49 protein-coding genes and 1 rRNA gene (2 of these 50 only partly in view) are annotated in these 49,581 nt (G+C 68.1%); 7 read left to right on the top strand and 43 right to left on the bottom strand.

Going from position 1 to position 49,581, the window contains the following annotated elements:
- The 26 genes from OR600_RS01040 to prfA all read right to left on the bottom strand — a co-directional run.
- Positions 1-84: ribosomal RNA gene (locus OR600_RS01040) — 16S ribosomal RNA — on the bottom strand; it reaches 1,435 nt to the left of the window's first position.
- A gap of 313 nt (positions 85-397) precedes the next feature.
- Positions 398-1,786: a phosphohexomutase domain-containing protein gene (locus OR600_RS01035; protein WP_265590475.1), complete on the bottom strand. Its 1,389-nt coding sequence runs from the start codon at positions 1,784-1,786 to the stop codon at positions 398-400.
- Positions 1,787-1,820: 34 nt separating this feature from the next.
- Complete coding sequence (locus OR600_RS01030; RefSeq protein ID WP_265590474.1) at positions 1,821-2,717, bottom strand: UTP--glucose-1-phosphate uridylyltransferase; 897 nt, start codon at positions 2,715-2,717, stop codon at positions 1,821-1,823.
- A 162-nt stretch (positions 2,718-2,879) separates the two neighbouring features.
- The gene (locus OR600_RS01025) at positions 2,880-3,767 is read right to left on the bottom strand and encodes a hypothetical protein (RefSeq protein ID WP_251164237.1); all 888 of its coding nucleotides are present in this window, start codon (positions 3,765-3,767) and stop codon (positions 2,880-2,882) included.
- Positions 3,760-4,152: a metal-dependent transcriptional regulator gene (locus OR600_RS01020; protein WP_251164240.1), complete on the bottom strand. Its 393-nt coding sequence runs from the start codon at positions 4,150-4,152 to the stop codon at positions 3,760-3,762. Before OR600_RS01020 ends, OR600_RS01025 begins: the two co-directional genes overlap by 8 nt.
- A 55-nt stretch (positions 4,153-4,207) precedes the next feature.
- On the bottom strand, positions 4,208-5,479 hold the full coding sequence (murA, locus tag OR600_RS01015) for a UDP-N-acetylglucosamine 1-carboxyvinyltransferase (protein WP_265590473.1): 1,272 nt from the start codon (positions 5,477-5,479) through the stop codon (positions 4,208-4,210).
- Positions 5,480-5,631: 152 nt separating this feature from the next.
- Positions 5,632-6,060, bottom strand: coding sequence for an ATP synthase F1 subunit epsilon (atpC, locus tag OR600_RS01010; RefSeq protein WP_204829447.1), 429 nt, complete (start codon positions 6,058-6,060; stop codon positions 5,632-5,634).
- Between the two features lie 9 nt (positions 6,061-6,069).
- Complete coding sequence (gene atpD / locus OR600_RS01005) at positions 6,070-7,554, bottom strand: F0F1 ATP synthase subunit beta (protein WP_135978042.1); 1,485 nt, start codon at positions 7,552-7,554, stop codon at positions 6,070-6,072.
- Entirely contained in the window at positions 7,554-8,465 is a 912-nt protein-coding gene (gene atpG, locus OR600_RS01000) for an ATP synthase F1 subunit gamma (protein ID WP_135978041.1), read from the bottom strand. Before atpG ends, atpD begins: the two co-directional genes overlap by 1 nt.
- 5 nt (positions 8,466-8,470) lie before the next feature.
- Positions 8,471-10,090: a F0F1 ATP synthase subunit alpha gene (gene atpA, locus OR600_RS00995; protein WP_251164239.1), complete on the bottom strand. Its 1,620-nt coding sequence runs from the start codon at positions 10,088-10,090 to the stop codon at positions 8,471-8,473.
- Positions 10,091-10,177: 87 nt separating this feature from the next.
- Positions 10,178-10,642 carry a F0F1 ATP synthase subunit delta gene (locus OR600_RS00990; RefSeq protein WP_135978040.1) on the bottom strand — a complete coding sequence of 155 codons (465 nt, stop codon included), beginning with the start codon at positions 10,640-10,642 and terminating at the stop codon, positions 10,178-10,180.
- Entirely contained in the window at positions 10,629-11,237 is a 609-nt protein-coding gene (atpF, locus tag OR600_RS00985; protein ID WP_135978039.1) for a F0F1 ATP synthase subunit B, read from the bottom strand. The genes OR600_RS00990 and atpF overlap by 14 nt, the downstream gene beginning before the upstream one ends.
- A 38-nt stretch (positions 11,238-11,275) precedes the next feature.
- Positions 11,276-11,467 (bottom strand): ATP synthase F0 subunit C, encoded by a 192-nt coding sequence (atpE, locus tag OR600_RS00980; protein WP_135978038.1) that lies wholly within the window; start codon positions 11,465-11,467, stop codon positions 11,276-11,278.
- A gap of 89 nt (positions 11,468-11,556) precedes the next feature.
- Positions 11,557-12,357: a F0F1 ATP synthase subunit A gene (atpB, locus tag OR600_RS00975; RefSeq protein ID WP_135978037.1), complete on the bottom strand. Its 801-nt coding sequence runs from the start codon at positions 12,355-12,357 to the stop codon at positions 11,557-11,559.
- 16 nt (positions 12,358-12,373) lie between these two features.
- Entirely contained in the window at positions 12,374-12,655 is a 282-nt protein-coding gene (locus tag OR600_RS00970; protein WP_265590472.1) for a hypothetical protein, read from the bottom strand.
- A gap of 174 nt (positions 12,656-12,829) precedes the next feature.
- On the bottom strand, positions 12,830-13,105 hold the full coding sequence (locus tag OR600_RS00965; protein WP_265590471.1) for an EamA family transporter: 276 nt from the start codon (positions 13,103-13,105) through the stop codon (positions 12,830-12,832).
- 295 nt (positions 13,106-13,400) lie between these two features.
- The gene (locus OR600_RS00960; RefSeq protein ID WP_135978034.1) at positions 13,401-13,883 is read right to left on the bottom strand and encodes an EamA family transporter; all 483 of its coding nucleotides are present in this window, start codon (positions 13,881-13,883) and stop codon (positions 13,401-13,403) included.
- 51 nt (positions 13,884-13,934) lie between these two features.
- Complete coding sequence (locus OR600_RS00955; protein ID WP_135978033.1) at positions 13,935-14,426, bottom strand: DMT family transporter; 492 nt, start codon at positions 14,424-14,426, stop codon at positions 13,935-13,937.
- A gap of 40 nt (positions 14,427-14,466) precedes the next feature.
- Positions 14,467-16,107 (bottom strand): amidohydrolase, encoded by a 1,641-nt coding sequence (locus OR600_RS00950; protein WP_168354032.1) that lies wholly within the window; start codon positions 16,105-16,107, stop codon positions 14,467-14,469.
- A gap of 118 nt (positions 16,108-16,225) precedes the next feature.
- Positions 16,226-17,713 carry a helix-turn-helix transcriptional regulator gene (locus OR600_RS00945; RefSeq protein ID WP_265590470.1) on the bottom strand — a complete coding sequence of 496 codons (1,488 nt, stop codon included), beginning with the start codon at positions 17,711-17,713 and terminating at the stop codon, positions 16,226-16,228.
- 166 nt (positions 17,714-17,879) lie between these two features.
- Complete coding sequence (upp, locus tag OR600_RS00940) at positions 17,880-18,527, bottom strand: uracil phosphoribosyltransferase (protein WP_135978030.1); 648 nt, start codon at positions 18,525-18,527, stop codon at positions 17,880-17,882.
- Between the two features lie 38 nt (positions 18,528-18,565).
- Positions 18,566-19,006, bottom strand: coding sequence for a ribose 5-phosphate isomerase B (gene rpiB, locus OR600_RS00935; RefSeq protein ID WP_135978029.1), 441 nt, complete (start codon positions 19,004-19,006; stop codon positions 18,566-18,568).
- A 251-nt stretch (positions 19,007-19,257) separates the two neighbouring features.
- Complete coding sequence (locus OR600_RS00930; RefSeq protein WP_135978028.1) at positions 19,258-19,914, bottom strand: L-threonylcarbamoyladenylate synthase; 657 nt, start codon at positions 19,912-19,914, stop codon at positions 19,258-19,260.
- On the bottom strand, positions 19,911-20,375 hold the full coding sequence (locus OR600_RS00925; RefSeq protein WP_204406905.1) for a very short patch repair endonuclease: 465 nt from the start codon (positions 20,373-20,375) through the stop codon (positions 19,911-19,913). Before OR600_RS00925 ends, OR600_RS00930 begins: the two co-directional genes overlap by 4 nt.
- 5 nt (positions 20,376-20,380) lie before the next feature.
- A complete protein-coding gene (locus tag OR600_RS00920) occupies positions 20,381-21,424 on the bottom strand; it encodes a N5-glutamine methyltransferase family protein (RefSeq protein WP_135978027.1) in 1,044 nt (347 codons plus the stop codon).
- A gap of 118 nt (positions 21,425-21,542) precedes the next feature.
- Positions 21,543-22,610, bottom strand: a complete 1,068-nt coding sequence (gene prfA / locus OR600_RS00915; RefSeq protein WP_135978026.1) for a peptide chain release factor 1 — start codon at positions 22,608-22,610, stop codon at positions 21,543-21,545.
- A 242-nt stretch (positions 22,611-22,852) separates the two neighbouring features.
- On the opposite strand from prfA, the gene OR600_RS00910 reads away from it, so the two are divergent.
- Together OR600_RS00910 and OR600_RS00905 are read left to right on the top strand one after the other, a co-directional pair.
- On the top strand, positions 22,853-23,710 hold the full coding sequence (locus OR600_RS00910; protein ID WP_135978025.1) for a trigger factor: 858 nt from the start codon (positions 22,853-22,855) through the stop codon (positions 23,708-23,710).
- A 107-nt stretch (positions 23,711-23,817) separates the two neighbouring features.
- On the top strand, positions 23,818-23,961 hold the full coding sequence (locus OR600_RS00905) for a hypothetical protein (protein WP_168354031.1): 144 nt from the start codon (positions 23,818-23,820) through the stop codon (positions 23,959-23,961).
- A 117-nt stretch (positions 23,962-24,078) separates the two neighbouring features.
- On the opposite strand, the gene rpmE is transcribed toward OR600_RS00905, so the two are convergent.
- The 7 genes from rpmE to OR600_RS00870 form a co-directional block, all read right to left on the bottom strand.
- Positions 24,079-24,555 carry a 50S ribosomal protein L31 gene (gene rpmE, locus OR600_RS00900; protein WP_135978024.1) on the bottom strand — a complete coding sequence of 159 codons (477 nt, stop codon included), beginning with the start codon at positions 24,553-24,555 and terminating at the stop codon, positions 24,079-24,081.
- A gap of 172 nt (positions 24,556-24,727) precedes the next feature.
- Complete coding sequence (locus OR600_RS00895) at positions 24,728-25,495, bottom strand: type III pantothenate kinase (protein ID WP_135978023.1); 768 nt, start codon at positions 25,493-25,495, stop codon at positions 24,728-24,730.
- 274 nt (positions 25,496-25,769) lie between these two features.
- Positions 25,770-26,432: a hypothetical protein gene (locus OR600_RS00890; RefSeq protein ID WP_204406907.1), complete on the bottom strand. Its 663-nt coding sequence runs from the start codon at positions 26,430-26,432 to the stop codon at positions 25,770-25,772.
- A 781-nt stretch (positions 26,433-27,213) separates the two neighbouring features.
- Positions 27,214-27,984, bottom strand: coding sequence for a biotin--[acetyl-CoA-carboxylase] ligase (locus OR600_RS00885; protein ID WP_265590469.1), 771 nt, complete (start codon positions 27,982-27,984; stop codon positions 27,214-27,216).
- An 8-nt stretch (positions 27,985-27,992) separates the two neighbouring features.
- Complete coding sequence (folP, locus tag OR600_RS00880; RefSeq protein ID WP_251164233.1) at positions 27,993-29,546, bottom strand: dihydropteroate synthase; 1,554 nt, start codon at positions 29,544-29,546, stop codon at positions 27,993-27,995.
- A gap of 9 nt (positions 29,547-29,555) precedes the next feature.
- Positions 29,556-30,149: a GTP cyclohydrolase I FolE gene (gene folE, locus OR600_RS00875; RefSeq protein WP_265590468.1), complete on the bottom strand. Its 594-nt coding sequence runs from the start codon at positions 30,147-30,149 to the stop codon at positions 29,556-29,558.
- Between the two features lie 93 nt (positions 30,150-30,242).
- Positions 30,243-30,977 carry an NAD-dependent protein deacylase gene (locus tag OR600_RS00870; RefSeq protein ID WP_204406816.1) on the bottom strand — a complete coding sequence of 245 codons (735 nt, stop codon included), beginning with the start codon at positions 30,975-30,977 and terminating at the stop codon, positions 30,243-30,245.
- A 71-nt stretch (positions 30,978-31,048) separates the two neighbouring features.
- On the opposite strand from OR600_RS00870, the gene OR600_RS00865 reads away from it, so the two are divergent.
- A complete protein-coding gene (locus OR600_RS00865; protein ID WP_168354029.1) occupies positions 31,049-31,942 on the top strand; it encodes a patatin-like phospholipase family protein in 894 nt (297 codons plus the stop codon).
- Between the two features lie 75 nt (positions 31,943-32,017).
- Here the strand turns inward: OR600_RS00865 and OR600_RS00860 are convergent, their stop codons facing one another.
- Together OR600_RS00860 and OR600_RS00855 are read right to left on the bottom strand one after the other, a co-directional pair.
- Entirely contained in the window at positions 32,018-33,643 is a 1,626-nt protein-coding gene (locus tag OR600_RS00860) for an amidohydrolase (RefSeq protein ID WP_265590466.1), read from the bottom strand.
- Positions 33,644-33,704: 61 nt separating this feature from the next.
- Complete coding sequence (locus OR600_RS00855) at positions 33,705-35,387, bottom strand: MFS transporter (protein WP_265590465.1); 1,683 nt, start codon at positions 35,385-35,387, stop codon at positions 33,705-33,707.
- Between the two features lie 240 nt (positions 35,388-35,627).
- Between OR600_RS00855 and OR600_RS00850 the strand changes: the two genes are divergently transcribed.
- Positions 35,628-36,131: a hypothetical protein gene (locus OR600_RS00850; RefSeq protein ID WP_135978016.1), complete on the top strand. Its 504-nt coding sequence runs from the start codon at positions 35,628-35,630 to the stop codon at positions 36,129-36,131.
- A 95-nt stretch (positions 36,132-36,226) separates the two neighbouring features.
- On the opposite strand, the gene OR600_RS00845 is transcribed toward OR600_RS00850, so the two are convergent.
- The 4 genes from OR600_RS00845 to OR600_RS00830 form a co-directional block, all read right to left on the bottom strand.
- Positions 36,227-38,110, bottom strand: coding sequence for a BglG family transcription antiterminator (locus tag OR600_RS00845; protein WP_265590464.1), 1,884 nt, complete (start codon positions 38,108-38,110; stop codon positions 36,227-36,229).
- Positions 38,107-38,883 carry an exodeoxyribonuclease III gene (locus OR600_RS00840; protein WP_251173415.1) on the bottom strand — a complete coding sequence of 259 codons (777 nt, stop codon included), beginning with the start codon at positions 38,881-38,883 and terminating at the stop codon, positions 38,107-38,109. The genes OR600_RS00845 and OR600_RS00840 overlap by 4 nt, the downstream gene beginning before the upstream one ends.
- A gap of 132 nt (positions 38,884-39,015) precedes the next feature.
- Entirely contained in the window at positions 39,016-39,819 is an 804-nt protein-coding gene (locus OR600_RS00835; protein WP_251173414.1) for a PHP domain-containing protein, read from the bottom strand.
- A 38-nt stretch (positions 39,820-39,857) separates the two neighbouring features.
- Positions 39,858-41,036, bottom strand: coding sequence for a pyridoxal phosphate-dependent aminotransferase (locus tag OR600_RS00830; RefSeq protein WP_251173413.1), 1,179 nt, complete (start codon positions 41,034-41,036; stop codon positions 39,858-39,860).
- A gap of 339 nt (positions 41,037-41,375) precedes the next feature.
- On the opposite strand from OR600_RS00830, the gene OR600_RS00825 reads away from it, so the two are divergent.
- On the top strand, positions 41,376-41,765 hold the full coding sequence (locus tag OR600_RS00825) for a (deoxy)nucleoside triphosphate pyrophosphohydrolase (protein WP_135978069.1): 390 nt from the start codon (positions 41,376-41,378) through the stop codon (positions 41,763-41,765).
- Here the strand turns inward: OR600_RS00825 and OR600_RS00820 are convergent.
- From OR600_RS00820 to OR600_RS00810, 3 genes are all read right to left on the bottom strand, one after another.
- On the bottom strand, positions 41,762-44,710 hold the full coding sequence (locus tag OR600_RS00820; RefSeq protein WP_251173412.1) for a DEAD/DEAH box helicase: 2,949 nt from the start codon (positions 44,708-44,710) through the stop codon (positions 41,762-41,764). The genes OR600_RS00825 and OR600_RS00820 overlap by 4 nt on opposite strands.
- Before the next feature lie 42 nt (positions 44,711-44,752).
- On the bottom strand, positions 44,753-45,145 hold the full coding sequence (locus OR600_RS00815; protein ID WP_204829137.1) for a hypothetical protein: 393 nt from the start codon (positions 45,143-45,145) through the stop codon (positions 44,753-44,755).
- Between the two features lie 82 nt (positions 45,146-45,227).
- On the bottom strand, positions 45,228-46,001 hold the full coding sequence (locus tag OR600_RS00810; protein ID WP_135978007.1) for an HNH endonuclease: 774 nt from the start codon (positions 45,999-46,001) through the stop codon (positions 45,228-45,230).
- Positions 46,002-46,122: 121 nt separating this feature from the next.
- Between OR600_RS00810 and OR600_RS00805 the strand changes: the two genes are divergently transcribed.
- Positions 46,123-47,232, top strand: coding sequence for a glycerol dehydrogenase (locus OR600_RS00805; RefSeq protein WP_251164228.1), 1,110 nt, complete (start codon positions 46,123-46,125; stop codon positions 47,230-47,232).
- A gap of 568 nt (positions 47,233-47,800) precedes the next feature.
- On the top strand, positions 47,801-49,249 hold the full coding sequence (locus tag OR600_RS00800) for an ATP-binding protein (protein ID WP_204406443.1): 1,449 nt from the start codon (positions 47,801-47,803) through the stop codon (positions 49,247-49,249).
- Between the two features lie 133 nt (positions 49,250-49,382).
- Here the strand turns inward: OR600_RS00800 and OR600_RS00795 are convergent, their stop codons facing one another.
- Positions 49,383-49,581: the 3' end of an ABC transporter permease gene (locus OR600_RS00795; protein WP_204406442.1), read on the bottom strand. Its footprint extends 614 nt past the window's final position; only the last 199 of its 813 coding nucleotides appear in the window; its start codon lies off the right edge, out of view; the stop codon is at positions 49,383-49,385.

The raw sequence follows: 49,581 nt of genomic DNA, 5'->3' as shown, positions 1-49,581 counted from the left end.
CGGAGGCCCCGCTTCCCGTTCGACTTGCATGTGTTAGGCGCGCCGCCAGCGTTCATCCTGAGCCAGGATCGAACTCTCCGTTCGGACACGCGGCGCCCGCTGGCGCCGCGGTGCGTGTCAGATGGAGCCCGACCCGGCCGATGATCCGCCGATCGTCGGATCCACAAGGAAATGACAGGTTCGCTCGTTTCCCGGCGGGGTCTCCCCCGCCGCGAGGAACCATCCTTAATGGTCTGTCTCCCCGCGGCCCCAAAGGCCGCGGTATCCGGTTCTCAAGGTCCGTCGCGCCGGGACCACCAGGCGGTGGGTGCCGCGGCGCGAGAAATGACTATACGCGGCGCCCGGGCCCCCGGGGGCGGGGATCGGACCCTCCACATTCCCTACACATACGGGGCGGTCAGAGGGAGGTGACGTAGGATTTCGCCATGTCCAGGAGCTCGTCCCTGTCCGCACGGTCGACCCCCTCGCCGTAGATGCGCACCAGCGGCTCGGACATGGACGGCCTGATGAAGAGCCAGGAGTCGTCGTCGAACTGGACCCGCAGGCCGTCGGCATGGCTCACGGACACCGGCTTCTTGGCGCAGAGGCCCTCGGGGTTGGTCCCGGGGAGGAGGTTGCGAAGCACGGCGCAGCGGCCCGGGTCCATGCGGATCTCCCGGTGGCCGTACTCCATCGACCCGACCGCGCGATCGAGGTTGGCCGCCATCTCCCGGAGGGAGACCCCCTCGTAGGCCAGGAGCTCCACGAGGAGCAGCATGGTGACGAAGGCGTTCCGCTCGGGGTCGAGCGAGGGGACACAGATTCCGCCGAGGCCGTCGCTCGTGGTGATGACACCGCCCTGGCGGATCTCCTCGAACGGCCAGGTGGGACCGGGCGGCACGAGGGTGACGTCGCAGCCGAGCGACTCGGCCACCCGCCGGATGACGACGGAGGAGAACCGCGGGAGCACGATGCGGCCGGAGAGGCCGCGGTTCTTGATGAGGTGCATGAGCACGAGGGCGTGGAGCTTGGGGGCGGCCACGAGGTTGCCCTCGCCGTCGACGGCGGCAGCGCGGTTGGAGGGGCCGTCGATGGCGGTGCCAAAGTCAACCTGGGTCTGGCCCGTCATGTACTCGAGGTCGTCGAGCCAAGGCTCCACCACCTCCGGGTGCGTGCCGCAGAAGTCGTCGACGGTATCCCCGTGGATCTCGACGACACCCACGCCCAGGGAGCGGAGCAGGGTGGCGGCGTGGCCGCGCGCGGTGCCGTACATGGGGTCGAGGATGCAGTCGAGACGGGCGTTGCGGATGCGACGCACGTCGACCAGGGAGGCCATGTGAGCGAGGAAGGGGCCCACGCTCTCCTCGAGCGTGAACGGGCCCTGAGCCTCGCCGAGCTCCTGGGACACGAGATCCTCGATGGCGCCGGCCTCGTCGCGGCCGATGGCCGAGGAGTCGTTGTTGCGCACCCGGATGCCGAGGTAGTCGGCGTTGCGGTGGTCGGCCGTGAGCATGAGGGCGCCAACGGCGGACGGGTCCGACCGGGTGGCGAAGTTGAGGGCGGGCATGGGGCACGGCCCGTCGGAGAGGCGGGCGTCAAGGCCCCAGGCCCCCACCGCGGCAGCAGCGGCGGCGGCGAGCTCCGGGGCATGGCGCCGGGTATCGTAACCGATGTGGACGGTGCCCCCGCCGAAGACGTCGGCCCATCGGGCCGCGGCGGCGTCGGCGACGCGCACGACGTTGGTCTTGTTCAGACCGTCATCGTAGCGCGCGTACCATCCGTCGTTGTTGAAGCGAATGTAGCGCATGGGTGCCTCGTGGGAACGCCCTGGGTAGGATGGGTCAGGAGAGGGCCTGGTCGCCCAACGCCTCGAGGAAGGCCTCGCGCGTGGCCGGGTCGAGGAGCGCCATGCGGGCGGACGTGCCCACCCAGGCCGCGGGGGTGCCGGTGTCGCAGCCCTCGGCGGGGTCGACGACCAGGGCGTACATCTCCTCCTCCTTGAGTAGGCGCTCGAGGGCGTCGGTGAGCTGAATCTCCCCGCCGGCACCCGGCCGCTGCGTCTGGAGCAGCTCCATGACCCGGGGTGAGAGGAGGTAGCGGCCGACGATGCAGAGGTTGGTGGGCGCGTCCTCGGGGGCGGGCTTCTCCACCATGCCGGAAAGGCGCAGTACCGAGCCGGGCTCCTCGAGGTCGAGGTCGTCGCCGTCGAGGGTGCCCACCTGCTCGCCGGCGACGATGCCGTAGCGGCTCACCTCGTCGTGGCTCACGGGGGCGACGGCGATGACCGACGCGCCGCCGTGGGCGCGGGAAACCTCGGCCATGCGCACGCACATCTCGCGGTCGGGGACGAAGTAGTCGCCCAGCAGCACGAAGAAGGGCTCGTCGCCCACCTCGTCCTTGGCGCAGAGCACCGCATGGCCGAGGCCCAAGGGGTCGTCCTGGTACACGAAGCTCACCGGGAGCTCGCCGGACTCACGGACAACCTCGGCGTACCGGTCCTTGCCACGCTCACGGAGGTAGCTCTCGAGCTCGGGCTTGGGGCCGAAGTACTCCTCGAGCTGCGGCTTGAGGTGCGAGTTGACGATGACGACGCCGTCGACGCCCTCGGGCTCGAGGGCCTCCTCGACCACGTACTGGATGACGGGCTTGTCCAGGACGGGGAGCAGCTCCTTGGGGTTGCTCTTGGTAGCCGGCAGGAAGCGGGTGCCGAGGCCTGCGGCCGGGATGATCGCCTTCATGGTTGCTCCTTGCTCGCAGCGCCCCGCAGGCGGTGCGACTGGGTCGGTTCAGCGGTGGCCGTCATGCTCAAACATGCAATGACCGGCCATTCTTGATGCTACCTGCAACCCGTGGGAGGCGCAGGCGTTTCATACAAACGACAGCTCGCCGTCCGTCGAGGGTCACCCGCCCGCCGCAAGGGAGGCCCAGAGGTCGGCGGCCTCCGCCAAGGGCGCGCCCCTCACACCGAGAAGGCCCAGCCCCTCCACCGCTGAGAGAGGCCACTCCCCAACCGGCTCCCCGGCCGGGACGTCGGCCACCACGGCCCCGGACACGTCGCAGCGGGAGGCGGCGGCAGCGACCCGTCGCGCGACCCCGTCGAGGTCGTCCCAGGGGACGGAGGAGACCCCCACGCAGCAGGCCCCGGAGGCGGCCAGGGCCGCGATGGTGAGGGCGAGGAGCCGGTCGTCCGGGAGGGCGCCGTGGTCGGCGAGGGCGGCCACCGGGAGCCCAGCGGCCGAGGCCGCACGCACGGCGCCAAAGCCCACGGCCCCGTTGGGGGCGTCCTCGAAGAGCACGCCATGGAGGCCCGCCTCGACGAAACCGCCGCAAAGGGCCCGCACGCCGTCGTTGAGGCGCCCGGGGTCGACGGAGCGCGACCCGGCAAGGCCCACCGCCCCCACGGCGAAGGGTGCCGGCGCCCGGAGGGCCAGGTGCCCGGCGGCGCGCCCGACAGACCGGAGCTCCGCGGGGTCCGTCACCTCGTCGAGCAGGCGCACGAGGGGAGCGCGCGTCGCGGTGACGGCGGCCTCGGCGCCGCAGGCGACGTCGAGCGCCTGGGCGGCTGCCACGGTCTCGGGCTCGCAGAGGCACCACAGACCGTCGGGGAGGTCGGTCCCCAGGGCGCGGTCGAGGTCGCCCGAGAGGGTCACAGGGCGGCCTGACCCGCCCAGACGCCCGGCGAACACCGCGGCGGACGCCCGGTCGGCGTCGAGGGAGGCCTCGTCGACCCCCGTCTCGAGGAGCGCGGCCAGGGCCTGGGCGACGCTGAGGTCGCCGACGTCAGCCATCGAGGTCACCGTCGACGACGGTCCCCTCGCGCTCCAGGTAGGCGAGGAGGCGGTCCATGGTGTCCTGGGAGAGGGCGTGTTCCATCTCGCAGGCCTCGCCGTCGGCCACGGCCGGGTCGACCCCGAGGTCGCCGGTCAGGAAAGCCCGCAGGGCGCGGTGACAGCGCCAGAGCCGCGCCGCGTACCGGCGTCCCGGCTCGGTGAGGGCCACGCGCCCGTAGCGGTTCTGCTCCACGTAGCCGTGGTTCTTGAGGGTGGAGATGGCCTTGTTGACGCTGGCCTTGGACACGCCGAGCAGCTCGGCCACGTCCACGGAGCGCACGGAGTCGTCGTCGCGCTCGAGCATGATGCGCCAGACGGCCTCCAGGTAGTCCTCGTTGGCCATGGAGAGGGGTTTGGGCGGATTGACCTCAGGCACAGGATCGCTCCTTTCGGCGGCCTCAGTCCTCGTCGGGCACCGTGGTGCGGCGCACCCGCGCCCCGAGGGCCTGGAGCTTCTCGACGAAGCCCTCATAGCCGCGGTCGATGTGGTGGACGCCCGAGACGGTGGTATAGCCGTCGGCCACGAGGCCGGCCATGACGAGGGCCGCGCCGCCGCGGAGGTCGGGAGAGGTGACGGGTGCCCCAGAGAAGCCCTCCACGCCGTGGACGATGGCATGGTGCCCCTCGATGCGAATGTCGGCACCCATGCGGTTGAGCTCGGCAGCGAGCATGAAGCGGTTCTCGAAGACGTTCTCGGTGATGATGGAGTCGCCCTCGGCGTTGGCCAGGAGCGTCATGGTCTGGGCCTGCATGTCCGTGGGGAAGCCCGGATACGGCAGGGTCTGGATGTCGGTGGGCCTGATGGGGCCCGTGCGCCAGACGCTGCACCCGCGCTCCTCACGCTCGATGGTAAGGCCCATGAGCTCGTACTTGCGCAGCACGAGGCCGAGGTGCTGGGGGTCGAAGCCCGTGACGCGCACGGGCTCGCCCACGAGCCCGCCCATGGCGATGAAGGTGCCCGCCTCGATGCGGTCGCCCACGACCTCGTGGGTCACGGGATGGAGGTCGCCCACACCCTCGATCTCCACCAGGGGAGTGCCCGCGCCGGTAATCTTGGCACCCATCTCGTTGAGCATGTTGGCGAGATCCACGATCTCGGGCTCGCGGGCGGCGTTGTCGATGACCGTGGTGCCCCTGGCGTGGACCGACGCCATCAGCAGGTTCTCGGTGGCTCCCACCGATGGGAACTCGAGGGTCACCGTGGTGCCCTGGAGGCCGTGCGGGGCGCTGGCGTAGATGTTGCCGTGGTCTACCTTGAACTCCACGCCCAGGGCCTCGAGGCCGAGCATGTGCATGTCGATCTTGCGGGCACCGATGTTGCAGCCGCCGGGCATGGCCACCACGGCCTTGCCGAAGCGAGCGAGAAGCGGCCCGAGGACCGCCGTGGAGGCGCGCATCTTGGCCACGAGCTGGTAGGGCGTCACCCAGGAGTCGACGCCCGTGGTGTCGATCCTGAGGTCATGGGGGCCGAGGACCTCGACCTTGGCGCCGAGGCACTCGATGACCTTGCCCATGGTGTGGACGTCGGAGATGTTCGGGACGTTCGTGAGCTTGTTCACGCCGGGGGCCATGAGGGTGGCGGCCATGAGCTTGAGAGCCGAGTTCTTTGCCCCTTCCACCTGCACCTCGCCGGTGATGGGGTAACCGCCCTCTATCTGGATGACGTCCATGGTCTCCTCCCGTTCATGGTTCGGACGAACACGATTCTATGCGAGGCGCCCCTCCCCTGAAGAGTTAGCCGGGGCATCACGGGCCACGCACATAGGAAAAAAGCGGGGGCGACCAGGCCGCCCCCGCTGTGATCGCACGATGGACGGCGCGACTAGCGCCCGCCCCAGCGCTCCTCCTCCGCCAGAAGGAGATCGCACCAAACGATCTTGGAGTCGAAGTACGCCCTGCGGGAGTCGCCTGCGGGGAGCTTGGCGAGCTCCCCCTCCGCCTCGGCTCGGGTGGCCGTGACCACCTTGGAGTCGATGTCGTCGACGTCGCGGGCATGGTTAGCCAGCACGATGACCATGTCGCCCGTGATCTCGGCGTAGCCGCCCGAGACCACCACGCGGCTCTGCGTGGCCCCCGTGTCGTCCGGCTCGTGCATGATGCGCACGATGCCGTCGCCGAGGGCGCAGATCTCGCGGGCGTGACCGGGAAGGACGCCGAGCTCACCCGACTTGGTGATCAGCACGACCGAGGTGGCCTCGCCCTCGTGCATGAGCTTGTCCGGACGCACGATCTGGTAATCGATCTTGGCCATGGCGCCCCCTTACGCCTGCCCGTCCTTGAGCAGCTTCTCGTAGCGCTTGCGCACCTCGTCGATGGTGCCGGCATAGCGGAAGCACTGCTCAGGGATGTCGTCGCAGTCGCCGTCGACGATGGCGGCGAAGGAGCGCACCGTGTCGGCCACGTGGACGTAGGTCCCGGGGTTGCCCGTGAACTGCTCGGCCACGTGGAACGACTGGGAGAGGAACTGCTGGATCTTGCGGGCACGCTGGACGGTCTTGCGCTGGTCCTCGGAGAGCTCGTCCATACCGAGGATGGCGATGATGTCCTGGAGATCGGAGTAGGCCTGGAGCGCCTCCTGCACGGCCATGGCCACGCGGTAGTGCTCCTCGCCCACGACGGTCGCGTCGAGGGCGTCCGAGGAGGAGCCCAGTGGGTCGATGGCCGGGTAGATGCCCAGGTCGGAGATGGAACGCGACAGCACCGTCGTGGAGTCGAGGTGCGTGAAGGTCGTGGCGGGAGCCGGGTCGGTGAGGTCGTCGGCGGGCACGTAGACGGCCTGCACCGAGGTAATCGACCCTTCCTTGGTGGAGGCGATGCGCTCCTGAAGGTCGCCCATCTCGGTGGCCAGCGTGGGCTGGTAGCCCACGGCCGACGGCATGCGGCCGAGGAGTGCCGAGACCTCGGAGCCAGCCTGGGAGAAGCGGAAGATGTTGTCGATGAAGAGCAGCACGTCCTGACCCTGGTCGCGGAAGTACTCGGCCTCGGTCAGGCCGGCGAGGGCCACGCGCAGGCGAGCTCCCGGCGGCTCGTTCATCTGGCCGTAGACCAGGCAGGTGCGGTCGATGACGCCCGACTCGCTCATCTCGAGGTAGAGGTCGGTGCCCTCGCGGGTGCGCTCGCCGACGCCGGTGAACACCGAGGTGCCACCATGCTCCATGGCGAGGTTGTTGATGAGTTCCTGGATGAGTACCGTCTTGCCCACGCCGGCGCCGCCGAACAGGCCGGTCTTGCCGCCGCGGATGTAGGGCTCGAGCAGGTCGATGGCTTTAATGCCGGTCTCGAAGATCTCCACCGAGGTGGTGAGGTCGTCGAAGCGCGGGGCGGCATGGTGGATGGGGTAGTACTGGACGTCGTCGGGCATGCCCTTGCCGTCCACGGGCTCGCCGAGCACGTTCCACACGCGGCCCAGGGTGGCGTCGCCGACGGGCATCTCCATGGGCCTGCCGGTGTCGATGACGTGGAGGCCGCGCTGCATGCCGTCGGTGGAGCTCATGGCCACGGTGCGCACGATGCCGCCCGGCAGCTGGCTCTCCACCTCGAGCACCGTGTGAATGTGGCCGAAGGGAGTATCGGCATCGACGACGAGGGCCGTGTAGATGGCCGGGATGTGCTCCTCGAACTTGACGTCGACCACGGGGCCCACGATGCGGACGATGACGCCCTTCTCGGCGTCGGACTCGTGCTTGATCGAGGTCTTGAGGACCTTGTCCAGATCGAGCGACGAGAGCTTGGTCGCTTCTGCCATTACTTCTCCTCCAATGCGGCTGCTCCGCCGACGATCTCGTTGAGCTCGGTGGTGATGGAGCTCTGGCGGATGCGGTTGTACTCGCGGCTCAGCGTCGAGATGATCTCGGTCGCGTTCTCGGTGGCCGCCTGCATGGCCCGGCGGCGTGCACCGTGCTCTGCGGCGGCGGAGTCGATGAGGGCGTGATAGATGACGGTTCTGACGTAGCTGGGGATGAGGTAGCCCAGGACCTCGGCGGGGGCGGGGTCGAACTCGAAGTCGCTCGCCTGGGCCTCGACCGCCGAAAGGGCCTCCTGCTCGCGGGGGGCGTTGGGGAGGCGCAGGGTCTCGCGGGTCACGGGGAGCAGCTCCTCGATGGTGAGCACCTGCTCCACGCGGCTCCTGGCATGCTGGTAGCAGATCTCCACGTGGTCCAGGCGCCCGGACACGAAGCCGTCCATGACATAGCTAGCGATCTGGTTGGCCTCCACCAGGGTGGGCTCGGCCGAGATACCGGAGAACGACAGGATGGGCTTGCGGCCGCGGGAGGAGAAGTACTCCGTTGGCTTCGTGCCGCAGCAGATCAGCTCCACCTCGATCCCCTGTTCGGCACGCTCGCGGATACGCCGCTCCACGGCCCGCTCCACCTGCACGTTGAACCCACCGGCCAGACCTCGGTCGGAGGCCACGCAGATGATGAGGGCCCGACGAAGGCCGCTGTGCTCCTGGAGCAGGGGCTGCTCGTCGGTGTCGCCGGCCGCCGCCACGCTGGCGAGCATGGTGGTCATGGCGTCCTTGTAGGGAGCACCGTCGGCGGCGCGCTGCAGGGCCCGCATGATCTTGGTGGTGGAGACCATCTCCATGGTATGGGTGATCTGCTTGGTGCTGGTGACCGAGCGGATGCGTCGCTTGATGTCGCGAAGGTTGGCCATGGCCCTTAGTCTTCCTCTGCCACGGAGGCGGCGGAGCCCTCAAGCGTCGTGGCGACGCCGGCGGACTCGATGGCGTCCTCCTCGAGCTGCTCGCGATCGGCACCGCGCCTGGCCGCCTTGCGTCCGGCCACGAACTGCTTCTTGAAGGTGCGGCAAGCCCCCTTGAGCTCCTCGGCGGTCTCGTCGGAGATGCGCCCCTCGCAGATCTTCTGGCGCAGGGCCACACGGCTCGACTTCATGTAGTCGACGAACCCGTCACGGAAGGCGAGGACCTCGTCCAGGGGGATGTCGTCGAGGAAGTTGTTGTTGCCCGCGAAGATCACGGCCACCTGGTCGGCGACGTCGAGGGCGGCGAAGCGCTTCTGACGCAGGAGCTCGGTCATGTGGGCACCGCGGTTGAGCTGGGCCTGGGTGGAGCGGTCGAGATCGCTGCCGAACTGCGAGAAGCTCTGGAGCTCGGCGTAGCTGGCCAGGTCGAGACGTAGGTTGCCGGCCACCTGCTTCATGGCCTTGATCTGGGCGCCGCCGCCCACGCGGGACACGGAGATGCCCACGTCGACTGCGGGGCGCTGGCCCTGGAGGAACAGGTTGGACTGCAGGTAGATCTGGCCGTCGGTGATCGAGATCACGTTGGTGGGGATGTACGCGGAGACGTCGCCCTCCTGGGTCTCGATGATGGGGAGCGCCGTGAGCGATCCGGAGCCGTGGGCGGCATCGAGCTTGCAGGCGCGCTCCAGCAGACGGGAATGCAGGTAGAAGATGTCGCCGGGGTAGGCCTCGCGTCCGGGCGGACGGTGCAGCGTCAGGGACATCTGGCGGTAGGCCACGGCCTGCTTGGAGAGGTCGTCGTAGACCACGAGCACGGCGCGGCCGGGGTTGTCCTCGTTGGCGGGCTTGCCGTCGGCGCCGTTGTACATGAAGTACTCGCCGATGGCGGCACCGGCCATCGGCGCGATGTACTGCAGCGGCGCCGAGTCGGAGGCGGTGGCGGCCACGATGATGGTCTTGTCGAGGACCCCGTGGCTCTCCAGGGTCTGGCGGATGGTGGCCACCGTGGAGGCCTTCTGGCCGATGGCGACGTAGATGCAGACCATGTCGCTGTCGGCCTGGTTGATGATGGTGTCGACGGCGATGGAAGTCTTGCCGGTCTTGCGGTCACCGATGATGAGCTCACGCTGGCCTCGGCCCACAGGGATCATGGCATCGATGGCCATGAGGCCCGTCTGCACCGGCTCGCACACGGGGGTGCGGGCCATGATGCCGGGGGCCTTGAACTCCACGGGACGGCGGGCGACGGTCTCCATGGGACCGAGGCCGTCGATGGCCTCGCCGAGGGGGTTCACCACACGGCCGAGCATGGCCGGCCCCACGGGGATGTCCATGACGCGGCCGGTGGTGCGGCACTCGTCGCCCTCGCGGATGGCCTCCACGTTGCCGAAGAGCACCGCGCCGACCTCGTCCTCGTCGAGGTTCTGGGCCAGGCCGAAGACATGCTCGCCGGTGAGGGCGCTGGTGAAGTCCAGCAGCTCGCCGGCCATGGCGCTGCGCAGGCCGCTCACGCGGGCCACACCGTCGCCGATCTCGACCACCCTTGACACATCCTGGGTGTCGATGGCAGCCGTCATGGCGTCGAGCTTGCCCCGCAGGATGCTCGCGATGGTATCGGCGTTGATGGTCGTGCCGCCGTTTTGGGCCTTCTCGTCAGCCACGCCCTACTCGCCTCCCTTTGCCTTGAGCACCCTGCGAGCGTTCTCGAGCTGGGTGCGGACCGATGCGTCGCGACGCTCGCCGCGCGCGTTGAAGATGATGCCCCCGATGATGGACGGATCGACGTGCTCCACCACGAAGACGGGCTTGTCGTACTCCACGGTGAGGAACTCCTCGACCTCCTCGCGGAGGTCGTCGTCCAAGGGGATGGCGGTGGTCACATCGACCGCCACCACATCGACCTCTGCATGGAACAGGGCCGAGTAACGCTGGGCGATGTCGGGGAGCAGCTGCTCGTCGCCGCGCTCCAGGATCACCTTGAGGGTGTCCGACAGCTCGCCCAGGGCGTCGGCAAGGCCGTCGAGGGCCCGGAGGTCGCGCTTCTCGCGCCCCTCGGCCCGGGCCGCCTCGAGCAGCGTCCGGGCATAGGTCTCGACCTTGTCCTTCTCCATGCGGTTACTGGTTGCCATCGGCGTCTCCGGCTTCTGCCAACGAACGCTCGATCAGACGCTTCTGGGTCTCGGCGTCGAGGTTCTCGCCGATGATCTTACCGGCGAGGTCGACGGCGAGGTCGGCGGCCTGGTCGACGAGGTCGGCCATGGCGGCGTGGCGCTCGGCCTCGATGCCGTCGCGGGCCTTGTCCTGGATCCGCTTAGCGTCGATGTTGGCCTGCTTGATGATGGCGTCCTTGGACGCCTCGGCGTTCTTCTTGGCCTCGGCGACGATCTCGTCGGCCTGGGCCTGGGCGTCGTCGATGGTGGCCTCGGCCTTCTTGAGGGCCTTGGCGGCGTCGACCTTTGCCTGCTCGGAGGCATCGAGGTTGTCCTGGATGGCCTTCTGACGGGCGTCGAGGGTCTTGATGACGCTCGGCCATACCAGCTTGGCAAGCACCGCCCAGATGACCACGAAGGCGATCAGGGCCGGGATGAACTCGGCCGGCTTGGGGATCAGGATGTCGAACGCCGAGGTCGCGAAGGCGGGGGTGGGCACCGTCAGGGCGAAAGCAACGGCTCCCGCCGCCGTGACGGCGAGGCAGCGCACCCGCCCTTGCTGGGACTTGTTCATGTCACGAACCTCCAACGTGATGGGTCTGACCGCTTGGATTAGGCCAGCAGGGAGACGACGAAGCCGATGAGGGCGAGCGCCTCGACGAAGGCGGAGGCCAGGATGAAGACGGTGAACAGACGACCCTGGACCTCGGGCTGGCGGGCCATGGACGTGGTCGCTCCGTAAGCCGCGATGCCGATGCCAAGGCCGGCGCCGATAACACCAATTCCGTAACCGATGACTCCCACGATTCCTCCTTCTGACGGTCCGACCTCGGACTCGTTCCCACTGGGGTCTTGTCTATGCACAGGCGGCCAGGCCGCCATGATGCCTTGGTCTACTCGTCCTCCTCGGCGAGCTGCACGTAGACGGCCGTGAGCAGCGAGAAGACGTAGGCCTGGATGCAGGCCACGAGGATCTCCACGGCGTAGATGGCGATGAGCACGAGCAGCCAGAGCAGCGAGATGCCGGCGCCCGTGAAGGCCTCGAGGGTCACACCCTGGGCAAAGCGGGCGATGAAGAGCGAGGCGAGGATGGCGAAGGTGCCCATGACCACGTGGCCGGCGAACATGTTGCAGAACAGGCGGACGGCTAGGGTGATCAGGCGAAGGAACGTCGAGAAGAGCTCGATGACCCAGACGAGCCAGTCCATGGGGAAGGGCACGCCCTTGGGCTTGAGGCTCTTGATGTAGCCCCAGCCGCCGTCCTTCTTGACGCCCACGTAGATGAAGTAGATGAACGAGATGAGGGCCAGGGCGAAGGTGACGCCGATGGTGCCCGTGCCGGGGTGCATGCCCGGAATCACGCCCATGAGGTTGTTGATGAGGATGAAGAAGAACACCGTGGCGATGAAGGGGAAGTGCTGGCGCCAAGTGGAGTGCAGGATGTCCTCGACGAGGTCCTTGCGGGCGAACTCGATGACGTACTCGACGCCGTTGACGAAGCGGCCCTGGGGCACGATGCTGGCGGCCTGCTTCTTCTTGAAGATGAAGAGGACCACGCAGAGAATCGCGATGGCGGCGAACATGAACACCGTGTACTGGGTGATGCCGAAGTTGAGATTGCCCGCCACGGGCTGGGCTATGAAACTGTCGACAAGCTCGTTGACCGCCTCAGGCAGCTTCTCGAACTCTTCCACGTCTCCTCCTTCTGCGCTAGCGCCAGTGGCTCATCCAGCGCCAAGCCTTGTACGCCTCGACCCCCCACGCCCCGAGGAACACGGTCACCATGACCGAGGCGAAGGCGGCGAAGCGGGTCGTTGCGGCCCCGTACGCCCATCCGAGGACGGCCGTGAGCGCCGTCGCCGAGAGGACGGTTGCCGCGAGGCCGGCCGCGACCGGTACGCGCCTGCCTATCCGAGCCATCCGGGCAAGCGCAAGACCCGGCAGCGCCCCCAGCAGGCCGAGGAGGGCGCCGGCTATGAGCGTCATAGGCACCTTGTTCCCCTGCCTGGCGACAGAGCCGCCGAAATCCGAGTCTGTATCGTAGTCTTCCCCAATCCAGCCCGCTTCTAGAAGATGCTGCTCACGACTATATATGAAGCCTTCGTGAACGCCTTCTTTCTTTTTTTCAGAAAGCCGTCGCAACGGCCCGTTCCCGCTGGCGCCCGGTCACATGCCGACCAGCACCACCCCCACCACGGAGAGCAGTATCCCCGCCAAGCGCCGGGCCGTGAGACGCTCGCCGTAGAACAGGCTCCCCACAAGGGCCAGGACGCACCCGAGCACCACGAAGAGCACGAGCATCCCCACGGAGAGGTCCCAGCCGACGCGGAACATGGCCAACGTGGCCACATCCATGCAGAGCAGGCAGGCCCCGAAGACCGGGGCGGTCCAGGTGGCCTTGGACCACTCGCCCCGGAGCGTGCGCCCCGACCCCCCCGGCACCGCGCTGCGTGAGGAAGAAGAAGACCACGGCGCAGGCCGTGCAGACGCCGTAGGTGAGGCAGAGCGACGAGAACGCGTCGACTTCCGGAGGGGTGAGCTTCTGGATCACCGAATAGGGAACCTTGGCCCCGACCATGAGCAGGACGGGGGCGAATCGAGCGGCAAACGGCCCCATGGCACCGTCCTTTGCTGAGTCACGCGCCCCGGCCCGCGCCGGGGCGGACACCGGCAGCGACCCCTCGGCCGGGCGCCCGGCCATATGGCCGGCCGGGCGCCCCGGGGACAGCCGGCAGGATCAGATACCCAGACCCACCAGCACCACGCCCACCAAGGAGATAAGGATCCCGATGACCCGCTTGGGCGTGAGAGTCTCCTTGTAGAAGACACGGCCCACCAGGACGAGCACGACGGCCAGAATCACGTAGGCGAGGAGGATGCCCACGGACAGGTCCCAACCCACGCGGAACATGAGGATGGTCGAGAGCTCGAGGCAGACCAGGCAGGCACCCAGGGCGGGGGCGGTCCAGTTGGCCTTCCTGGCCTCCTGGATGTAGTTCTTGTTCTTGCTTGTGATAAAGAACATTATCATTGCATAGGCGATGCAGACCACGTAGGTGAGGGAGACGGAGGCGTAGGTGTCCACATCCTCCGGGGTGACCTTGGCCGTGACGGTGTAGGCCAGGTTCGAGCCGATCATGAGCAGCACCGGTATCCACTTCACCAACGCGCCCATCTTCTTCGTCGGCGCCTCGGGCGCAGACTGGATGTTCTCGGCCATGGGGGCTCCTTTACGACGTCGGGTTCCTTCGATACGACCCTGCGGGCCGGGCTAGGCGGGGTCCACGGGCTCCTCCAGGGAGACGGACGGCTCGCCGTCGGTGCCCTTCTCGGGGGCGTTGACCACATAGAGGCCCAGGGCGCAGATCACGATGCCCACGGCCTTGACGATGGTCATCGCCTCCCCGAAGGCCGCCACGCCCACCACCACGGTCATGAGCGAGACGCCGATGTTGGCGATGAGGCTGCCGATGGAGACGTCCCAGCCGGCGCGGTAGAGCAGGATCAGGGAGAGGTCGATGAAGACGATGCAGATACCCAGGGCATAGCTGGCCCAATTGGCCTGGGCGAACGCCTCGAAGATATTGCCGCCGGGGTTGTTCACGAAGAACAGCACCACACAGAGCACGAGGCCCACGCCATAGGAGATCGAGAGGGACGCGAAGGAGTTGACGTCCTCCGGCGTTCCCTTGCCGGCGATGTTGTAGACGGTGTTGCCAAAGACGTTGAGGAGCAACGGGGCGATGAAGATGAGCATCTCCATGGGGCTCTCCTTACATAGAGGGGAACGGGACGGGGCCGCTTTAGCGCTCGTACACCACCTCTCCGTCGAAGACCGTGAGCTCCACCTCTGCGCCCAGCAGGCCCTCGGGCGTCAGGTCGAAGAGGTTCTCGTGCCAGACCACCAGGTCGGCGAGCTTGCCGGCCTCGAGAGTGCCCAGCTCCTCCTCGCGGCCCACCTTGTAGGCGCCGCCGTAGGTGTAGATGGACAGGGCGTCGGAAAGGGTGATCTTCTGCTCGGGGTTCCAGCCGGCGGCGGGCAGGCCGTCGGGGAACCGACGGGCCACGGCGCGGTTGAGGCCGATGCGCGGGTCGACGGTGACCACGGGGAAGTCGGTGCCGAAGGCCATGGGGCACCCGTTGTCCAACATGGACTTGAAGGCCCAGAGGTACTTGGCGCGCCGCTGGCCGATGCAGCCGCGGTACTCGTCGTCGTCCAGGGAGTCAACCAGGGTGAGGTGGGGCGGCTGCACGGAGCAGACGATGCCCAGCTCGCCCATGCGTGCCCAGTCCGCGGGGTCGCTCATGTCCAGGTGCTCCACGGAGAGGCGGGAGTCCGTGGGGCCGTTGATCTCGATGGCCTCCTGGTAGAGGTCGACGGCATGGCGGACGGCGCCGTCGCCCACGCAATGGAGCTGGATGTTGAACCCCTGGGCCTGGTACTCCAGGATGCGCTCCCGGGCCTCGTCCAGATCCATGGCGAGCCACACCCTGTCGACCTCCGGGTCGTCGGTGTAGGCGTCGATCAGGTAGCCGGTGTGGGTGGTGACGATGCCGTCGATGAACTCCTTCACGCCGGTGTAATACATGCGCCCCGCCTTGTCGTGGAAGCGCTCGCGGAGGCCCTGGGCCTTCTCGATGGGGTCGAGCATCTCGGTGGCGAAGTTGTAGCGGAAGTTGAGGGCGCCCTCGTTCTCGAGGCGCTCCACAAGGTCGATGTTGCCGATGTCGATGGCGTCCAAGGGCAGCATGTCGGTCACCGCGGTGATGCCGTAGGAGGAGAAGAGCCCGGAGACGTCGCGCAGGGCGCTCTCCTGCTTGTGCTCCGGCAGCAAGCCGTTGGCCTGCTCTTCCACCACGGCCTTAGCGCGCTCGCCGAGATACCCGGAGAGGCTGCCGTCCTCCTCGCGCCCGAAGGAGCCGAAGGGGCTGTCTTCCACACCGGCGTCCAGGCCGCAGAGCTCCAGGGCCTTGGTGTTGCACCACCCGCCGTGGAGGTCGCTGTCGTTCACGAAGACCGGGCGGTCCGGGAAGTAGCGGTCCAGGCTGTGGCGGCTTGGGGGCTTGGGGTCGTCCCATGCCAGGTAGCAGAAGCCCCAGGCCCGCAGCCACTCATCGTCGGCATACTCGTCGCGGTGCTCCTCGAACCACTCGGCCAGCCGCGCCGCCGCCTCCTCCTCGCTCCTGGCCCCCGTGAGAAAGCACTCGCGCTCGGAGGTGCAGCCCATGAGCAGGTGCATATGGGAGTCGTGGAGCCCCGCGGTGATCAGCCGGTCGCCGCAGTCGCGCACATCGGTGCCCTCGCCGGCTAGGGCCAGCACCTCGTCGGCGGTACCCACCCGCAGGATGCGGTTGCCGTCGAGGGCCACGCCGCCGGAGACCATGCCGCGACCGGCCCCCGTGAAGACGTTGGTGCTCAGAAACACTCGGGTAGCCTTGCTCATCCTTGCTCCCTCCATCCTGCCCGGCACGGTGCCGTGGCGTTTGATGGGTCGAAAGTAAGGTTTTATGCAGCTACCGGTAAATCACCTTGGGACGTGATTTCCGCTGGTCGTAGCGGTGTCACCCCTCCAGGGTGATGTCACCCTGAAAGGAGTGAGGGGACTCTGGCGAGGCAACGGAGGAGCTTTTCTCGGCAAGGTCGATCAGCTCCTGCTGGCTGTGGCAACCCAGCTTGGCGTAGATGTGGCGCACATGGGTCTTGACCGTGTTGCGGGAGATCACCAAGGCTTCCTCCATGCGCGCCGTGCCGTAGCCCTTGACCAGGAGCCCCAGCACCTCGCTCTCGCGCGGGGTGAGGCCGTACTCCTCGGCCAGGGCGGCGCAGGCGCCCCGGAGGTCCACCGCCGGCGCCGGGACCACGACGGGGACGGGGACGCCGTCGGGCGCCGGGTCCTCGATCTCTGCCACGGCGCGGTTGAGGGAGAACCCGCGCTGGGCCAGGACGATGAAGGCCACGAAGGCGCAGGCGATGGTCACGGTGAGGAGGTAGGCGGCGTTCTCGCTGAAGGTGGCCACGAGCTGCACGCCCCCGTGGACCTCGCTGCCCAAGAGGATGCCCAGGAGCGAGGCGGCGTTGGCCAGGGCCACCAGGGCGATGCCGCCGCTCCGGCTGCGGGCGGCCATGCCGGCGTAGAGAACGACCTCCACGTAATAGACGAGAAGCGCCCCGGCCTTGAGGGCCGCGGCTTGGAGACCGGCGAACGACCCCACGCCGGGGTGCGAGACGAACATGCCGAAGAGCACGATGATGCCGGCCACCTTGTAGACCAGGTCCAGGTCCTGGCTGCGCCAGGTCGCCGCCACCCATACCAGGGCGAAGACGGCCATGACCACGAGGAAGAGCGGCATGGTGGCATGCGCGTCGTAGCCCAACGAGTAGCCGAAGGCGCTCATGAGCACCACGATGCTCACAAAGAGCAGGTTGGTGAGGGAGGGCAGCACCCCGGGACGGGTGACGGAGACGTCGGCCAGGGGCGGCGCCGCCGCGGCGGCGGCCAGACGCCGCCGGGTGGAGGGGGCGGCCACGACCACCGCCACGGGGCCGGCGAGCCCGTAACAGGCCAGGGGCACGGCCAAGGGGAGGTACTGCATGAGGGCCGTGCCGCCGTAGGCCACCAGCGCCGCAACGCCGGCATGGGCGCAGATGGCCCGAAGCCGCAGCTCCCCCAGGGTCAGGCAGGCGACCACGAGGGCCCACTCGAAGCCCACGTCCACAAGGACGCTCCCCAGATAGTAGAGGGGGCCCGGGGCGCCCACGGACTCCAGGGCCACAAAGGCGCCGGCAAGGCTGCAGGTGACGGCGCAACCGTTGAACCAGTCGTTGTCCAGGACGTCGGGGCGCCGCGACGCCAACAGGCCGATAAGGGCCAGAAAGCCGATGCCGCCCACCGTCGTCACCTCGAACATGAGGGGATGCAGGCCGTTGCTTACGGGAAGGACGAAATCGTCCAGCACGAAGGTGTAGAGAAACACCATGAGGGCGCAGAGGAAGGCTCTTTTGTCCCAAGTCGGTGCAGGGTCCGCGCTGGTGACCTTGCCGTGGGGCATCGTCTTACCTCCAAGTGTCCGAAACGCAATGGGCTGTCGGGTAGAGCGGGGCGCACCCCGCCCCGGCGTCCCCCTCGGCCGACCTACGGCCCGGGAAGACGATAGGTGGCCGGGTCGCATGACGCGGCCCGGCCACCTCAAGACCTGGGACTCCGTCGGCTACGCGCTACTTGGTGCCGAAGATGCGGTCCCCGGCGTCGCCGAGGCCCGGCAGGATGTAGGCGTGGTCGTTGAGCTCGCGGTCGATGGCGCAGGTGTAGATACGCACGTCAGGATCGTGCTCGAGCACGGCGGCCAGGCCCTCGGGGGCCGAGACCAGGACGAGCAGGCGCACGTCGGAGACGCCGGCACGACGGAGGTAGTCGATGGCGGCGTTGGCCGAGCCGCCCGTGGCCAGCATGGGGTCCACGAGAAGGCAGGTGCGGTTCTCCACATCGGCGGGCAGCTTGCAGTAGTACTCGTGGGGCTCGTGGGTCTCGGGGTCGCGGTACATGCCCACGTGGCCCACGCGGGCGGAGGGCACGAGCTCGAGCAGGCCGTCCACCATGCCCAGGCCGGCGCGCAGGATCGGCACGATGGCCACCTTCTTGCCCGAGAGCTCCATGCAGGTGCACCGCTCGAGCGGGGTCTCGACGACGACCTCCTCAAGCGGGAAGTCGCGGGTGGCCTCGTAGCCCTCGAACAGGGCGAGCTCGCGGACGAGCTCGCGGAACTGCTTGGTGCTCGTGTCCTTGTCGCGCAGGATGGCCACCTTGTGCTGTACCAGGGGATGGTCGACCAGGGTGACGCGGCTCTCGTCGTACTGCACCGTCATCTTCTGACGTCCTTTCTCTCGCTCGCCGGTCTTCGGGCTCAGCGCTCGTCCTCTCGCATCATCTTCTCGATGCGCGTCGCATGGCGCCCGCCGCCGAATTCCTGGGTGAGGAAGATCCTCACGATCTCGTCGTTGGTGGCGGGGTCCACGAAGCGCCCCGAGAGGCAGATGACGTTGGCGTCGTTGTGCTCCCGGCAGAGCTCGGCGAAACCCGGGGTCTGAATGGCGACGGCACGCACGCCCGGGACCTTGTCGGCCGTCATGGCCATGCCGAGGCCGGTGCCGCAGATCAGCACGCCGCGGTCGTACTCGCCCTCGGCGACCCCCCAGGCCACCTTGTGCGCGAAGTCGGGGTAGTCGACACGGTCGTCGGTGGTGGGGCCGAGGTCGACGGCCTCGTGGCCCAGGGACTGGATATGGTTCACGACCTGCGATTTCTGGCAAAAGCCGGCGTGGTCTGACGCAACGGCTACACGCATGGGTCCTCCTCGGGAGTCGGGTACACGCCCATCCCAGTCTAGTGGTTTGGACGCCGTTGGGGACCCCCGGCGGCAGACGGCCGGCGGGGCGCTGCGTTAGAAACCGGGGTCTCCGACAAGGCCGGGAGCAAGAACCGGAGGGAGATCGCGATCGCCCTCCGGTCGGAACGTTGGAAATCGCGATCCCCAACGGATGGGACGCCCCGTCCCCGAGGAGAACCGTCCCGAGATCGGGATCCCCGACAACACCCCTAGACCAGACCGCCGGCGACGAGGACGTCGTCCAGCGTGACCGAGCCCTCGCGCAGGATGCGGGGGCTTGCGCCCGTAGCGTCCACGATGGTGGAGGCGGTACCCACAGGGCACGCGCCGCCGTCCACCACGACGTCCGCCTGCGCCACGATGACCCCCTCGAGCTCGTCGAAGCTCGCGGGGCTCGGAGCGCCGTGGGTGTTCGCGCTGGTCATGGCCAGGGGCGCGCCCACGCGGGCGATGACCTCGCGCACGAGCGGGGCGTCCGGGACGCGCAGGGCCACGGTGCCGTCGGCCGCCTTGTACTCGCCGGGCAGCTCGCCGGACGCGCGCACGACGAAGGTGAGGGCCCCGGGCCAGAGCTCCCGGGCGGCCCGGGACGCCCACCCGGGGACGCCCTCGCCGTAGACCTCGAGGTCCTCGGAGCTGCCGATGAGCAGCGGGAGCGTCTGCGAGCGGTCGCGCCCCTTGATGGCGAACACGCGCCCGTGGCCGGGGTTGCCCGCCACAGCCAGGGCACCGATCCCGTACACGGAGTCCGTGGGAAGCACCGCCACGCCGCGGCCGGGGCCGAGCACCCCCGCGAGCCTCTCGAGGACCTCCCCGGGCACCGGGCGCCCCCCAGCGACCCTCACCGTGTTCCCAGGTTCGCTCATGACCCCTCCTCCAAACGGCCCTTGATGGGCTTTCCCAGCTCGCGGGACAGCTGCGGGAGCAGCTCGCCCATGGTCTTTCCCACCGTCTTCTTCTTGAGCTGGCACTCCCACACCACGTGGACCGTCCAGCCGTCCGCCTCCAGCGTCTCTATGTTCCGGCGGTCACGCTCCACGTTGCGGCGGAACTTCTCGGCCCAGAACTCGGCGTGGGTGGCCGGCGTGGACGGGTGGCAGTGGGGGCAGCGGTGCCAGAAGCAGCCGTTGACCATGACGGCCACGCGCTTGCCGGGCCAGGCGACGTCGGGCCTGCCGGCCACGTGCCAGTGGAGGCGGTAGCCGGTGAGGCCGGCCTCGCGGAGATGAGCGCGCACGAGCAGCTCGGGTTTGGTGTTCTTGCCCCGGTTGCCCTGCATGGAATGGCGGACGGCCTCGCTCGAGGCCGGCGGGATGCCCGAGGCCACGGCCGTCAGCCCTCCCGCACGGCCACGAGCACCCGCGGCCTTCCGGCGAGGTCGTCGTGCGCCTCCACGGAGGCCCAGCCGCCCTGGGCGCGCACGAGGGCGCAGGCGTCGTCGAGGGACTCCTCAAAGAGCTCGACGCAGAGCATACCGCCGGGGGCCAGCCACGCGGGGGCGCCCTCCAGGAGCCGGCGGAAGATGTCGAGCCCGTCGGGGCCGCCGTCGAGGGCGAGGCCCGGCTCGAAGCCCACCACCTCGTCGGGCAGCGTGGGCACCACGGCGCTGGGGATGTAGGGTGGGTTTGAGACGACGACGTCCAGGGTGCCCATGAGCTCCTCGGGAAGGGCCCCGTAGAGGTCGCCCTCGGCCACGGCAACGCGGTCCCCGAGCCCCAAGGCGTCGCGGTTGCGCACCGTCAGGGCCACGGCGGCCGGCGAGAGGTCGCCCGCCCAGACGGCGCTGGCCTCGGTCTCGCCGGCGATGGAGAGCGCGATGCAACCGGTGCCGCAGCAGATGTCGGCCACGCGGACCCAGGAGTCCGGCACCGTGGCTGGGTCCGGGCCAGCGGGGGCGCCCTCGGTGTGTGCGGGGTCGCCCTCGGGGCCGTCGCCGGTCTCAGGGACATCGCCGGCGTCGGGGGCGTCCTTCTCAGGAGAGGTCTCCTCGGGCTCGGGCTCGGGTTCCGGCTCGGGCCTGCGGGCACGGGCGGCCGCGACGCCCTCCAGGGCGGCGTCCACCAGCACCTCGGTCTCGGGCCGGGGGATGAGCACGCCGCGCTCGCAGTGGATCACGATGTGGCGGAAGGGCATCTCCCCGGTGACGTACTGGAGCGGCTCGCCCGCACGGCGGCGCTGGATGGCCGCCCGCATGGCGGCGAGCTCAGCCGGCTCCAGCGGTTGGTCGTAGTCCAAGTAGAGCTGCACCCGCGACTTGCCCGTCACGGCCGAGAGCAGCCACTCCGCCGAGAGGCGCGGGTGCTCGTCGCCGTGGCGCTCGAGGTCGCCCCGGGTCCAGTCGATGACCCGCTTGATGGTCCACGCGTTGCTTTCCATAGCCGCCAATCGCCGCCGTACGATGCCCGTACATGATAGCGCGGGAGGGCCTCCTCACAGGAAAGGGGGCGCCCCGCCTGCGCGGGACACCCCCCTGGAAGAAACCGGGAAGGAGCGGTCACACGGCCTCGGCCAGACGGGCGGCGCGGTCGGCCGCGGCCAGGGCCTCGATGACACTCTCGAGGGTGTCCCCCAAAAGCACGCCGTTGTAGGTGCCGTTGAAGCCGATGCGGTGGTCGGTCACGCGGTCCTGCGGCTGGTTGTAGGTGCGGATCTTCTCGGAGCGGTTGCCGTGACCGATCTGGCTCTGGCGCTCGGCGCCGAGCTCGGCCTGCTGGCGCTCGAGCTCCATCTCGTAGAGGCGGGCGCGCAGCATCTGCATGCAGACCTCGCGGTTCTGGATCTGCGAGCGCTGGTCCTGGGACTGCACCACGGTGTTGGTGGGCAGGTGGGTGATGCGCACCGCCGAGTAGGTGGTGTTGACGCACTGGCCACCGGGGCCGCTCGCGCAATAGGTGTCGATGCGGAGGTCGCCGGGGTCGATCTGGATGTCGATCTCGTCGGCCTCGGGCAGCACGGCCACGGTGGCCGTGGAGGTCTGGATGCGGCCCTGGCTCTCGGTCTTGGGGATGCGCTGCACGCGGTGCACGCCGCTCTCGAACTTCATGACCGAGTAGACCTTGTCGCCCGAGACCTTGAACTCGATGGTCTTGAAGCCGCCGGCCTCGGAGGGGCTGCTCGACAGAACCTCGATCTTCCAGCCGCGGGCCTCGCAGAAGCGCTCGTACATCTTGAAGAGGTCGCCGGCGAAGATGGCCGCCTCGTCGCCGCCCACGCCGGCGCGGATCTCGACGATGGTGTCCTTCTCGTCGTTGGGGTCGCCCGGGATGAGCATGACCTTGATCTCCTCCTCGAGGCCGGGGAGCTTGGCCTCGTTCTCGGCGATGTCGGCCTGCAGCAGCTCGCGGGTCTCGGCGTCGGACTCCTCGTGGAGGAGCTCCTTGGCGGCCTCGATGTCGTCGAGGGCCGACAGGTAGGCCTGGGCCTTCTCGGCGAGCTCGGCCTGGCTGGCGTGCTCCTTGGCCAGGCGCGCGTATTCCTTCTGGTCGTTGTAGACGGCGGGGTCGCTGAGCTTGCGCTCGAGCTCCCGGTAGGCCTCGAGCAGGGCGATGAGGCGGTCACGCATGGGTTACTCCAAAGTGTCGCATTGGCGCCGCGTCCTGGGGCGCCGACTTAGCCTTCTGATAATACCACCCGGGCACGGGGGTTATCCAAGCGGCCGCCACGCCGTGCAGGGCCTGCGGAGAAGGGCCTCCCCGCCGCGACGGGCGCGTGAGGGGGCGCCCCATCCGGGGTAAAGTCCTTATCGTTGCAAAAAACAGGGACACGGGGCCGTGCCGCGCCCCGCACGTCCGACGAGGAGGACCCATGGCCATCGAGATCAACAAGCCTGCGCCGCTCAAGATCGGCGACCGCTACCACTACACGCTCTCCAGCTACGACCCGGTCACCATCACCGTGACCGTCCCCACCGTCACCGACACCGACATCGAGTTCGCCATCGAGTCGATCGCCCGCGAGCACGGCGCCACCGGCGCCGACGTCGACGACGCTTGGGTGGCCGCCAACCTCGAGGGCCTCTCCACGCTCGACGACCTCAAGAAGGCCCTGCACTCGCAGCTCGAGCACATGAACTCCCACTACGCCGAGGAGTCCAAGGCCCCGCTCTGCGCCGGCGAGCTGGCCAAGCGCCTCAACCAGCAGGTCCCCATGGACGAGATCGCCCGCTACCGCGAGCAGCTCCAGCAGGCCATGCGCTACGACGCCATGCAGCAGGGTGTCGACCCCGACCAGTACTTCGCCCAGATGGGCATCGACCAGATGGCCCTCGACGCCATGTTCGACGACCGTGCCGCCCAGACCGCCGGCGAGCAGGCCGCCCTCTCCGCCTACGCCGCCGAGAAGAAGCTCAAGGTCGCCGACGAGGAGATCGCCGGCCTCCTGGGGCTGTCGGCCGCCGACGGCGAGAAGGTCATCGAGCAGGCCCGCGGCATGGGCCAGCTGGAGGACCTGCGCGCCAACGCCCTCAACATGAAGGCCGCCAACGTGGTGGCGAGCGAGTGCACCTGCACCTACGCCCACGAGACGCCGGCCGAGGCCGAGGCCCGCTCCGAGCAGTACCAGGCCATGCTCGAGATGATGCGCGCCCAGGACGCCGCCCGGGCCGAGGGCGCCAAGGACGACGCCGACGACAAGGGCGAGGGCCCGGACCTCAAGCTCGTCTAGCGGGGTGATCCGGAGCACCGGACGTCGGACGGCCTCGGCGCGGGAGCGTCGGGGCCGCTTTTTTGCGCCTTACGCAGGCGTCACCGAGGTGTAAGGGGCATCGATGGATGGCGGGGCGGCCGCCGGCCATCATGGGGACACGGTCCCACCACCCGAAGGAGGTCCCCATGAGACGAGTGATCGTAGGCATCGCCGCGGCCTGCGCCGTGGGCTTTCTCGCCACGCGCGTCGTCAAGGCCGTCCTGGCCTGACCGGCGGCGACGAGGCCATGGCCCAGGCTCGGCGACTCGGCCCGGGCCATGGAAAAGGCGGGGCACCGGAGCGGATCCGGTGCCCCGCCTTTGTGCGGGTTGCCTGTGGGCCGTGCGCTACTCGGCGTCGGTGGCGACGGCCTCGTCGACGACCTCGGCGGCAGCCTCGGCCACGGCGGCCTCGGCGTCGGCATCGTCGGCGGCAGCAGCGGCAGCGGCCTGCTCGGCGGCCTCCTTGGCAGCCTTGGCCTCGGCCTTCTTGGCGTACTCAGCGGCACGGGCGGCCTTGGCGGCAGCCTTGGCCTCGGCCTTGGCGGCGCGGGCGGCGCGCTCCTCGGCCTCCTTCTGGGCGTGGGCGGCCTTCTTGGCGGCCTCCTTCTCCAGCTGGGCCTGGGCGGCGCCGCCGAACTTGTCGGCGAAGCGCTGGACGCGTCCGCCGGTGTCGACGAGCTTCTGGGTGCCGGTGTAGAAGGGGTGGCACTTGTCGCACAGGTCGAGGGTCATCTCGGGGACCGTGGCGCGGGTGGTCCAGGTGTTGCCGCAGGAGCAGCGGACCGTGCACTCCATGTACTCAGGATGGATGTTGTTCTTCATGGCAGGACTCCTCATGTTGTGCCAAGGTTTCCGACCCTGGCGATGGGGGTGCCCTGGTTTCCGACCAGGGCGATACAGCCTTTGCATGATAGCAACGGCCACCGGGAGCTGCAAGGAGCGTCCCGTGGGTCTATGGAGGGGCTATGGGCAGGCGCGGGCGACACCGGCGCCGTCAGACCTGCGCGAGCCAGATGCGGTGGATGCCGCGCAGGGTGAGGTCGGGGTCCACGGCGGTGAAGCAGTCCGTGGCCTCGGAGACGGTGCGGGCCAGGCCACCGGTGGCCACCACGGGGCACTCCCCCACCCCGAGCTCGGCCTTGATGCGGGCCACGAGCCCCTCGGCCATGGCGGCCGCGCCGATCACGATACCGCTCTGGAGGGCCTGCTCTGAATCGCGGCCCACCACCCGAGGCGGCATGGCGATGGGGGTGCTCGACAGCTTGGACGCCCGGTCGAACAGCGCCTGGGCGCCGAGCATGACGCCCGGGGCGATGACGCCGCCCACGAACGAGCCGTCGGGCGCCACGACGTCGATGTTGGTGGCCGTGCCAAAATCCACCACGATGGCCGGGGCGCCGTAGCGCTCCTTGGCCTCCACGGCGTTGGCGATGCGGTCGGCACCCACCTGGGACGGGTAGGCCAGCGCCACCTCGATGGGGCACGGCCCCTGGGCGCCCACCATGAGCGGGTCCTTGCCCAGGCGCATGAGGCAGACGTGCCAGGCCCGCTGCAGGGCGGGGACCACGGAGGCCACGGCCACGGCGTCCACCGAGTCCATGGAGAAGCCCTGGCCGGCGAGAAGGCCCGTGAGGCGCACGGCGAGCTCGTCGGCGGTGTCGAGCTTGTCGGTCTTGGTGCGCCAGTGGCACGCGACGGAACCGGCCTCGTCTATGAGGCCGAAGGTGGTCTGGGTGTTGCCCACATCGACGGAGAGGAACATGGCGGGTCCTTTGCTTGGGACGGGGTCGCGGGTCGACCTTTCCATGCTACCCATGGCGGGGCGCGGGGACGCAGAGACGGGACCCTGGCGAAGGAGACATCGGATGGCGGGCCCGGCGGCGGCTTGTCAGGTGCTCGGTGAGCGGTCTTGGGAGTCTCAGTGAGCGGTTCAGGCACTCACGGAGCCTTCGGTGAGTGGAATTATGCTCACCGAAGCACCTCAAGGCGCTCACTGAGAGCCCTGACCGAAGACCGTGTCCGAGAGCCTGTGCAACTCACCACAGCGTGCGCACGCGAAACAGCTCGTCATAGAGCCTGCGGCGCCTCCTCTCCATGGCCTCCGGGAGCGGGGGCGGCTCGCGGCCTTCCACCTTGGCGGCGACGGCCTCGGCGGCCGCGACGAGCGAGCCGTAATCCCCTGCCACGGACGCGGTCACCGGCATCACCTCGATTCCGGACGCCTGCAGGGCCAGCTGGCGGCCCTTGTCGCGGAGCACCTCGTCGGCACCCAGGTGATGGGCGCTCGAGTCGTACTCCACATCGAGCGACGCCGCAGGAAAGAATAGGTCCGGCATGGCCTTGGACGCGCCGGCGACCTTGCGGCCCCTCGCCGAGAGACCCACCGGCCCGTTGAGCTCCAGCGGCCCGAGGCCCATGCCGCCAAACCTGCGCGGGAGCGAGAGGAAGAGCGCGAGCGCGGACTCCCGGGGCGACCGGGACCTGGGCAGGCCGTGGGCAAGGGCGAGACGGACCGAGGAGATTCCGGGCACACGCCCCTCGACGGCCCCCGCGACCTCCTCGACGGACTCAGGCGACGCCAACGGGTACGGCCTGCCCGCGATGCCGCCCTCCGCGTCCTCGCGCGAGTCGAAGCGCCCCCAGAACTCCATGGCAAGCAGTGCGAGCTCCCATCTCGGCAGCTCCGCGGCGCGAATCATCAGATGGAGCTCCGGAGACACCACGTGATGGCCCGCGCCGGGCCCCTCTTCCACCCGGCAGAGCGTGCCAGGCGGAAGGGAGGCAGACCAAAGGCGGGTCGAGGCACCTTTGACCCCGTGGCGACGCTCCCTGCGTCCCACAAGGCACCGGACCGCTGTCGGGGCCTGCGGAAAGGCGCCCCTCAGGCTCGCGAACTCGCGGTCCTCCCTGACCTGGGCCACATCTTGGGCCGAGACCCCCGCGGCACGGAGAAGCCCCGCGCACTCGGCGCCATCGGCCACTCGCACAAGGGAGGCGCGGGACAGGTAGACGAGCCTTGCGTAGAGACCGCAGAGAATCATGAATCCCCTCCCCTCTTGGGGGAGAGCCTACGGGAGCCGCGGCGAGGCGTCGTCGCAAGATGAGGTATAGGTTGCCTAATACCCGACTCATCTCGTCTGACATGATTCTGACAACGGACCAACGGCATCTGGGCGGCGGTGAGCGCGGTCGTCCGGGGCCGCGAGGCAGGCCCGGGACACGCGGGGTTCACGGGTTGATGCAGGCGAGCTCCTTTTTGATGCACCGCCAGGGATTGTCGACAACTGACTTCATTGATTATGTAGTTTTGAACAACGGCCGCGGGGAGGGGTCGGGGCGGGGTGCTCAGTGAGCGGCCCGATGACCTTCAGTGAGCGATTAGGACGCTCACGGAGCCTTGGTGTGCGGGTTTTCACTCACCGAGGCATGCAAAGGCACTCACTGAAGGGTCAGCCACTCACCGAAGGACGCAGGGCCGCCCTACCGCGGCCGCACGGACCCTTGCTCGCTGGAGAACTCCAGCTCCCGGCCGTCGTCGGTGCGCACGGTGACGCGACCCCAGCCGTCGATGCCCGCCAGCATGCCCTCGGCAGCCACGCGGCCGTCGGGCAGGAGCACCCGCACCTCCCGGCCCATGAGGGGCATCTCGTCGAACCACTCCGAGAGCACCGGCCCGAGGGGGCCGGCAGTGCCTTGGCCGGCGGCGATGCCGTCCTCCCAGGCGCGGACGCGGGAGACGACGGCGTCGCCGATCGCGGCGGCGAGGGTCTCGAGGCCGGGCACCGTATCGAGCAGGGAGGCAAGACCCGCCGCCTCTCGGGGCGCGGGCGAACCGGCGGTCGCGAGGTCGCCGTCGGGGGGCAGGACGTTCACGTAGACCCCCGCCACCACGAACACGCCGCCCTCGCCATAGCCGGCACTGCACACGGCGCCGCCCAGCTTGCGGCCACAGGCATCAACCACGTCGTCGGGCCATGCAAGCGAGACCGGCGCCCCCAGGGCCCGCAGCGCGTCCACGGCGCCGAGGCCCGCCACGGACGACAGCCCCGAGAGCAGCCCCATGGGCGCCTTCGGGCGCAGGACCACGGCCACGGCCAGCCCCTCGGCCGGCGACTCCCACACGCGGCCGAGCCGGGCGCGGCCGGCGGTCTGCTCGCGAGCGGCCACGCAGGTGCCGGCCGGGACCCCCTCGCGGGCGAGGGAGGCGGCCTCGTCGAGGACCGAGGCGCAGGTGCCCACCACATCCACCACTGTGCCCCCTACCACTCGATGGGGCCGAGGTCCGCCAGCACGATGCCCACGCGCTCCTCGCGGGGCAGCACCGCGATGCCGGCATGGCGCAGGTAGCGGGCCGGGTCATGCACCAGGTCCTCCATGGGCACCAGCACGAAGTCGCGCTCGACGAGGCCGGGGTGCGGCAGCCGCAGGCGCTCGCCGGCGTGGCGCTCGCCCTCCACAAAGACCAGGTCGCAGTCGATGGTGCGGGGCCCGTGGCCGTCCTGGCCCGCCGGACGCGTGCGGCCCAGGGCCTGCTCCACCTCCATGAGGTGACCGAGCAGCACCTCCGGCGCCAGCTCGGTGCGCAGCTCGGCCACGGCATTGGCCACCGGGGTGGCGATGCCGTAGGCGGGCTCGCTCTCGTAGGCGTGGCTCACGGCGGAGACGCAGGTAAGCGGGATCTCGTTGATCAGGGCGCAGGCCCGGGCAAGGTAGCCCACGCGGTCGCCCACGTTGGAGCCCAGGGCCACGAAGGCGCGGGACTGTCCGGGGTGTGCGATGGACCAGTACGCGTTCAGGGCCTGGGTCACCCCGGCGACGTCGTGCACCCGCAGGATGCGGGCGCCGGCCTCAGCGGCGGCCAGGGCGGCGCCGATGGTGGCGGCGTCGCGGTCGGCCGCGGAGCCCACCCCGGAGATGGCGCCCACGAAGCGCTTGCGCGACACGGCGCACATGATGGGATAGCCCATGGAGACCATCTGGGCGCAGGCGCGCTGAATCACCACGTCCTCGTCGGCCATCTTGCCAAAGCCCGCGCCGGGGTCCAGACAGATGCGGTCGTGGGCCACGCCGGCACGCATGAGGGTGCGGGCCTGGTCGCCCAGAAAGCCCATGATGCGACGCATGATGGGGGCCGACTCCGGCAGGGTGAACCGCCGGTTGGAGCCGGAGGCCAGGCGAACCGTGGGGCTCGTGACGCCACGGGCGCTCCTGCGCATGACCTCGTCCAGGCGCACGGAGGAGGCGTCGCCCCTGTCGGCCGGCGCGTCGTCGCCATCCGCGACCTCGGCCTCGGCGTCCTCGGCAGCCGCCTCGCGGGAGCGCGGGTCGGAGTCGAGCAGCACCGAGCGGCGTGTGGGGTGGTCGGCCACCTCGCCGGCGTGCATGACCACCACACCGCACTCGCCCTCGGCCGCGATCTTGACCATGGCGGGGTCGGTGAAGCCGGTGACGTCGTTGAGCACGTGCGCACCCAGGCGCACGCAGAGCTCGGCCACGGAGGGATGGCGCGTGTCCACGCTCACCAGGGCGCCGGCATCCAGCAGCTCGCGGACCACGGGCACCACGCGGGCGGCCTCCTCCTCGGGGTCCACCGGGGTGAACCCGGGCCGCGTGGACTCGCCGCCCACGTCGACGATGTCCGCCCCAGCGTCGAGAAGGGCCAGGCCGTGGGCCACGGCCGACGCGGTGTCCGCGTGCTCTCCGCCGTCGGAGAAGGAGTCGGGGGTCACGTTGAGGATGCCCATGACGCGCGGGCGCGCGAGGGAGAGCTCGCGGTCGCCGCACTGCCACGTGGCGAAGTCTCGTCTCAGCAAAAGGGCCTCCTACCGAACGTGGGTTCCGTCAAAGATGAGGCTCATGGCCTCGGCACGGGTGGTGGAGCTGGCAGCAAAGCCCCCGCGCACCGCAGACGTGCTGGTCATGGCACCGGGCTTGCGCACGCCGCGCATGGTCATGCAGAGGTGCTCGGCCTCCATGACCACCACCACGCCCATGGGGTCGAGGTGTCCCACCACGGCATCGGCCACCTGGGCGCAGAGCCGCTCCTGCAGCTGTGGACGCCGCGCATAGGCGTCCACCACGCGGGCGAGCTTGGAGATGCCGCACACGCGGCCGTCGGGGCCGGGGATGTAGGCGATGTGGGCCCGGCCGAAGAACGGCAGCAGGTGGTGCTCGCACAGGGAGTAGAACGGGATGTCGCGCACCACGACGATGTCGTGGCAGCCGGCGTCGAAGGTCACCGAGAAGAGCCCGTCGACGTCCACGGCGGCCCCGCCACAGACCTCCTCCATGGCGCGGGCGACGCGGGCGGGCGTATCCACGAGACCCTCGCGGTCGGGGTCCTCCCCCATGCCCTCGAGCATGAGGCGCACGCCCCGCTCGATCTTTGCGCGGTCCATATGGTGCTCAGACGCCATGGGTGCCCCTCCGGGTCCGGTTGCAAGACTTAGTTGATTGTACCGTTATGGGAGGGATGCGCCCTCCGCCGGCACGACACCGCAGGAAGACCCTCAGAAGTCGAAGGCCCGGGCGATGTCCACGTCCAGGACGGCGTCGGCGCGGCCGTCCATGGCCGTGGCCCCCTTGTTCACGATGACGAGGCGGCGCCCCGAGAAGAGGTCCACGAGTCCGGCCACGGGCCACACCACGAGCGACGTCCCGCCCACCACCAGCGTGTCGCACCGGGCGACTGCATCGGCGGCGGCGTCGAGCACGCGCCGGTCCAAGGGCTCCTCGTAGAGCACCACGTCGGGCTTCACGGGGCCGCCGCACTCCTCGCACACGGGCACGCCCTCGGTGGCCATGACCCACTCGGCCGGGTACACGCGGCCGCAGCCCTGGCAGACGTTGCGGTGCACCGAGCCGTGGAGCTCGAGCACGTTGCGACTGCCGGCCATCTGGTGCAGGCCGTCGATGTTCTGGGTGAGCACCGCCGTGAGGGGGCCCGACCCTTCGAGCTCGGCCAGCTTGCGGTGGGCGCGGTTGGGCCTCGCCCCCAGGGCCACCATCTTCTTGCGGTAGAAGTCGAAGAACTCGGTCGGGTGCGCCTCGTAGAAGCTGTGGGAGAGCATGGTCTCGGGCGGGTAGGCGAACTGCTGGCGGTAGAGGCCGTCCTCGGAGCGGAAGTCGGGGATGCCGCTGGCCGTGGAGACGCCGGCACCGCCGAAGAACACGAGGTCGTCGCTCTGCTCCACGGCCTCCCTCAGGACCTCGCGGGCCCTGTCCACATGAGTTACGCGCTCCATGTCCGGCCTTTCTCGCGCGGGATACAATGCCCGATGCTAGCACCCGACACGACCCGAGAGCGAGCGACCCCATGGCGAACAACCCCGTGACCCGCGTGAACGACGTCGCACTGTGCTTCGAGGGCGGCGGCATGCGGGCCTCCTACACCGCGGCCTTCTCCCAGGCCCTCGAGGACCTGGGCCTCGACTTCCCCTACGTGTGCGGCGTCTCGGCCGGCTCGTCGCTCACGGTGAACCACGTGGCCCGCGACGCCCACCGCTCACGGCTGCAGTTCGTGGAGTACGCCGACGACCCGCGCTTCGGCGGCATCGGCCACTTCCTGCACGGCGAGGGCTACTTCAACTCCGACTACCTCTACGAGGGGTGCGTGGAGTCGGGCGAGGTGCCCGTGCGCTGGGGCGCCTTCTGCGAGAACCCCGCCGAGGCCGCCATGCAGGCCTTCTCGGCCGACACCGGACGCACCCGCACGTGGCACAAGGCCGACTACGCCGACCCCGTGGACCTCGCCCGCCACGCCCGGGCCAGCTCTACCATGCCCCTCCTCATGAACCCCGTCGAGATCGAGGGCGAGCTCTGGTTCGACGGCGGCCTGGGAGACCGCGGCGGGCTGCCCCACGGCATGGCCCTGGCCGACGGCTACGAGCGGCTCGTGGTGGTGGCCACACGGCCGCGTGGCTACCGCAAGGAGACCCTCGGCACGGCCCAGCGGCTCCTGGCCCGCCGGGCGCTGGCTCGCTACCCGCGGGTGGCCGAGGCGCTCGTGGCCAGGGCGCAGGCCTACAACGACGCCATGGCCGAGCTCGAGGACATGGAGCGCCGGGGCCAGGCCCTCGTGATCCGGCCCGACACCATGCCGGTGGACAACGCGTGCCTCGACAAGGCGCGGCTGGAGGCGTCGTGGGACGCCGGCTACATCCAGGCCGCACGGGAGCTCGAGCGCGTGCTGGCGTTCTGCGGGCTGTAGGAGAGCCGCAAAAAGAAGAGGGGCCGGAGACACGGCGTCTCCAGCCCCCTGCATATCGGCCGTGGCCCAAACCCACTAGCAGGCCTTGCGCTCCCAGACGTTCTCGCCCTCCTTGACGGTGGCGAGCACCTTGATGGAGCGGATCTCATCGGGGTCCACTTCCAGGGGGTTGGCGTCGAGCACGGCGAGGTCGGCCAGCTTGCCCGCCTCCAGGGTCCCCTTGGAGCTCTCCTCGCCGTACTGGTAGGCGCCGTTGTAGGTGATGGCGCGCAGCGCGTCAAAGACGCTCACGGCCTGCTCGGCGTCGAGCTGGCGGCCACCCTTGGTGACGCGGCGCACGGCGCACCACACCCCCTCGAGGAGGTTGGGGCGCAGCACCGGGGTATCGGTATGGAGCGTGAACGGCAGGCCGCAGTCCACGGCGTCGCCGCAAGGGCTCACCCGACCGCCGCGAACGGGGCCGAAGTTCTTCACATGGGCGTCGCCCCAGTACCACACGTGGGAAGCGAAGATGGAGGGGACCATCGATAGCTCGGCCATGGTCTCGAGCTGGTCCTTGCGAACGGTCTGGCAGTGGATCATCACCGGGCGGAGCGCCTTGGCGTCGGGGTTGGCGCTTTGTGCCTGGGCCTGGGCGTAAACGCGCAGGAGCTGGTCGGCGGCGGCGTCGCCGTTGGTGTGGCAGAGCAGCTGGTGGTTGGTGTCCACGGCCGCCTTGGCAAAGGCCAGGGCATCCTCGTCGCTCATAGTGCCGTAGGCGCACCAGTCGCGCTCGCCCTCGGGACCCTCCACGTAGGGTTCGCTCATCCACGCCGTAAGGCCCTGCGGCGACCCGTCGAGGAACATCTTGAGGCCTCCTAGGCGGAAATGCCCCCGATAGTTGGACCCGTCATAGTCGGGATGGGCCTCCAGGGTGGCCAAGGGATCGCTCCCCGCCATGGGATAGCCCACGACGTCCATCTTGAGAAGGCCGCGCTCGGCCAGGGCGCAGAGCACGTTGGCCATGTCGGGGCCCGTGGCGCCGTCCTGACACGTGGTGACACCGTTCTCCAGGTAGACGTCTTGCATGTCGTTGGCCATGGAGAAGAAGTCTAAGTTCATGCGGGGCGTCGTGACGGCGTAGAGGCCGTTCATGGCGGCGGGCTCCTCGGCATAACCCGTCAGCTCGCCGTTGTCGTCACGGCCGTAGCGGCCGCCCTCGGGGTCAGGCGTCCGGGCGTCCAGACCGGCAAGCTCCAGCAGGCGGGAGTTGGCCACGCCCATATGGTTGGACACGTGGGTGATGAGAATGGGCACCTCGGTGGAGACGGAATCCAGAAGCTCGCGAGTGGGGTGCTGGCCCTCTTCCAGGTTGTTCTGGTCGTAGCCGATGGCCATGATGACGCCGTCCTCGCCGACGGGGCGGGAGGCGGCGAACTCCTTCAGGACGGCCTCGATCTGGGCGAAGGACGTGCACTGCGAGAGGTCGGCATAGAGTAGGTACTGCAGCGCCCCGGTGAAGTGGCTGTGGGGATCGATGAAGCCCGGCAGCACGCAGGCGCCGTGCAGGTCGGTCTCGGGGGCGCCCTGGGCAAGGGAGCGGGCCTCGCCGAGGTCGCCCACGTAGGCGATGGTGCCGTCGTCATCCACCAGCAGGGCCTCGGCCCGCTCCCGGGCGTCGCGCATGGTCACAAAAGTGGCGTTGGTAAAGAGGCGCTTCATGGCGCACTCCTTTCTTAAGAAGGGGCGGCGGGTCGTTCCCGCCGCCCCGCACAGCGAAGGGTTAGGCAACGTCCTCGGCAAGCTGGGTGAGCTCGAGGGCCTGCTCGCCGGCCACCACGTCGGAGACGGGCTCTTCCTGCTTCCTGAAGATGGTGATCCAGCGGGTGCTGACAAGCCCCAGGAGAACGAGGACCGCCGAGACCGTGAACGAGGTTCGGGTGGACTCGACGCGGGCGTCGGAGTTGATGGAGACCAGAGCCTCGCGGCAGGTGTCGTCCATGGGAATGTCGGCGATGGTCTGCTCGAACTGGGCGTCGCCCATGAGGGTGATGTTGCGCTCTGCCACGGCCTCGCGCACAGCGGGGGTGACGGCGGAGTTCTGCTCCATGGCCGTGTTGATGTTGGCGGTGATGCCAAAGAGGAGCACGGCACCGATGGCGGCCACGCCGATGGCCTGGCCCACGTTGCGCATGGTGGCCTGGATGCCGCCGGACTGGGCAGCGTCGCGCTCGTTGACGGCCAGGGCCACGATGCTGGAGGCCTCGGCGCTCACCAGACCGGCGCCGGCACCGGCAATGACCAGGCCCACCCACATGAGGGGACCTGCCTCGGAGCCGTGCAGGGCGAGACCCATGGGCACAAAGGAGAAGGCCATGACGCCATAGCCGGCCTGGATGATGGTGCGGGGATTGGCGTTGGGCAGCAGCTTGGGCACGCCCAAGGCGAACAGGAACGTGGGGATGCCCACAGCGAGGGCCATGACGCCCATGAGCACCGGCGACCAGCCGGCAACGAGCTGCAGGTAGGGCGAGAGCAGGATGGCCTGAATGCCCATGAAGAAGAAGGTGACGGCGTTGGCTACGAGGCCGGCACGGACCTGCGGGGTCGCGAGGAAGGAGTGGGGGATCAAAGCGATGCCGTACTTGTCCTCGATGCGCTTCTCCACAGGGACCAGGATGGCAAGGAGCACCAGGCCGACGCACACCATGGGCAGCGCCGGGGAAATACCGAAGACCGTGAAGGGGGCGTCGGCAAAGGGAGCGACGAGACCCCAGGCAGAGATGCGCGACAGGCCCACGAGGATCAGGAACAGACCAGCAGAGGCGATGCCGCAGCCGAGCCAGTCGAAATGCAGCTTGCCCTCGGGCTTCTCAAAGGAGGGCAGGGCCAGCGAGGCCATGAGCACCACGGCAAAGTAGGCCGCCACAACGCCGAAGGTCACACGGAAGCCGGAGGCCTCCATGACGATGCCCAGGCCCAAGGGCAGGAAGGCAGAGAGGCCCGATGCCGCGCCGATGCAGCCAAAGGCGACGAGACGGTTCTTTCCGTGGTAGATGAAGGGAACGAGGCCCAGCACCGCGGGGATCATGAAGCTCGCGCCAAAGCCCACGAGCACACGGCCGCCCCAGATGAACACGGCCATCGACGGGGCCAGGGCCATGACGAGCTCGCCCGCCGCGCACATGGCCACGCCGATACGGAAGCTCTTGCGGAAGCCGATGATGGTGCCCACCAGGCCGCCGGCCACCATGAACGCGCCAGCCATGAGGGAGTAGACCATGTTGGCAAGCTGGATGTCGGGGGTGGTGGCCCCCAGCACGTCCACCAGCTGCTGGTTGGCGAGGCCCAGGGCCCCGTTGTCACCGGAGGTGCCCATCTGGGCCAAGATCAGCACGATGATCGGCGCCACCAGGAACTTCTCGGCGCCTCCCTCGGCCTTGGATGCGGTTTTGATAGATGCCATCCTTCCTCCTTCGGAAGTGGTCTGGCGGGGCGTCATAGGGCGTCTCCGTCGGGGCTTGAGTACGGCACCCATCATAGGAAGCGGTCAGACATAGCCGCGCCGCAACCGTTTCCGGAGCTCCGGAAACGGTTGAAGGCCTGCTACGCCCCATCGCTTTCTATACTTGCCCTCGTCAAGGGACGCGCCCATATCATCAGAATATGCATTACATGCAGGCTCTCACGGGAGGATCGAGAAACCATGGAATCAGTCGCCGAGCACAGCGCCCATCAGCCCAAACCCTTTGTCGCCTATATGCGCCATAAGTGCCTCATCGGCTACGGCGTCATCAACGGCATAATCAACGCCGTCATCTTTTACCTCTTGCACCACTCAGCCCCCGGCGCCATCTTCACCCCGGCCGACGCCGCCCACGACCTGGCCTTCACTGGCCTGCTTCTGGGACCCCTGCTCTTTGCCTGCGTGGTGCCGCTCACCAAGATGGATCGGGCCCACGGAACGTTCACGGCCGCCGAGGGCGACGGGCTGCTCTGCTGCCCCATGCCCCGCGCATACGGAGCCTCCATGCTCCTGGTGGCCCTGATCTGCGCCGTCGCCATGACCGGCACCTGCACCCTGGCGATGCAGGCCACCGGGCCTCTGGGCCTGGGCGCCATGACCCTGCTCAAGGGCATGCTCTGCGCCGCCGGCGGCGCCCTGTCCGGCTACCTCACTCTGTCCTTCTGCCAGCGCCACCGCGCCTAGCCAACACCGCGTCCAACCATTGGGCACGCGCCCGCACAAGGGCCCCTTTCGCCGCGCGAAAGGGGCCCTTGTTGCGTATCGACCCGCCTTGGCGCCTACGCCCAGACCGCCCCCTCTTGGCGGGTGAGCGTGGAGAGGAACTCGTCGTCTGCCGGGGTCCCCAGGTCGGCGAACTCAGCCACGAGCTGCTTGAACCAACGGGTCTGCACCGCGAGCTGACCACGCTCGGAGATCGGGAGCACCAGCACCGCCACGGACGGCCACTGCACCGCCCCCTGGGGGGCACCGGACACCGTATAGATGCGAATGCCGGCAGCCTTTACGTCGGGGCCGCACCAGCACCACACCAGCGTGCGCCCCTTGACGCACGAGAGTTCCCGCAAGAGCCAGCGGAACCGCTCCTCCCCCATGGCAAGGAGCCCCTCGGCGCAGAGGTCCTCATAGAGCGCCCCCACGAGCCCATGGGCGTCAGCCAATGCAGGCAGCGTTTTTCGGGCCCAGGGTATGGGCGTGCGGCCGCGACGCCAAAGGGGGATGGAGTCGATTATGGCGTCGACGTCGGCGCGGGAGACCGCCGGTGACACCGTGATGCTGGGATAGTCTACCGACAGCGGCTCAAAGGAGACGAGGAAGTCGAACCGCTCCAGGTCGGCGGCAGCGAGGCCACCCGCAGCCTCGACCCTCTGCCCGTTGAGCACGTCGACCACCTTGAGGCGTGGCGACAGGCGCTCGATGCGGGCCGCCCCCCAGATGGCCAGGTCGATACCCGAGTTGACCACAAGGCCCACGCGCAACGAGCGCAGCGACCCCGTCGACTCGATGTAGTCGAGCAGCGCCAGCAAGAGGCGTCCATAGTCCGACCCGTAGAGGTCGGCGTCCACAAACTCGGGCACCGAGCAGAGCACCGACGAGACGGCCGCAGCCGCATCCATGGCGTCGTATTTGACCGAGCACTCGTTGGGGTTGAGCGCCGAGAGCCCGCAGGCGCGGCGCACGAGGCTGCTCTCGACGAGGATGGCCAGGGGCTTGATCAGGGCAGGGGACAGGGGCTCGCCAAAGGCGGCGGCCAGGGCCCGGTCCATGGCGCCCACGATGGTGCGCGCACGCTCGCTGGGCTCGGCCGCATCCAGGGCGGCAAGGCTCCACTGCCACGTGCAGCACCGCGCCATGTCCCAGAGCAGCGCCAGCTCGGCGTCGCTCACGGCAACGGCGCAGCGCCTCTCCAGCTTGGCACCGAGCTTTCGCAGGACCCCGTGGGGCTCCTGGCCGTGCGGCCACGACTCGATGACGTGGCCCAGGCGAATGCGCACCAGCATGAGGACCAGGTACACCGAGAGCTGCCAAGCGGCGTTGCCGGAAAACTCAAAACCCAGGACATCCTGGAGGTCCTCCTCGCACTCCTCGATGGCAGCAAGGTCCTCCGCCGAGAGCCCGTCGGTGAGCATGGGCAGGATGTGGGAGCGCACGGCCGGAGGCGCCAGGGCGAAGAGAAGCGACATGACAAAGCCGCGAAGGGCCCATTCGTCGCCTTCCACGTCCACGGAACGCCCCTTGACCGACGCAAGGTGCCTCTTTCCCAAGACCCCGCGCCACCAGTGAAGGTCGCGCTGCACCTGCGTGGGCGTGCGGTAGAGGGCAGAGGCCAGGCTACGGGAGCTATGGGGGCCCGGCGTGGCCACCATCAGCAGAATCTCCTGGCACAGGCGCTCGAAGCGTGGGTGCATGGACGTGTCGCTCTCACCCAGAAGACGCAGCAGCGAGTCGTGCTCTCCCGGGACCACGGTGAGGCCGATGCCGGCACCGCGCCTGGCGTCCACGGTGGTGTGCAGCCCCTCGCGGGCCATCGCGTCCCGCAGCACCCCCACGTCCGACCGTATCGTACGCTCGGAGCAGCCCAGGTCATCCGCGAGCTCCACGGCCGTGAGATGGCCCTCCGCATCCAAGAGCCTGCGAAGAAGCTCCCCCTGTCTCGCGTTCACGAACGACCCGGGGCGGAGAGGTCCAGCGTGAGCGTCACGGGGCAGTGGTCCGACCCCATGACCTGGGTGAGGCAGCTGGCCGCCGCGACCTTGTCCTTGAGGGCGTCGGACACCAGGAAGTAGTCCAGGCGCCAGCCGGCGTTGGTACGGCGGGCGCGCTCGCGGTAGCTCCACCAGGTGTAGACGTCGGCCTCCGTGGGATGCAGGTAGCGGAAGGTGTCCACGAAGCCGGAGTCCAGCAGGCGGGTGAGGTCGTCTCGCTCGGCGTCGGTGAAGCCGGCGTGGCCGGCGTTCTTCTCGGGGTCGTCGATGTCGATGGGCTTGTGGGCCACGTTGAGGTCGCCGCACAGGATGACGGGTTTGTCCTTGGCCAGGCCGTCGAGGAACCTCGTGAGGTGGGCGTCCCACTCCTCGCGGATAGGCAGGCGCTGGAGCCGGTCCTGGGAGTTGGGCGAGTAGACCGAGACAAACCAGTACCCCTCGAACTCGCAGGCGCAGACGCGGCCCTCCTCGTCGGCCACGGGCAGGCCCACCTTGCGGACCACCTGGAGCGGCTCCTTCTTGGAGAAGACCGCGGTGCCGCTGTAGCCCTTCTTCTCGGCGTAGCTCCAAACCTGGTGGTAGCCGGGGAGGTCGAGCTCCACCTGGCCCTCCTGGCACTTGGTCTCCTGTACGCCGAAGACGTCGGCGTCCTCCCGGTCGAAGAACGCCATAAAGTCCTTGCGCAGGATGGCGCGGATGCCGTTGACGTTCCACGAGACGAACTTCTCCATGTTTGACCCCTTTGCGACGGTGGTCGGCGCTGCGTTGTGACGCTGGGTCTGTTCCCCCGGGAGCGCCCGGATTGCGGGCGGCGGCACCCGGCCAAGAAGACGGCACAGGAGCCCGGGCGCCGACGACCTGCCCTAGAGGCCCTCCACCGGGCCTGCGACGCGGGTCACGGCGCCGAGGAACGCCTCCGCCGAGCGCGTGGCCACAAGCTCCTGGGGAAAGTGGACCTCCTCCAGCATGGCCAGGGCCTTTGGGGCGCGGCCCACGTCGCAGGAGATGTGGGCGTCGGTGTTCACAGCCACCATGACGCCGGCCTCGGCACAGGCGCAGGCGAGCTCGCGGCAGTGGCCCGGCACCTCGCTGGGCGAGAAGTCCAGGCTGTGCTCGTTGATCTCCACCAGCCTGCCCTCGGCCCGGCAGTACTCGAGGACGGCCGTCGTGTCGAACGGCACGCCGGCGCGGCCCATGTGCCCGGCCATGAGCACCTTGGGGTGCGAGAGGGCCTTGAGGTAGAGGTCGGTGGCCCGGGCCACGGGCAGGTCGCGGAAGAGAGGGGCGTGATGGATGGAGGCGATGAGGTAGTCGCACTGGGAGGTGCAGTGGTCGAAGAGGCTCTGGGGCTCCAGGGGCATCTCGGTTATGCCGGTCTCGAGCATGGCGTCCTGGCCAAAGAGGGTGCCGTCCACGTCGAGGATGTCCACCTCGGCGGCGCGAAGCAGCGTCACCCCGTGCCAGCGGCGGGGCCAGCAGCCCATGTTGAGGAAGTGCTGGTACTCGCGCACGTCTCCCGTGGCCGACACCATGGCCGAGAGATGGTCGGCGATGCCGAGGAGCTCGAGGCCCGCCTCGGCGGCCGCGCGGACGTCCTCTTCCACTGTGGAGAAGGCGTGGCGCGAGAACACGGTGTGGGTGTGGGTGTCGCAGCGGTTCTGAAGCATAAGGGCCCCCGGGGGTAGCGGTTTTGCCGTGTGCGCCCCTAACGGTAGCTCTTTGCCAGGGCCTCCCACGCCGCCATGGACCTCTCGATGGTGTCGCGGGAGACGCAGTAGCCCACGCGCACCCAACCGCCGCAGCCGAAGGAGTCGCTGGGCACGGGCAGCAGCTCGAACTCGCGGGCGCGCTCGAAGAACGCTTGGGCGTCGGGATCCAGCGCCTTTACCCACAGGTAGAAGGCGCCCTGTGGCTCCACATACTCGTAGCCCAGGGCCTTGAGGCCCTCGCAGAGCAGGGCCCGGTTCTCGGCATAGGCGGCGACGTCGGCCGGGACGTCCACGCAGTCCACGATCACACGCTGGAAGAGCGAGGGGGCGCAGACGAAGCCCAGGGCGCGGGCGGCGCCGGCCACAGCGTCCACGAGCTCGTCGTGGTCGGGGTTGGTGTCGGGCACGAGCACCCAGCCGATGCGCTCGCCGGGCAGAGACAGGCTCTTGGAGTAGGAGTAGCACACGACGGTGCGGCCGTAGACGCCGGGCACCCAAGGGACCTCCGCCCCGTAGACGATCTCGCGGTAGGGCTCGTCGGACACGAGGTAGATGGAGGTGTCGAACGTGCGCTCGGCCTCCTCGAGTGCCACGGCCAGGCGGGTGAGCGTCTCGGTGCCGTAGACCACGCCCACGGGGTTGTTGGGCGAGTTGACGACCACGGCCTTGGTGCGCGCCGTGAGGGCGGCGGCGACGGCGTCGACGTCGAGGTCGAAGGTGACCGGGTCGGCCGGCACCTCCACGCAGGTGGCGCCGGAGGTCTCGATCCACACGCGGTACTCGGGGAAGTACGGCGCGATGACGATGACCTCGTCGCCGGGGTTGACCACGGCCTTGAAGGTACAGGAGAGCGAGGCGGCAGCGCCCACGGTCATGAAGACGTCGCCGGGGCCGTAACCGGTGCCGAAGCGCCGGTTGAGGGAGGTGGCCACGGCCTCGCGGCAGGCGGGCAGGCCGGCGGCGGGGGTATAGCCGTGGAGCTCCGTGGGCGGCAGGGCAAGCGCGCGCACGATGGCCTCGTTTACCTGCGGCGGGGCGGGGACGCTGGGGTTGCCGAGGGAGAAGTCGAAGACGTTCTCGGCGCCGATCTGGGCGGCGCGGGCGGCGCCCCAGGCGGCGATCTCGCGGATGGAGGACTTCTGGGCGCCGTAGGCGTACATCTGCTCGTTGATCATGGTGCTCCCTCGGGCCGGGCTCTCTCTTTGGAGGGATGCTACACCGCGGCCGTTGCGGGGCGGTAACGGGGGCAGGGGCAGACGCTTTGGTGCGCGCCCTCGGAGGTCTTGGTGGGCTGAGGCGTTCAGTGAGCACCCTTGGAGGTCTCGATGAGTGAAAACCCGCACACCGAAGCTCGGTGAGTGCCAAATCCGCACACCGAAGACCCCAAGCCAACTCACTCAGGCGCGCAGCCCCGTGGGCGCTCGCCGAGGGCAGTCGGCCGAGTGAGGATCTTTCATCGCGAGCCGGTGTGGGGTAGCCTGGGCGGGTCCGTCTCGAAGGGAGCGTCCTTGACCATGAAGACCCTGCACGTAGCCGCCGCCATCATCGTAGACGGGAACCGCATCCTTGCAGCCCAGCGCGGCTACGGCCCCATGGCCGGAGGGTGGGAGTTCCCCGGCGGCAAACTCGAGACGGGAGAAACCGGGTGGGAAGCCTGTGTCCGCGAGATCCGGGAGGAGCTCGAGGTGACCGTGGGAGACGGCTGCCACTTCGTGACTGTCGAGTACGACTACCCCGACTTCCATCTATCCATGGAGTGTTTCACCTGCAGGATCGTCGATGGGACCCTGCATCTCCATGCCCACAGCCACCTCCGCTGGGTTCAAAAGGACAACCTGCAGGCGGTACACTGGCTGCCCGCCGATCTTGAAGTGGTCGAGAAACTCGAAGGACCCCTTGCCTAAGCCCCCACGATGTAGTCGTAGATGCCCTGGTCCACAGGATGGTCGAGCGTAAACTCGGTCTCGAAGACGGAGACAGGCTGGCCCTTGTCGAGAAGAGACGAGTCCACGAGTTCGCCCGGACGCATGGTGCCCAGATAGTAGTGGTCGGTGCCCTCGTTGTCGTCCTTCTTCACAAACAGATGGATGCGGGTCACGTCAGGGTCAAAAGCAGAAAGTTTGACGCCGTCTTTGCTCGTGCTGGTCCGCCGGTTCTTTGACATCCAGTGCAGTGTCGACCGGTTCACGAAGTAATCGTGATACTTGATGGTGTCGGATATTCCCTCATCCTTCTTGTAAGTCACAAAGACGAGCCAGTCGTCGTCCTTGAACAGGTACCCGCCGATGTTCTGGGCCGTGACGTTTTGCTCCCAGCAGGCAAGCCGACATGCGTCCTTTCGTGTATACCGCTGACCGATACAGAAGGGGCGATCGTTGAACGGGCTGCCGTAGTCGCGTCGATGCAGGCCGCGCGCCACCGCTGTCAACTCGGTCATCTGGCCGAAGAACTCCCTGGCCCATGGCTGAGTCAGGGCCGCCTCTAGTTCGGGAGAACGTCTCACGACATCGCCGTCCAGTACGGCCATGGGCGGGAACTTGCCCTGGTCCTTCTTCTCATACCACGAGAGGTCGAGAACGCTGGAGCCGTTTCGCACCTGCATCAGACAGGAATCGAAACTCAACCCCACCCCGAAGCCATCGTCCCAACCCTCCACCTCAGCCCGGAGGTCCTCGGCGACACTGTTGAGAGTGACTTTGGACCTTACCAGCAGATTCTCGATAAGCGCCAACTCGGCGAGCCGCTTGCCTGCGCCAAACTCGACGGAAGCGAACCTCAGAAGGTCGCGCTGCACTTCCGAGAAGCGCACGGTGTAGTCGGGCTCGTACTTCGAGAGGAAGCCGTCGTAGCTGCCCAACGAGGACTCGAAAAAGCATGTGGGGTCGAGCGACCCCAGACGGTCGAACTCCTCGAGAGTCGGCACCTTACCCACCTTGGCCTTGACCTCCCGATAGGCACGCTTGAGTTCTCCCACCCTTGTCATGTTCGACTGGTTGACCGCCGCTATGACCGTCTTGGCAGCCACCGAGTCGAACGTCACCGTAGACGCACCGGGCAGTTCCGCGGAGCCACCGGAAACCAGGCGCCGGAGTCTTTCGCGGGCCCCGGTCCTGTCACCGAACAAGGCTATGGGAATCAGGTAATTCCCCTGGTAGTTCCCAATGAAATCTATGACGACCACGTAATCCTTGCCTTCTGCACGACGGAGGCCTCGTCCCAGCTGCTGCACGAAAACAATGGCCGACTGGGTGGGTCGCAACATAACCACTTGGTTGACTGCGGGGATATCCACACCCTCGTTGAAGATGTCCACCGTGAACAGGTAGTCAAGGGCCTCGGGGCACTCCTCCATCTCGAGGCGCTCGATGGCCCGCTCACGCTCACCGTCGGAAGTGGAACCCGAAAGGGCCATGGCACGATAGCCCATATCGCAGAACCGCTCAGCCATCGCGGCCGCCTCGTCGTTACGCGAGCAAAAGACGAGGCCGCGCACCTTGTCGCCGGAATAGCCGTAGCGCTCCACGGCCTCGGCCAGATGCCTCATGCGCTCATCTGCCACAAGACGCGAGAAGTCGGCCTTCTCCTCGAGGGGCTGACCATCGACCTCCACATCCGCAACCCCGAAGTAATGGAACGGGGTCAGCAGGTCGTACTCGAGGGCATCCTGCAGGTGGATCTCGTACGCGATGTTGTGGTCGAACAGCGCATAGATGTCGAACCCGTCCATGCGTTCGGGCGTGGCGCTCATCCCCAGCAGGAAGGCCGGGTCAAAGTGGTCGAGAAGCCGTCGGTAGGATGCCGCTCCGGCACGATGCACCTCGTCGATGACGATGTAATCGAATGCATCGGGGGCAAAGCAGTTCAGATGATCGGGTCGCGAAAGAGTCTGGACGGTGGCAAAGACGCAATCGGCATCGGGCGTGCGCTCCCCGCCCGCATAAAGCCCCATGGTCGTGCCCTTGGGCAAAACGCGCCTGAAGCTCTCCATAGCCGCCCGCGCGATTCGCTCGCGGTGTACCACGAAAAGCATACGTCGCGGCCGACACGCCCGAACGTCAAACGCCGCGAGGTAGGTCTTGCCCGTTCCCGTTGCAGAGACCACAAGCGCCTTATCACCACCATGCCGTCGTACCTCGTCGATGCCGAGAAGGGCGCGCTCCTGCATGGCGTTCGGCGCCACCATGGACCCATCGAGGGTCTGCGTGAACGAGGCTGCCTGAACCCTTTGCCGCTCTCGATAGAAGCGCTCGTACTCCTCGATCCATCCCTCCGAAAGCTCGGAGGTCTTCTCGTGATGCCAGAGACGCTCGAACTCCCGGCGAGAGCTGCGCACCAGATCGCCGTCGTCAGTCGACGAGAGGGCAATGTTCCATTCCTGATTGGCCGTGAGTGCGGTGTCCGTAAGATTCGCGCTACCGACGATCAAGTGGGTGGATCCGGCATGATGGAAGAAATAACCCTTGGAGTGAAGGCTCCCGTTGAAGACGCGCACATCCACGTTCTCCATAGCGAGTAGCCGCCGAAATGCACGAGGCTCGTTAAACGTGAGATATGTACCTGTCAGGATGCGTCCACGGACTCCGCGGGCGGCGAGCTCCTCGAGGACGTCGGCGATGAGGATCAGACCGCTTTCCCGAACGAACGCCACGGAAAAGTCGAACGAGTCACATCCTCTGAGCTCGCGAAGCAGATGCGCGAGCACCTTCTCCCCGGCCTTGTGGTTGTTTACAAGCAGCCGGGGACGCAGCTCCTCCCTAGACATGACCGTCCAGTCAACGAGGGCGGTGGCGGCCGATGCCGAGATGTCCTCGGCGATAGTTGCGTCTATACGCTGGGCAGGCATACTCATGGCGACCTCCTGTGGCAACAATCCCACAGGGAGGAAGAGGGATCAAGTTATTCTCATCCACCACGATGTCCGCACCGGGCCCATGCCGCTTGTCTCGCTGGCGGCCTCGATCTCATCGTCACGGTGCAGGACGCGTCCCTCATAACGGCCGTCGCCGATATGACGGAACAATGCGAGGGAGCCGACACCGGCCAGCTCGCCGGCAGCCGCCTCGACGGCCGGACCCGAGAGGACGGCCCCGCCCTCGACGGCATGCGCCTTGAAGGGCATCGGCTCGGCGCCCCACGAGAGGATTCCTCGTGCGGGGGCACGGAAGAACGCCGCGGCGTCGGCCCCGTGCACGAGGAAGCGACCCTCGTCCACGCCCTCTGCGGCCGGCCAGGTGACCCGGCTCAGATAGACTCCCCCGGACCGGTCGCGCTCATCGTCAGCCACAGTCCCCACCTCCGGCAAGACCGTAGCCTGGGTGATGCCGCGTCTTTCTTGCATTGGGAGATACCAGGGGAAACGTCACATCTCAGCCCTTGAAGACAACGTCTTGGTGATATTCCACGAACTCGCGGGCCGGAGGCAGGCGCTTGGGACGGGCGACGGCGAGCCCGTCGCAGCGCCATAGGATGTCGTTGCCTCCGCCGTGGGGCAGCTTGGACGAGACCCGCATGCGACCGTCGAAGCCCAGCGTCAGGTACCCCTGGTCGAAGGCGCGATCGTGCAGCGCGTTGAGCAGCAGGCCGTTGGCCGCGGTCAGGCGCTCCTCGGGCCCCTCCGACGCCGCCCACGGCTTGATATGGCTCGCCACCAGCAGGCTCGGCACCGAGATGCCCGTCACGCAGCAGCGCTCCCCGTAGTTGTCGAGCAGCGCGTTGCGAAAGTAGCTCTGATTGACGCGCTGGCTCACCACGGCCTCGCGCGTGGTGACCTGGGGGAGCACGAGGTCGTCGGCCACGAGCACGTCCTCCACCGACGACTCGCCGTCGAGGCCCGCCGATCCCATCACCGCGTCGAAGGCACCGACGGCCGCCTCCACGGTACCCTCGGGGTCCGAAAGGTACCGCTCCCAGAGGGCCACATCCCCCTGGGAGATATGGGTGAGGCCGACGGTGCCCGCGTTGGGGTCGCAGGCGCGGAAGTTCGCGAGACGCATGACCACGGACCCCGATGTGCGGCCCATGGCCTCCGCAAGCTCTCTGACCCGCGGGTTCCTGCTGTCATGACGCCCCGAAGGCACCGTGAGGTAGAGCACCAGCGCGGCCAGATACTCCTGCTCGGTCCAGTTCCTGCGCCCGGCCATCGCGTACCTCCCCTTGTCGGCTACACCCCTATTGTGCACCCTCGCCTCCGTGTCATTAACGTCACTTGAAATCCATTACCATATCGAACGTAGGTAAATACCATTCAGAAAGAAGCTATCCATGGCCAAGATCTACAACAGCCCCAGCAAGTACATCCAGGGTCCCGACGAGCTCGCCAACCTGGGCACCTACGTGACGCCGCTCGGCTCCAAGGCCCTCGTCATCTGCAGCCCCAGCGGCAAGAGGCGCGTGGGCGACAAGATCGCCGGCGGCTTCGAGACCGCGGACGCCACCGTGGTCTTCGAGGACTTCAACGGCGAGTGCAGCAAGGGCGAGGTGGAGCGCATCCGCGGCGTCGTGGCTGGGCAGGGCTGCGACGTGGTCGTGGGCGTGGGCGGAGGCAAGGTGCTCGACACCGCCAAAGCCGTGGCCTTCTACGAGGGCGCGCCCGTGGTGATCTGCCCCACCATCGCCTCCTCCGACGCGCCCTGCTCGGCCCTCTCGGTCCTCTACACCGACGACGGCGCCTTCGACGAGTACCTGTTCCTGCCGTCCAACCCCAACATCGTCCTCATGGACACCACGGTGATCGCGGCCTCACCCGTGCGCCTCACGGTCTCCGGCATGGGCGACGCCCTGGCCACCTGGTTCGAGGCCAAGGCCTGCGTGGACGCCGACGCCGGCACCTGTGCCGGCGGCAAGTCCACCATGGCGGCCCTTGCCCTGGCCGAGCTCTGCTACAGGACCCTCATGGCCGACGGCGTGAAGGCCAAGGTGGCCCTCGAGGCCGGCGCCGCCACCAAGGCCGTGGAGCATATCGTTGAAGCCAACACGCTGCTCAGCGGCATCGGCTTCGAGTCGTGCGGCCTCGCCTGCGCCCACGCCGTGCACAACGGCCTCACGCAGCTGCCCGAGACCCATGGCATGTACCACGGCGAGAAGGTGGCCTTTGGCACCCTCGTGCAGCTGGTGCTGGAGGACGCGCCGTCCGAGCAGCTGGACGAGGTCATCGGATTCTGCTGCGAGGTGGGCCTGCCCGTGACCCTGGCGCAGATCGGCGTCACCGACGTCACGCCCGAGAAGGTCCGCGCCGTGGCCGAGGCCGCCTGCGCCCCCGGCGACACCATGGGCAACATGCCCTTCGAGGTGACCGTGGACATGGTGGAGAGCGCCATCCTCGGCGCCGACGCCCTGGGCCGCTACGCCTTGGGCGAGGACTGCTGCGAGTAGCCGGACGGGCCGGCTTTAATCGGCGGATCGGCTGGGGCCGGGCGGCGGATGCGTCGCCCGGCCCCGGTTTCTTGTCGTGCGGGGAAGCGGGTTGCGGGGGCAGGGCGCGAGGCCGGGCGTCCGGGCGCCCAGAACCGGTTCCGGGCGCCGGTAGTTTCCCAATTGAATGTTATTCGGGCGACCGGAGTGGGTTTTGGGACGGTTTTCCCGCCCGGAGCTGATTGCGGGCGGGGTTGGTTTCTCCTCTTTTGAAAACCGCCCGCCCGGAACCGGTTGCGGGCGGGCCGGGGACGCCCGCAGGGCCCATCGGGGCACCTCAGCCTTCCCGGAACCGGCCCCGGGAAGGGTCGGCCGTATGGGATTCCAGACCCTAGACCCCACACCAATAAAGTCCGGCCCTTTTCCCAGGCACCTCGTCGACCAAGGAGCGTTTTTGCCATTCTTTTCTGATATAAGAAGAACATCGCAGAAATCTGCGATGTTCTTCTTATATTTAGCGGACAAATAGCAGTTTCTGCCATAATCTTCTCATATCAGAAAAGAGTATGCGAAGTATCGCGAGGAACCTATGGACCAAACTGTCGAAGCCGCCGTGGACCGTGTGACCTCCCTCCAATGCGAGGGACAGACCGTCGAGGTGAAGGCCGCGCGAGGCGGCACCCCCAAACTGTACGAAACACTCTCGAGCTTCGCCAACCAAACCGAAGGCGGAATCATCCTCTGCGGGATCGACGAGGGGAAGGGCTTCGCCCCCGTTGGTGTCTTTGACGCGCAGAAGGTGCAACGGGACATCGTCGAACAGTGCAAGGAGATGACTCCCGAGCTGCGCCCGACCTTCGCCCTAGCCGAACGAGACGGCGCCGTTATCGTAGGCGCCATCATCGAAGGCCTGCCCATGGGGAGGCGCCCCGCCTACCGCACGACCGCAGGCATCACCAAGGGCTCCTATATTCGTGCGGGTGACCAGGACATCCACATGAGCCCGCAGGAACTTTACGAGATCGAGGCCTTCAAAAACGGCACCCGCTCCGACCGTATGATTCCCGAGGGATCCTCCGCAGACCTGCTAGACAACTCCAAGACGGCCGCATTCGTCTCCGCCGCCCAGAAGAACAGGATGCGACTTTCCGAACGGAGCCAAGAAGAGGTCCTCGCCCTCACGGGCGCTGTCGTAGGGGGAAAGCCCACTTTGGCCGGAATCATGACCCTTGGCGACTACCCTCAGCAGGAATATCCCAACCTATGTCTCACGGCGATCGCCGTCGCAGGGCCCTCGATCTCTCAGGACGAGGTGGGGAACCGCTTTTTGGACAACAAGACCATGGACGGCACGATCGACGAGATTGTGGAGGACACCATGGCGTTTGTCGCACGCAATACGAAGACGCGCTCCGTGATCATGGGAGCCATCCGGAAAGATGTTCCTCAATATCCCGAGCGAGCGATTCGCGAGATAGTGACGAACTCCCTGATGCACCGTGACTATGGCCCTTACAACAACGGCACGCCCACGCGCCTCACGATCTACTCCGATAGGATCGAGTGCTCGAACCCTGGGGGAATCTACGGCGGTCAGAGCGTGGAAGAACTGGGCGTCTCGAACATGCAGACGCGCAACCCGACCCTCGTCTCGATTCTTGAGATTCAAGGAGTTGCCGAGAACCGCCACTCGGGCATCCCCGTCATCCGCGACGAATGCGAAAGGGCCGACCTCCTTCCACCGGTTTTCGAAGACCGGCGGGGGGAGTTTCGTGTCACCGTCTACGGAGATGCGTCGACACGCGAGAGGGAGGGCGAGGGCGAGCCTCTCTCCGAGGAGGCTGTCATCGCCTTTTGCCGCATACCCCGCAGCCGCGAGGAGGTCGCCGAGCATTTCGATACCAGCAAGGCGTACGTCGCCTCGTACTACCTCAATCCGATGGCAGACCGCGGCCTCCTCCTGAGGACCCTCCCCGACAAACCGCGGAGCAAGAACCAACGTTACGTCGCCACTCGCCGAGGCCAGCAGCCTGGTTGACCAATCGAGGCCTCCTGCCCGTCCGGAACCGGTTCCGGACGGGCAGGAGGCGATCACGAGGCGCGATGTGCCGCCTCAGCATCAATCAGTCAATAGGCAAGGTGACAGATGGGCCAGGCACCGCTGTCACACGTCAGCGCCTAGGGGAGAGCTCGTCGCGCAGGCCCGGCTCCAGGTAGTAGCCCTCGTCGGTGAACCGACGGCGGTAAGCCAGGTAGCAGGCGCACACGATGGCTGCGGTGCCGGCCGCGCTGACCATGAGGAGCACCACCACCTGGTATTTGGCGGCGATCATCGGGTCGGCGCCCGCCAGGATCTGACCGCTCATCATC

The organism is Granulimonas faecalis (assembly GCF_022834715.1).
Taxonomy (GTDB): Bacteria; Actinomycetota; Coriobacteriia; order Coriobacteriales; family Atopobiaceae; genus Granulimonas; species Granulimonas faecalis.
Note: the sequence above shows the minus strand (reverse complement) of the source record. Positions and strands in the feature narration are given on the sequence as shown.

Bases quoted from the DNA above. Each gene is read 5' to 3' on its own strand.
- OR600_RS01035 (WP_265590475.1), bottom strand. From the start codon at position 1,786: ATGCGCTACATTCGCTTCAACAACGACGGATGGTACGCGCGCTACGAT.
- OR600_RS01030 (WP_265590474.1), bottom strand. From the start codon at position 2,717: ATGAAGGCGATCATCCCGGCCGCAGGCCTCGGCACCCGCTTCCTGCCG.
- OR600_RS01025 (WP_251164237.1), bottom strand. From the start codon at position 3,767: ATGGCTGACGTCGGCGACCTCAGCGTCGCCCAGGCCCTGGCCGCGCTC.
- OR600_RS01020 (WP_251164240.1), bottom strand. From the start codon at position 4,152: ATGGCCAACGAGGACTACCTGGAGGCCGTCTGGCGCATCATGCTCGAG.
- murA (WP_265590473.1), bottom strand. From the start codon at position 5,479: ATGGACGTCATCCAGATAGAGGGCGGTTACCCCATCACCGGCGAGGTG.
- atpC (WP_204829447.1), bottom strand. From the start codon at position 6,060: ATGGCCAAGATCGATTACCAGATCGTGCGTCCGGACAAGCTCATGCAC.
- atpD (WP_135978042.1), bottom strand. From the start codon at position 7,554: ATGGCAGAAGCGACCAAGCTCTCGTCGCTCGATCTGGACAAGGTCCTC.
- atpG (WP_135978041.1), bottom strand. From the start codon at position 8,465: ATGGCCAACCTTCGCGACATCAAGCGACGCATCCGCTCGGTCACCAGC.
- atpA (WP_251164239.1), bottom strand. From the start codon at position 10,090: ATGACGGCTGCCATCGACACCCAGGATGTGTCAAGGGTGGTCGAGATC.
- OR600_RS00990 (WP_135978040.1), bottom strand. From the start codon at position 10,642: ATGGCAACCAGTAACCGCATGGAGAAGGACAAGGTCGAGACCTATGCC.
- atpF (WP_135978039.1), bottom strand. From the start codon at position 11,237: ATGAACAAGTCCCAGCAAGGGCGGGTGCGCTGCCTCGCCGTCACGGCG.
- OR600_RS00960 (WP_135978034.1), bottom strand. From the start codon at position 13,883: ATGGCCGAGAACATCCAGTCTGCGCCCGAGGCGCCGACGAAGAAGATG.
- OR600_RS00955 (WP_135978033.1), bottom strand. From the start codon at position 14,426: ATGGAGATGCTCATCTTCATCGCCCCGTTGCTCCTCAACGTCTTTGGC.
- OR600_RS00950 (WP_168354032.1), bottom strand. From the start codon at position 16,107: ATGAGCAAGGCTACCCGAGTGTTTCTGAGCACCAACGTCTTCACGGGG.
- OR600_RS00945 (WP_265590470.1), bottom strand. From the start codon at position 17,713: ATGCCCCACGGCAAGGTCACCAGCGCGGACCCTGCACCGACTTGGGAC.
- upp (WP_135978030.1), bottom strand. From the start codon at position 18,527: ATGACGGTGCAGTACGACGAGAGCCGCGTCACCCTGGTCGACCATCCC.
- rpiB (WP_135978029.1), bottom strand. From the start codon at position 19,006: ATGCGTGTAGCCGTTGCGTCAGACCACGCCGGCTTTTGCCAGAAATCG.
- OR600_RS00930 (WP_135978028.1), bottom strand. From the start codon at position 19,914: ATGAGCGAACCTGGGAACACGGTGAGGGTCGCTGGGGGGCGCCCGGTG.
- OR600_RS00920 (WP_135978027.1), bottom strand. From the start codon at position 21,424: ATGGAAAGCAACGCGTGGACCATCAAGCGGGTCATCGACTGGACCCGG.
- prfA (WP_135978026.1), bottom strand. From the start codon at position 22,610: ATGCGTGACCGCCTCATCGCCCTGCTCGAGGCCTACCGGGAGCTCGAG.
- OR600_RS00910 (WP_135978025.1), top strand. From the start codon at position 22,853: ATGGCCATCGAGATCAACAAGCCTGCGCCGCTCAAGATCGGCGACCGC.
- OR600_RS00905 (WP_168354031.1), top strand. From the start codon at position 23,818: ATGGCGGGGCGGCCGCCGGCCATCATGGGGACACGGTCCCACCACCCG.
- rpmE (WP_135978024.1), bottom strand. From the start codon at position 24,555: ATGAAGAACAACATCCATCCTGAGTACATGGAGTGCACGGTCCGCTGC.
- OR600_RS00895 (WP_135978023.1), bottom strand. From the start codon at position 25,495: ATGTTCCTCTCCGTCGATGTGGGCAACACCCAGACCACCTTCGGCCTC.
- OR600_RS00890 (WP_204406907.1), bottom strand. From the start codon at position 26,432: ATGATTCGCGCCGCGGAGCTGCCGAGATGGGAGCTCGCACTGCTTGCC.
- folE (WP_265590468.1), bottom strand. From the start codon at position 30,149: ATGGCGTCTGAGCACCATATGGACCGCGCAAAGATCGAGCGGGGCGTG.
- OR600_RS00870 (WP_204406816.1), bottom strand. From the start codon at position 30,977: ATGGAGCGCGTAACTCATGTGGACAGGGCCCGCGAGGTCCTGAGGGAG.
- OR600_RS00865 (WP_168354029.1), top strand. From the start codon at position 31,049: ATGGCGAACAACCCCGTGACCCGCGTGAACGACGTCGCACTGTGCTTC.
- OR600_RS00860 (WP_265590466.1), bottom strand. From the start codon at position 33,643: ATGAAGCGCCTCTTTACCAACGCCACTTTTGTGACCATGCGCGACGCC.
- OR600_RS00855 (WP_265590465.1), bottom strand. From the start codon at position 35,387: ATGGCATCTATCAAAACCGCATCCAAGGCCGAGGGAGGCGCCGAGAAG.
- OR600_RS00850 (WP_135978016.1), top strand. From the start codon at position 35,628: ATGGAATCAGTCGCCGAGCACAGCGCCCATCAGCCCAAACCCTTTGTC.
- OR600_RS00840 (WP_251173415.1), bottom strand. From the start codon at position 38,883: ATGGAGAAGTTCGTCTCGTGGAACGTCAACGGCATCCGCGCCATCCTG.
- OR600_RS00835 (WP_251173414.1), bottom strand. From the start codon at position 39,819: ATGCTTCAGAACCGCTGCGACACCCACACCCACACCGTGTTCTCGCGC.
- OR600_RS00830 (WP_251173413.1), bottom strand. From the start codon at position 41,036: ATGATCAACGAGCAGATGTACGCCTACGGCGCCCAGAAGTCCTCCATC.
- OR600_RS00825 (WP_135978069.1), top strand. From the start codon at position 41,376: ATGAAGACCCTGCACGTAGCCGCCGCCATCATCGTAGACGGGAACCGC.
- OR600_RS00820 (WP_251173412.1), bottom strand. From the start codon at position 44,710: ATGAGTATGCCTGCCCAGCGTATAGACGCAACTATCGCCGAGGACATC.
- OR600_RS00810 (WP_135978007.1), bottom strand. From the start codon at position 46,001: ATGGCCGGGCGCAGGAACTGGACCGAGCAGGAGTATCTGGCCGCGCTG.
- OR600_RS00805 (WP_251164228.1), top strand. From the start codon at position 46,123: ATGGCCAAGATCTACAACAGCCCCAGCAAGTACATCCAGGGTCCCGAC.
- OR600_RS00800 (WP_204406443.1), top strand. From the start codon at position 47,801: ATGGACCAAACTGTCGAAGCCGCCGTGGACCGTGTGACCTCCCTCCAA.